Raw genomic sequence first — 50,950 nt, forward strand, 5'->3', positions numbered from 1 at the left:
TTTGCCGCATTTATAACAGTAGGGGTCGCCGGCGCGGGCGAAGAGGAGGCGGAGGTAGTCGTGGATTTCGGTAACGGTCGCGACCGTCGAGCGCGGGTTCTTGCTGGCGGACTTCTGCTCGATGGCTATGGCGGGGGAAAGCCCTTCGATGTATTCGACTTCCGGCTTGTCCATTTGGCCGAGGAATTGGCGGGCGTACGCCGAGAGCGATTCCACGTATCGCCGCTGCCCCTCGGCGTACAACGTATCGAAGGCGAGCGTCGATTTGCCGGAGCCCGAGACGCCGGTTATGACGACGAGCTGGTCGCGCGGGATCTTGACGTCGACGTTCTTTAGATTGTGCGCCGCGGCGCCTTTTATGAATATGTATTTCTTTGCGGGCATAAGGTCGTCGTTAAAAAGGGGCATAGGTAACTATGCCCCACGGTTTTAAGGACGTCCGCGCGTCGGCTTTTAAGGGACGGGTATTATGTGCATATCGGCGACGTTGATGCCTTTTTTCTTCTCTCCGGAGACGACCGAGACGGGTGCGGGATACCAGAGTTTGGTCACCTCGCTGTACCTTCCGTAGTAACCTATCGGGTCCGCGCCCGGCGTGTACGTCGTATCGCCCTTTTCGTCTTTTACCGCGACGATATAATAATTCTTGTCGGGTTCCACGAACAGGATAGTATAGTTCCCCTGGGCGTTCGTCACGGAACCGTTACCGAGCGGCGTCTCGCCGGCCAGCATTTTACCCTCGTCGAGCAGGAGGACAAAAGCGCCCTGCACGTTTTGGCCGTCGTCTTTGACGTTGCCTTCGATACTACCTTTCTCCAGCGCCTCCTCGCACGCGAGCAGCGAGAGGACGGTAGCAACCGCAGCTAGTATTATCCACCATTTTCTCACGGTGACTCCTCCTGTGGTCGGTATTTTACCATAACTTACGTTATCGGACAAGTTGGACGTGCCCTCGGCGGTTAAAGTTTAACGGCGACCTCTTGGTACTTCGCCGGCGGTAAATAACGGCTGGCGACGCGTTTAATTTCCACCGCGGCGAATTTGGGGTCGTCGGCGCCTTTCCAAAAACCTTCCGTCGGGTAAGGTATTTTTCGGAACAGCCGTTTGCGGGCCGCCGGGTCCGTTAAAAGTCCGGCTTCGCCCGCGATGCGGTAATAACCGCGCCACCGACCGCGGTTCACCGGGATACATACTTCGACGTTCGGGTTCTTCTTTATCTGTTTAACTTTGGCGTCGCCGGAGTACGTGCAGAAGTAAATTTTTTTCCCGAGGAGGAAGAACGAAATGGGCCTGAGGGTGGGGCGGCCACGGCCCGCCATCGTCGCGAGGTAACCCGTTTTATTATTTTTGCGTCCGAAGTACTTTTTAAACGTATCGAAATCGGCCATTTTTAACCTCCCGCGTAATCGGGTTTTTACTCCTCGTTAAGGCGCAGGCGGCGTCGCCGCCGTCCCCTCGACGGTTAAAGTGGCTTCTGCCTTTTTACCTCCCAACCGGTTTCGGGTCAAAGTCAATAGCTCGTTCGCCGATGCGATTTCGTCGGCCGTAGCGTTTTCGTCGCTCTCGGTCAAGTAGGCCAGCTTTTGGGTGAAGGCGTACGCGGTTTCATAGTCGCCGAGGTCGTACCACAACAGCGCTAAGCGTCTGGTGGGAGCCCTGTACTTCGGCGCAAGCTTTACCGCCGTCTCGAGCGAAGATACCGCTTCTTCGATGCGACCCAATCTTTCCAGGACGACGGCCCGATTGTACCACACGGCCTCGTTCGTGGGCCCGAGCTCGAGGGCCCTGGCGTATTGCTCCAACGCCTTCTCGTACCAACCCTTTCGCCGGTACAACAGACCCAGGTTGGCGTACGGTTCGTCGTAAGCCGGGGCCAGGGAAATCGCCGCCAGGTAAGACTCGTGGGCGTCGGCGGCCCGCCCCAGCGAATAGTAAGCGACGCCGGCTTCGTTTCGTACCCGGGCGTCGTTTTGGTAGCCGGGGAAGCCGGGATAGTATTCGCGGGCGGTCTCGGCGGATTCGTCGGCCGCTTTTCCCGTACGGCGTTCCTCGGCGCGAGCCGCCGCGGCCCGGGCCGCTTCGGCCGCTGCGATGACCGATGCGGGCGTGCCCAAAGCGACCTCCGCTACCTCGGCCACGTCCGCGTAGCGGGCGGCGGCGTTGCCCTCGGCCATAATTGCGGCCAGCTTCGCCGGGGCGACTTCGCCCGCTTCGACGTCGCGCTTGAGGGGCGTTAAATTATCGAGGGGGCTTTCCTCAGCGGCTTCGGGCGCCGGCGGGATAGCACCCTCGACGGAAAGCCGTGCGTCCTCGCGGCCTACGGCCAAGGCCGCGCCGGGAACGAAAACCGCCGCCGCGGCCGCTAACGTTAGGATACGCATAGCGTATTTTGGCGGAGGAGGGATTCGAACCCACGACGCCGCGGATATGAGCCGCGTGCTCTAACCGACTGAGCTACTCCGCCGACGCGTATAATATAACGATTTGGAGTAGCGTTAGCAAGGTAAAAATGGTTATAGTGAAAACGGCTTGGCGGACGCTTATTACCCAGGGCCGCGTTTTCGCGGGGGTTACGAAACGCTAAGGCCGGCCCGGGGCCGGCCTCGACTAGATACCTGTAGCGGTGTTTGGTTAATACATCCCGCCCATGCCGCCGGGAGGCGCCGAGGGCGTTTTTTCGTCTTCCGGTTTCTCCGTTACCAGCGCCTCGGTAGTCAGCAGTAAACCCGAGATGGAAGCGGCGTGCTGTAGGGCGAGACGGACGACTTTGGTCGGGTCAATAATGCCGGCGTTGACGAGGTTTTCGTACTTGTTCGATTCGGCGTTGAACCCGAAGTTGACGTCGTCGGCGTCCTTTACTTTTTGGACGACGAGCGAACCCTCTTCGCCGGCGTTATCGGCTATTTGGCGGAGCGGCGATTGAAGCGCTTTACCCACTATGTCGGCGCCTATCTTCTCTTCGCCTTTAAGCTTGAGGCCGTCGAGGGCTCCCATGACGCGGATAAAAATAACGCCGCCGCCCGGGACTATACCCTCTTCGACCGCGGCCCGCGTCGCGCTCAAGGCGTCTTCGACCCGGGCTTTTTTCTCCTTCATTTCGGTCTCGGTAGCGGCGCCCACGCTTATCACGGCGACGCCGCCGGCGAGTTTGGCCAGGCGTTCCTGGAGCTTTTCGCGGTCGTAATCCGACGTGGTGTCGTCGATCTGGCGTTTAATTTGCGCGATACGGCCCTTGATGGCGTCGTCCGAGCCGAAGCCGCCCACGATCGTCGTATCGTCCTTATCGATCTTGACCTGCTTCGCCTGGCCCAGGTCCTCCATCTGGATGTTCTCGAGCTTGATGCCCAGGTCTTCGGTTATGGCCCGGCCGTTGGTCAGTATGGCGATGTCCTCGATCATGGCTTTGCGGCGTTCGCCGAACCCGGGGGCTTTGACCGCGGCGCATTTGAGGATGCCGCGGATTTTGTTGACGACGAGCGTCGCCAGCGCTTCGCCCTCGACGTCTTCGGCTATGACCAGGAGCGGTTTGCCCGTTTTCGCGATGGTTTCGAGGAGCGGCAGGAGGTCGCGGAGCGCGCTTATCTTCTTTTCGAAGATGAGGATGTACGGCTCATCGAGGACGCATTCCATCTTCTCGGCGTCGGTGATGAAGTAGGGCGAGAGGTAACCGCGGTCGAACTGCATTCCTTCGACGACCTCGAGCGTTGTCTCCATGCCCTTGGCCTCTTCGACCGTGATTACGCCGTCCTTGCCCACTTTGTCCATCGCGTCGGCGATAAGGTTGCCGATGGCGGGGTCGTTGTTGGCCGATATCGTACCGACGGCGGCGATCTCCTTGGATTCTTTTACGTCGTCGGAGACTTCCTTGAACTTATCGACTATGGCCTCGACCGCGGCGTCTATTCCGCGCTTTATGGCCATGGGGTTGGCGCCGGCGGTGACCATTTTCAAGCCCTCGTTGAAGATGGCTTCGGCCAAGACGGTAGCCGTCGTGGTACCGTCTCCCGCCATGTCGGAGGTTTTAGAGGCGACCTCGCGGACCATTTGGGCGCCCATGTTTTCGAAAGGGTCTTCGAGCTCGATCTCTTTGGCGACGGTGACGCCGTCTTTGGTAATCACGGGGCTTCCGAATTTTTTATCGAGGATGACGGTCCTGCCTTTCGGGCCCAGCGTTACCTTGACGGCGCGGGCGAGTTGTCTAACGCCCTTCTGAATCGAGGCGCGGGCGTCTACGCCGTACTCGAGTTGTTTTGCCATTAGCGGACCCTCCTAGGGGTGCTATTTCGAGGATTTTTTCTGTCCGGCTTTTTTACCGGGTTTGCTTTCTTCGATGACGGCGAGGACGTCCTCTTCGCGCATGATGAGGTATTCGTCGTCGTCTATGGTCACTTCGCTGCCGGCGTACTTGCCGAATAAAATGTTGTCGCCGACTTGTACGTCGAGCGGTAAGCGCTTGCCCTCCTCGTCCAGACGCCCCAGGCCCACGGCTATAACTTCGCCGCGCTGGGGTTTCTCCTTGGCGGTATCGGGGATAATTATGCCGCCTTTCTTTACTTCCTCTTCCTCGAGGCGTTTGACGAGGATGCGGTCTCCCAACGGGCGGACTTTGATCATAAGTTAGGCTCCTTTCTATAACTCGGGTGCGACGGTAACTGGTGGGGGAATTCGTATAAGTATATCGCAAATAATGTGCCAAAAATACGGTGCCCGGAAACCCGTTATTCTCAAGGGATTTCGCCGCAGAGGGCGGTGTCGTGTTTTGTCAAATTGGCGGTTTTATTTTCCCCCTCGCGCCAAAATGACGCGGTAAAAACTAAAAAGCGGTGCAACCGCCTAAAACTTATTGTACGTATCCTAAAGCTTTCAAATCGGCGCGGTCGCCGAATATTTGCGCTTCGTCGACGCCGCTTTCGCGGAAGTTGACGTGGTTGCGTACCCACGCGGCGACGTTGTCCCGTAAACCCTCGCCGGTATCGTCGAGCGGTAGGGGATTTCGTTCGCCGGGGTCCGCGGCTAAATCGAAATATTCGAACGTCGTTTCGCCGCCCTTAATTTTTTCGATGATCTTTTTATCGCCCTTGACCAGCGTCGCGAGGAAGTAGCCGTCGGGGTGCCAAAGGGTCGAGTATACCCCCCGCTCTTCCGGCGCGCTGCCTGTGATTATATCCGTCCGGCCTTCCATCTTTCCGGGGACGGGGAAGCCGAGGTAAGTAAGGGTCGACGGCGCTACGTCTATCAGGCTTATCGGCGCCGAGACGCGCGAGGCGGTAAAGCGTCCGCGATCGTCTTTCGGCAAGGAGATTATCAGCGGAACGCGAATAACCTCGTCGTACAGCGTCTTCCGGTGTTCGAATTGGCCGTGTTCGGAGAACTCCTCGCCGTGGTCGGAGCTTATGATTACCAACGTGTTGGGGCGAGCGGCCAGCTCGGCCCAAAGGCGCGCCACGTACCCGTCGGTAGTTTTTACCTCGTAATCATACAACTCTTTTATGGTCCGTACGTTTTTCGCGTCCAATTTGCTGCGGTCCGTGCCGTAGGCCGTTTTGATTAACAGGTCGGGCGCGTTTTCCCGGAGTACGGCGTCGCTCGGTTGGTAGGGGTAGTGGGGGTCCAAATAATGAACCCAAACGAACTTCGGCCTGGGCGTTTTTTTACGCAGGACGGCGAGCGTCTTATCCGTCAACCGGCGGCTGGTCGTACCCGGGACTTCGGGTTCGAACGCGCTACCCCTAATAGCGAAGTACCAAGCGGTGTCGTAGAAACGAACCGCGGCCAGGAGAGGGTTGAAGTCGGCGTAGTCGTAGTGGGCGAAGCCGCGGTGGAGCAAGCGAACCGTATCGAGGTAGGGATTGCTGAGAACGGCGTACGTATCGTAGCCCCGCGCCCACATAACCTGGGCCCAAGTCGTTCGGAGGCTTTCTTTATATTCCATGCTGTCGCAGCGGGTGACGTTGTACGAACCGGTCAATGCCCCGGCGAAGGATTGGAGCGTACACGGCGCCGTCGAGCGGGCGCGGCCGAAGATGACGCCGTCGCGTTCGGCAAAAGTTAATATCTCGGGCGAGAATTCGGCGTTGAACGCGTCGGCCCGCCAGGCGTCCGACGTTATGAAGACGACGTCCGGCAACTCGGCCGGCTTAGCTCGAGACCAGGAACGGTAGTATTTTAGGCCGTACGAAAAAGCGCCGAGGGCGACGCCCGCCGCCAAGATGATTCGGCCGGCGGTTCTTAATACCGCCTTCGCCCGGCCGGGGCGTCGCGATAAATAAATCAATACGAGTAACAGCGCGGCGGTTACGAGTAACGCGGGGAGGCCGACGAGCGCCGGGAAGGCAAGCCCTTGTTTTACCTTTATCCCGAGCCGCTCGTACAGGACGTACATCGCGACGATGTCCAAATTAACCCACGTGGCCACTGCGGCCACGGCCGCCAAGGCTCGCGGGCCGACGGCCGAGGCCGAACCGCGCCGGCGTAGGCGGCGTACGAGCTTTATCGCCAGCGCGAATAATGTCCAGAGGACACAAGAGGCCAGCCCGTAAAAGATGATGCGGCCGTTGAGGGCAGCTGCGAAACTCGAGTTGTAGTAGAAGCCGGTGGCATAAAGGCCGCGGTGGATGAGCGTCTCGGCGAGGGCCCAGTAGACGCCGACGCCGACGGCCGCCGCCAACCATCCGACCGGGCCGGCGGCTTTAACTAATACGTTCGGTGTCCGGTTTTCGGGTGCCATATTTATCTCGCCGCGCGGCTATCACATATAACCCAACGCGCGCAAATCCGCCCGGTCGCCGAATAAAGATGTATCGGCGGCGCCGCCTTCGCGCGTAACGTCCAACCCGTCGAGCCACTCGCGGAGTTCCGTTTGTAACCGCTCGCCTTGCTCGTCGAGGGGCAGCGGCCTTTGTTCGCCGGGGTCGGCGCTTAAGTCGTAATATTCGGTGCGGACGTCGCCGCCCTCGAGCGTCATTATGACTTTTTTATCGCCGACGATTAGCGCCGCGGTCAGATATTCGAGGGAGTTAAGTATAACGAAGACCTGACGGTCGCCGGGGATTTCGCCCGACAATATATCCTCCCGGCCTTCCATCGTCGGCGGCACCGGTAAGCTGAGGTAGCGGAGAACGGAGGGGGCGACGTCCACCAGGCTAACCGGAGACGACTTTTCGCCTACGGTGACGTGCGTGCGGTCCGGCTTCGGCAACGCTATTATGAGCGGTACTTTACATACCTCATCGTATACGGTCCTATTGTGTCGAGTCCCTCCGTGTTCGAAAAACTCTTCGCCGTGGTCGGCGGATATGATAACCAGCGTGTTGGGTTCGGCCGCGAGCTCCGCCAGGAGCCGCGCTACTTCCCGGTCCGTACTCTCGACCTCACATTCGTATAGCGTTTTTATCCCGGCCGCGTTTTCGGGCGATAAATTTTCTATATCGGTTCCGAGGTCGGTTTTAACGGTTAGGTGGGGTGCCTTTTCCCGCAATACCCGGGCCGTGGGCTGGTACGGGTAGTGGGGGTCTAAATAATGGACCCAAATAAATTTCGGCCTTTTAGAGCTCTTGCGTACGAGGGCCAGGGTTTTTTCCGTTAATATGTAGTTGGCCTCGCCCGGTATCTCCGGTACGAAGCATTGTCCCCTCATCGCGAAGTACCAGGCCGTATCATAGAAATGAATCGCTGATAAAAAAGCGTTGAACCGGGCGCAGTCGAAGTGGTTAAAACCGCGGTTCACGAACCGGACGGTATCCAAGTGCGGATTATGAACGACGGCGAACGTGTCGTACCCGCCGTCGCGCATTATCTCAGCCCATGTCGTACGTACGTCGTCTCGGCGTTCGACGCCGCTCGGCCGCGTTACGTTGTATGACCCCGTAAATATGGCGGCGAACGACGACAGCGTCCATGACGACGGCGCCCGGGCGTTAGTGAAAACCAGGCCGTTTTCCCGCGCGAAGGTCGCGATCGCCGGCGAGAGTTCGTCGCGGAAGGCGTCCGCCCGCCACGCGTCGAGCGTTAAGAACACGACGTTCGGTAGGCCGGATGGCCTGGGCCGCGATAACGAGCGGATACGTTCGTAGCCGTAGGATACCGCGGCCAGCGCCAAGGCCGCGGCCAATAACGTGTAACCGGCGTATTTCGAGGCAGCTCGAGCCACCGCGAAGCGCCGCCGCAACCGGGTTAGAAGAAATATGAACGCGGCCACGAGTACGAGTGACGGGACGGCGCCCAGCGTTATAAGTGCGAGGCGGTTGCGGAGGGGCACGCCGAATTGGGCGTGGACTAAGTACGCCCCGGCGATGGTTAGGTTGAACCACGCCGCCGCCGCGGCCCCAAAGGCTATGGCCCGCCCGCTTATGGCCGCTAGTGAAAAGCTGCCGCCGAAAACCCGGCGCCATAAGATCGCGCCGGACGTGACTATCGCCCATACGGCCAGGGAAACCAGGCCGTAGAAGACGACGCGGCCGTTGAGGGCGGAAATAAAACTCCGGCTGTAGTAGAAACCGGTTTCGAAAACGGTTCGGATTACCAGCGTTTCGGCCAGGGCCCAAACGACGCCTACGGCGAAGGCGGCCGCGGGCCAACGGAGCGCTCGCGCGCCCTTGGCCAGCGTCGTTCGTATGCGACTAGATTTAACCAAAGCTTCTTACGTTCCCCAAATAAAGTTATCGCCGCCGCCGGTCGTTACGGGTGACGTCGTACGGTAGGGGTTTTACATATAGCCCAACGCCCGCAAGTCCGCCCGTTCGCCGAACAGCGACGCGTCGCCGGCGTCGATTCCGCGGGAGACGTCTCTCTCGTCTACCCATTTTAGGAGTTTATCTTTTAACCGTCGGCCCTCGTCGTCCAGCGGCAGCGGCCTTTGTTCCGTTGGGTCTTCCTTTAAATCGAAATATTCTATCTCGGCGTTATCGCCCTTAATTTTCGCAATAACTTTCTTATCGCCTTCGGCCAGCGCCGCGAGCATATTCACCGCGCGGTTTAACGTAGCGTAAACCTCTCGAGCCTCAGGCGGGCTGCCGGTAAGTAAATCTTGCCGCCCCTCCATCGTCGGCGGTACCGGCAGGCCCAGGTAGTTTAGGACCGAGGGCGCTACGTCCACCAGGCTCACCGGCGTCGGCACAACGCCTACGCGAGGGCGGGAACGTCCCGCGCCCGGCAGCGCGACGATGAGCGGGACCCGGCATACTTCGTCGTACAGCGTATGGCTGTGTTCCTTGCCGCCGTGTTCGAAAAATTCTTCGCCGTGGTCGGCCGAGATGATTACCAGCGAGTCCGGTCTTCGCTCGAGCTCGGCCAGGAGCGGCGCGACGAGCGAATCGGTGCTCCTCACTTCTTCTTCGTACAGCGCTTTTAAGATACGGGAGTTCGTTTCCGTCAAATACTTCCTGTCGGTACCGTAGTGAGTTTTATTCAGCAAAAAGGGAGCACTCTCTTCCAATACGCGGCGAAGTGGTTGGTACGGGAAGTGCGGGTCGAGGATATGCACCCATACGAACTTGGGCCTTCTTGTCGGCCTGCGAAGGACCTTAAGGGTTTTATCCACCAGGCTCCGTGTCGTTTCGCCCGGTACTTCGCGCGAACACTTACGCCCGCGAACGGCGAAATACAAGGCGGTGTCGTAAAAGTGAACCGCGGCTAAGGGAGGGTGGAAGTCGACGTAGTCGAAATGGGAGAAACCCCGGAAGATAAGGCGGACCGTATCGAGGTGGGGATTGCTCAGGACGGCGTACGTATCGTAGCCGTTGTCCCGCATCACTTCGGCCCAGGTACGGGGGACGGCGTCCCACGGCTTACGGCTCGAGCCGCCGGTTCGTAACCCCTCTGCGTCGGCGAAATTGTGCGAGCCCGTTAACGCCGCCGAGAAAGACGGCAGCGTCCACGTCGACGGGGCGCGCGCGTTCGTAAAGACCAGGCCGTTCCTACGAGCGAAGTCGTACAGCGCGGGCGTAAGCTTTTCGTCGAACGCGTCGGCCCGCCACGCGTCGAGCGTTATCACGACGACGTAGGGAAGCTCCGTCGGGGTCGGGCGCGTCCGGCTCTTATGCCGGACGTGAAAAGCGGACGATAACGCGCCGACCGCGGCGACGGCCAATAGAATATAAGACGCGTATAGAACCGCGCGGCGTGCGGTTTGGTATTTCGCGTAGAGCCGGCTTAAAGCCGTTACGACGGCGGCCGTAATCAACGTCGCTATTAGAACGCCCGCGGCGTACGCGGCCTTGTTCCACGAGGGCAGGTCCGTTTTTTCGTAAATAAGATAGAGGAAGAGGAAAGATAGATTGGCCCCGAGGGCGACGGCGGCCGTAGCTGTCAGCGCCCGCGCGCGGACGGAGCCCCGCGGGGCGCTACTCCGCCTGGCGGGCCGCCAAAAGCTAAACGCCAACGCGAATAGTAACGCGAGGGCGACGGCGACGAGGCCGTAAAAAACGAAGCGGCCGTTTAAGGCCGAAAGGAAGCTCCTGCTAAAATAGATACCGGAGGCAAAGGTGTGCCGGATAAGCAGCGTCTCGGCCAGGCTCCAGTAGAAGCCCACCGCCGCGGCGCCGGCGAGCCCAAGGACGGACCGTCCGGTTGCCGATAGGAGGTTTCGAATTCCGCCCGGGCCGGTCACTAACGCTTCCCATCGCTACTCGAGCCGAGTACGCCTTCGGGCGTTAGAACTTCCAACAGTTCGGCGACGATACCCCTGACGTCCCGCCGGTGGGCGACGATGTCGACGAAGCCGTGCTCGAGCTGGAATTCGGCCCGCTGGAAGCCGGGCGGCAGCTCCTGGCGGATGGTTTCCATAATGACTCTCGGGCCGGCGAAACCCATAAGCGCGTTTGGCTCGGAGATGATTACGTCGCCCACCGAGGCGTAGGAAGCCATCACGCCCGCCGTCGTGGGGTCGGAAATGACGACGACGTAGGGGAGGCCGGCGTCCGCCAACTCGGCCGCGCCGGCGTTGGTCTTGCCGAGCTGCATGAGGGAGACGACGCCCTCTTGCATGCGGGCGCCGCCCGACGTGGGCGCGATCACGACCGGCCGGCGGTGGGCGACGCCGCGCTTAAACGCGCGGGCCACCTTCTCGCCGACGACGCTGCCCATCGAGCCGCCTATGAAGCTGAAGTCCATCGCCCCGATCGAAATGGGGATGCCCTCCAACGTCGCCAGGCCGGTTACGACGGCGTCTTTGACGCCGGCCTTCTTCGTGGCTTCGGCGAGGCGTTGGGTGTACGGCTTTTTATCGGCGAAGGACAGTACGTCGACCGCGGTCAGGTCGGCGTCGTATTCTTGGAACGACCCTTCGTCGGTTAAAAGGTCGATGCGTTTATAAGCGCTGAGCGGGAAGTGATAATCGCACTTCGGGCAGACCATAAGGTTGCGCTCGAGCTCGGCGGCGAAGAGCGGCTCGCGGCAGCCCTTACATTTTACCCAGATGCCGGTAGGGATTTTACGCTTGGCCGGGTCTTCTTCTTGTGTCTTTTTATTTTCTTCGTTCATAATTTATTGCTCGAAAAGGTCGAATCCAAAGCAAGGTCGAGCGGGTTTAAAAAAATTATTATACCATAATAAAACTTTTCTATTTAAGCTTACCATCTTTTGGTATGTAACTTAAAACGCGTCCGGCGGAAATAGCGCGGGCGCGGCATCCGGGAAGTCCGTGCGCCGGCGGCGGCGGCCCCCTAAACGGAAACAACGCGGCAATCCGCTCGGCAGGCGAGTTTTCGCGGGGCGTGGTCGCGGGAAGCGTTTATTTGATGTCGAAGAAAGTTTTTATTTTCTTCAATACGTTCTCGCGGGAGTATTCGTCTTCCACCGCCGCGGCCGCGTCGGCGTCGCCCGCTTCGGCGAATTCCTTTTCGATATCGGCTCGGCGTTTTTCTACGGCGGCAGATAATTTTACGGCGATTTTGGGGTGGGCTGCGATTATCTCCCGGAATTCGTCCTTGCCGATTACGACCACGTCCGTATCCTCCGTCGCCGTGACCGTGGCCCGGCGCGGCTCGCCGGTTAAAAGGGCCATCTCGCCGAAGAAAAACCCGGGGCCGAACGTACCGATTTCGGCCGCGCGGCCGTCCTCGCGCCGTACGGTAACCCGGACCTTGCCCGATACGACGATGAAGAATTCGGACCCGTGGTCGCCCTGGCGGACGACCCTTTCGCCGGCGGCGTAACGTCTTTCGGCGGCGCCCGCGGCGAGTTTGTTGCGCTCGGTTTTAGAGAGGGCCGCCAGAAGGTCGACGTCTTCAAAATACGCTCTGACGCGCGCCACGCGGTCTTCAGCGGCCCGAACCTCGGCCTTCTCGTCGATATGGCGCAGCGTAACGTCGCGGATGGGGAATGGGATGGTGATGCCGGCGCGTTTGAAGTGGTACCAGATATTGGTCATAATGCGGTCTTCGGTCCGCGGCACGTCCGCGAAATCCTTCAGCCAGTAGCGTACGCGATATGTGATTGCGAAGTCGCCGTATTCGGTAAGGAGAACGTCCGGGTCCGGTTCTTTTAAGACGCCCTTCGCCGCCAGCGCGGCCTCCAACAGCACCTGTTTCACCGTATTGGGCGGGACGCCGTATACTACGCCCACCTCGACGTGACGGCGCTGGAGAGGCGTGGGTACGGAGTAATTGTAGATTTCGGCCTTCGCGATGTTAGCGTTCGCTATTTCGATGATGTGATTGTCGCGGGTCCTTATGCGGGTCGCGCGCCACGACGTCGAGATGACCGTTCCGGTTTGGTCGTAGACGGTAACCCAGTCGCCGACGCGAAACGGTTTGCCGATCTGGAGAGCGATACCGGCGAATATGTTGGCCAGCACGTCTTGCATCGCGAGGCCGATGACCGCGGAAAGAACGGTGGAAGTCGCGATAAGGGCCGTCGGCTCGAGCCCCAAAAAGGCCTTCAACGCGAATAGTACGGCGAGGACAATAACCGCGAGCCGTACGATATCGCGGACTATACGGGGGATTTCGACGCGTTTTTTCTCTTTGGTGACGCGGCGTACGAATATATGCTCGAGCAGGCGGAACGCGAGGTATACGCCGAAGACGAATATCAGGGCCCGCATTATCCGGCCGACGGCGGGCGTCCACTCGTAATCGAAGACGTGCTCGAAGGCCGCCGCCGCGAGCAATAGGAGGAAAATGTTGACCGTAACTCGGAGCCCTTCTAACTTTAAAATCCTCCTGAGGACGGCGAAGACGGCGCGGCCGGCCGCGAAAACGACCACTGCTAAGGCGAGCGACGAGAGCACGTCGCCCAGCGTGGCGCCTAAAAATTCTTTAAACGTATCCCGAAGCATAATTTCTTCTTGACGTTCCCACTAAACTCGGATATACTACCGCTGCTAAGGGCGATTAGCTCAGTTGGCTAGAGTACTTGCTTGACATGCAAGGGGTCGCAGGTTCGAGTCCTGCATCGCCCAATAAGCCCCCGTTCGGGGGCTTCTTTTTTAGTAAAAATAACGTTGGGCCGCCCCCGTTACGGCCCCCCCGAGCTCTCCTCGAATAATTCGTCAATTCCCGGTATCCCCGGGGCGGTTTCCTCTTCGCCTTCGGCGCCTTCACTTTCGGGGGAGGGTTCTTCTTCCGGTTCAAACTCGATGTACCCTTCCTCCTCGGGCACGACGGCTCCCGGGGGAGGTTCGACGCCGCCTAAAAGCAGCGATACCGAAGCCAAATGCGAATCCCCCAGGGGCCCCCCGATGCGAAGGCCGTAGTCGAAACGGAAACTACCCAGCGCGAAGCCGATACCAGCCCGCGGCCTTTCGTCGCCGGTGTAATACCCGCCGCGAAGGGCGACGTATTTTACGGGCGTAATTTCGACGCCGGCGCCGACGTCGTAGAACCCCTCTCGCGTTATCTCGAGCGACGCCGTCGGCGATAAGAGGTTGAAGAATTCGTAGCCGGCGCCCAGCTCGAGCGTCAGCGGCGGCGCGTCCTTAAGCGCCTTTAGGCGGAAGTTGGGGGCTATGACGTTCCGGACCACGGCTCCCAACGTAAGGTCGGCGAGGGGTTTATAAGTACCGCCGAGGTCCAGGCCGAAACCGGAGTCGCTGTAATCGGCGGTTTTCCGGGTGACGTTTTTAAGCGCGAGGCCGAAAGCGGCCTTACTCCCTAACGCGTGGGCGTAGCCCAGATAAAGTTCGACGTCGGTATCGGCGAAGGTGCGGCCGGTGGGGCCGTTTTCGTCGGCCTCGATTATTCCGCCGGCCCGGCGGAACGCGACCGCGGCCGCGAGCGTTCCCAGAGAGCCGGCGCCGCCGGCTTCTTCTCCCATAGTGTAAAGTAGCGGCTTCGCGACGACGACGTCGCCCAGCGTCACGTCGCCCGCGGCGCCGAAGGGGGCGCCGTACGCGAACGCGAGCTCGGTGCGCTCGAGGGCGGCCAGGCCGGCGGGGTTCCAATACACTGCGGCGGCGTCGCCGGCCAGCGCCGTGTACGCCCGGCCCAGAGCTTCCGCCCGGGCTCCCAATCCCCAACCGGCGGCCGCACCCGCGTCGCCGCCGGGGTTTCTTTCGAAACCGAGCGCGATTCCCGCCGAAGCGACGGCCAGGGCCGTTATTATGGTTCTTTTCGTCGGCATGCTTTATACGAAAGCGAGCGCTACGCCGATGGCCGCGGCGTACAGGAACGAAATCAGTACGTCGGCGGGGTAGACGTCTTTGTAATGACGTTCGTCACCCCGTAACGTTACTACCTGGTAAAGGCGGAGCAGGTCGGGTACGGGCGCGACGAAGAAGAAGGCGGGGGTAAGTTTGAAGCCGAGTATTATCGCCGTAACGACTACGGCGCGCGATACGACGCCGGTGGTTTTCTCATAAAGTAGTATAGGCCGGGTTTGGTAACCCTTTCGGAACGTCATCTTTACGAAAAAGATGAATATCGTACCGGCGAAGGTCGCCGCCAGGTAGCCGATTACGTATAACGCGAAGGGTGCATTAAAGTAGTACTGCGCGACGATGTGGGGTAGGGGTAGCGGTTGTAGGTGCCGGCCGAGGAACGCCACGCCCGCTATTAAGACGATATGCGAAGCCTGGTCGGCGAGCCACATGTAGATATTGGTCTTGCTGACGGTGTCGATAAAATAGTGGAGGATGATCGTGGCGCCGAACGCGGCCCATATCTGCCAGTGGGCGAGGTACGGGTATAACAGAAAAAGCCCCGCCAGAGCGTGGATGGCGACGTGCAACAGCCCCCCGAACCTGTATTTGTAACGTATTTCGAAGACTAAGTTTAATTGTAGCGGGTAGTCCGCGATCAAAAACGCGGCGATCAACCACAATAGGATGTATTTGAATTGGTCCAACGTTTATGAGGGGTTGGGAATTTTACAGGCCGAATTCTTCTTTCATCTCCAAATAGTTCATAAATCTTTCCAGGCTGTCGGCCGATTTGACCATCATAACGTTGTTTTCAAACCTTACGATTCCCGCTCGGCGCAGCGTCTCGAGTACTTCCTCGGCTTTCTCCAGCGGTAGGCCGGTCATGTTCACGAGCTCGTCGAGCGTCTCTTTGCGGTCCATCACGACGCCTTGCTCGGAAGGGGTACCTCGCTTCGACATCAGCAACAGCAGGGTGCCCGTAACGCGGGAGTGGTTGTCTCGCATGAGGAGGGTTTTTATCTGGCGGTCGGCGGCGCGCAGCCGTTCACTCATCTTCCGCAGGATAGACATTATTATTTTAGGATTAGTTTTAATTTGCGATTCGAATATATCCTTCGATAGGACGAGGATCTTGGCTTCGGTCGCCGCGGTCGCACTCGCGGAACGGGGTTCTTTATCGATAATCGCCATCTCGCCGAAAAAATCCCCGGCCTTAAGTACCGCCAACGTGGTCTCGCGGTCGCGAATCCTTTTGTGGATCCTGACCTCGCCCTCTTGGATGATGAACATCGATTCGCCCACGTCGCCCTCCCGGACGACCACCTCTCCGGGTTGGTAGACGCGTCCGTATCGTTTGAAAACCTCTCCGCTAACGTTAAGCATAAGGCCTAACCTCTCGTATAATCATGTCTATGGTAATTATATTATTTCGACGGCTTTTTGTAAAGAACAAACGAATGGGGAAACGGGTCAGCCTGCGAGAGAGGCGGGGTTACGAGACGAAAGGGGGAACTTTGGGCTTGACGGGGGAACCCTTTTTTGCTACGTTTGGCCCGGCTTTTGACAAATACGAAGCGCGATATTCCAAATATAAACCGGGTGAAGGCTAAAAAAGGAGGAATGCCGAAAAATGGCATACAAGATAACCGAAGACTGCATAGCGTGTGGCGCTTGCATCCCGGAGTGCCCGGAAGAGGCCATCTCGGAAGGGGACCCCATCTACATCATAGACCCCGAGAAATGCGATGAGTGCGGCTCGTGTGCAGACGTCTGCCCGGTCGACTGCTGCGTTCCGGAAGAAGAAGCTTAGGGATTCAACCTAGGGCGGTGTCATCGCCCGGCGACAAACGGCGCCGTCCGCGTCCGGGCGGCGCGTTCTTATTATGGCCGGTTCGGCTCGAGAAAAAAGCGTCGTAGGGGTAGAAGATACGAGCTACCTGGGCGACGAGTGGCGCGAAGCCGGCGCGCTCGCCGGCTTCGAGGCCGCTATTGAACAAGGGCCGGCGCTTTTCCTGGCCGCGGTAGGCATCCTTATCACGGGGGCCGCGGCCTTGTTCGTTCTCTTTTGGTATTTTACCGCGCCGCGGCTCGAGGCGTTTTCGCCTTTCTTGCCCTCCGCCGTCTTGTTGGCCGGCGGCGTTTTAATTTCGTATTTATTTTTAGAATATCTGGGGATAATCGCGACGACGTATACCGGGAAGGGGTTACTCTTACCGCTCGGGCGCTCGAGCCGAATAATTATGAAATTCGCCGCGCCGGCCCGACGGTTAGCGCGCCTTTTCGGCTCCACCGGCGACCGTATGGCTCACTCCGCGGTCCGGGTATCGAACGCCGTTACGCGGGCGACGGCGAACCGCTCTAAAAGGCCGGGCCCGGTTCTCGTACTGTTGCCGCGTTGCATACAGCGGCCCGAGTGCAGCCAGCCGCTCGTCGAGGACGTGGACAGCTGCCGCCGCTGCGGCGAGTGCCCGGTAGCCGAAATCCTGGACCTGCGCGAGGAATACGACGACGTCGTGATGGCGGTGCTTACCGGCGGCAGCGTCGTCCCGTCGGTGGTGCGGCATTTCGAGCCGCGCGCGGTGATAGGGGTGGCGTGCGAACGGGAGTTGATTACGGGCATCTACGTCGTGAACGACCGGCCCGTGCTCGGTGTGGCCAACCAAAGGCCGCAGGGGCCGTGCCGCGGAACGACGCTTACGCTCGAGGAGTTGCGGGAGGCGATTGAAATATTCGCGGGGCGTAGGGGCCCTTGAAAACCGCGATAGGCAATAGGTGCGGGAAACGCGGGTTCGTTTCGGGCCTAAGTCTTCCTGCTTTGGCGTACGTGAGCGGTTCTATGTGCTCCTTAAACGGACCGCGTTTCGTTTGAAAGTTATAAGCGTCGCCGTTGGTGACCCGGTATCCCGCTTTACTTCCTAGGAGAGATTATATGCGCGCCGAGTTTATTTTAATCGTTGTCGCCGCGGCGACCGCCGTTCCCGCTGTCGCCCTATACAATCCGTCGGCGGATATACTGGACGAACCGCGCCTGTACGTACCCCACCTCTACGACGGGGCGAAGGGCACGAGCGACGCGCCGGCGGTACCGCACGACTACGACGTCCGCGAGTACGTTATCGACGTAAAGCTGGACGACGTTCAAAAGAAGATCTCGGGCAACTGCAAAATAACTGCCACGAGTTCGAAGAACGACCTCCGCGAGGTCCAGTTCAATTTCGGAAACGACATGACCGTCTCGGCCGTCAAGCAGGACGGAAAGAATTGTACCTTTAAGCACGCGAACGACGTGCTGGAGATTACGCTCCTGGCGCCGAAGCAGAAAGGGGAGAAGTTCGCCGCAACGGTGTTCTACAGCGGCAAACCCGAGGACGGCCTTTATTTCACCAACAAGGGCGTCTACGTCTGCTCGGCGATGGAGGAGGCGCAGCATTGGTTCCCGTGTTACGACCTGCCGAACGACAAGGCCGACCGCGTCGAGTTGAAGGTTACGTGCCGCGACGACTGGTACGTCGCCGCCAACGGCGTCCTAAAGAGTGAGAAGAGCAACCCGGGTAACACCAAGACGTTTACGTGGGTTACGGAGAACCGCATCGCGACGTACCTCGTAAGTATTTCCGGGGCGTACAAGTATTCCCGCTTCGGCTCGAGCTGGGGCGGCATCCCCATCAGGTACTACGTCTTCCCGGAACACCGCGCCAACGCCGCTATCTGTTTTGAAAACGTACCGCGGATGATGAACTTCTTCTCCAACAAGTTCTGGCAGTATCCGTTCGACGATGAGAAGTACGGCGTGGCCGAGGCCGAGATGGGTTACTTCGGCGCGATGGAGAACCAAACCTGCATTACGCTGAACTCCCCATACATACGGCCCGACCACACGTCGGACCACATCCTGGCCCACGAGCTGAGCCACATGTGGTGGGGCGATTGCATATCGCCCGGTACCTGGAAGGACCTGTGGTTGAACGAAGGTTTCGGCACTTACTGCGACGCGTTGTGGGAAGAGCACGATAAGGGCAAACAGGCTTTCCGCGACCGGATGCAGCTTTTCGCGAACTCCTACTTCGCCGAGGACGCGCGGCGGAGGTTCCCGGTATACGACCCGGCCGAGCCGTGGAGCGCCACCGTATATCAGAAGGGCGCTTGGGTGTTGCATATGCTGCGCCATATCCTGGGCGACGAGAAGTTCTTCCGGGCGTGGAATAATTACGGCCGCGCCTACGAGTTCGGCCACGCCTTCACGTACCAGCTCCAGCGGGCGATGGAAGCCGAATACGGCAAGAGCCTGCAGGAGTTCTTCGACGATTGGGTCTATCGGGCCGGTTACCCGGTGTACGAATACGATTGGACGGCCGCCGGCAACTCGGTGACCGTGAACATCTGCCAGGTCCAGAAGCAGTCCCGCCTTACGCCGCTGTTCGACATGCCGATAGACCTCACCATTACGACGCAGGGCCGCGGCACTCACGTCGAGACCGTCTTCGTCAAGGACCGCCATCACCGCTTCAAGTTCACGTACGGCGGTCCGGTGACTAACGTCGAGTTCGATAAATATGGCTGGGTGCTGTGCAAGAAGACCAACGTCGTCGACGTTCCGGTAGCGTCGTTCGAGGCGCAGCCGGCCCGAGCAGCCGTTAAACTTACGTGGAAGACGAACCCCGGCGCGCGCTTAGCGGGCTTTAACCTTTACCGGAAGGCCGCCGCGAGCGACGACGCGCGGACCAAGTTGAACGCCGAGCTCATAACCGGCCGCTCGCCGTACGGGTATATGGACCGGGGCGTCGAGGCCGGGGAGGAGTACCGCTATTGGCTCGAGGCCGTCGCTTTGAAAGGCGCCGGCGAAACCTTCGGGCCGATTGAGTGCCGGGCCGGCGGCCGGGCGCGCGCTTTCGCGCTCGAGCAGAATTATCCCAACCCGGCCCGGGACGTAACGACCGTCAGGTTCTCGCTGCCGGCACCGGCCGAGGCGAAGTTGACGGTATACGATCTGGCGGGCCGGAAAGTGGCGGCGGCCTGGAAAGCGGTTTGTTCGGAAGGAGACGACGAGATGGCGGTCGACGTATCGGACCTGGCCCCGGGCGTCTACACGTACCGCCTGGAGGCGGGCGGCGCCGCCGCGGCCCGGAAGATGGTCGTGGTTAAATAACGTTACGTATGTTATAATATAAGAAAAGCCCGGCCTAACGAAGCGCCGGGTTTTTTCGGCCTCGGTGATGGGGTGGTACTAATGGGTTTAATTTATCTGGATAATGCGGCGACGACGCGGCCCGACCCGCGCGTCGTCGAGGCGATGGGGCCGTACGTCGCCGAGTACTTCGGTAATCCTCTCTCGACGCACCCCTTCGGCGAGAGGCCGCGCGAGGCGCTCGAGCGCGCCCGGGGCCAACTCGCCTCGCTGCTTAACTGCGAGAGCCGCGAGCTCATATTCACGTCGTCGGGGAGCGAGGCGAACAACCTCGCCGTCAAGGGGGTCGCGCTCGCGCGCGAGAAGAAGGGCCGGCACATAGTAGTGTCCGCGCTCGAGCACCAGTCGGTGGCGAACGCGGCGCAGAGTATGGCCAGGCTCGGTTGGGAGGTAACTACGGTCCCGGTCGACCGTTACGGTATCGTCGACCCGGCCGACCTCAAGGCGGCGCTGCGCGCCGACACGACGCTCGTATGCGTCAACCTCGCCAACCTCGAGATAGGCACCATAGAGCCTGTAGCCGAACTGGTGAACGTAGTCCGGGAGAACTCAGCCGCGGCGTTCCACGCCGACGCCGTCCAGGCGGTGGGGCATATACCGGTGGACGTCAAGGAATCGGGCGTCGACTTGTTGTCGGTCTCGGGGCATCGCTTCTACGGCCCTAAGGGCTCGGGCGCGTTGTACTTCAAGAAAGGGGTGCGGGTCCAACCGCAGATCGACGGCGGCATTCAAGAAGGCGGCAGGCGCGCGGGGACGGAGGATGTCCCGGCCGTCGTCGGCCTGGGGGAGGCCGCGCGTATCGCCGAGGAAGAGATGGAGGAAAGGTCCGCGTACGTACGCTCCCTCCGCGACCGGCTGCACGAAGGCCTCCTCGAGCGCATTCCCCGCCTACACTTGAACGGCCACCCCGAACGGCGGCTGCCGACGCACGAGTCCGTATGCGTGGAGTACGTCGAGGGCGAAGCGATGATACTCCTCCTGGTTCGCGAGGGGATATGCACGTCGAGCGGCTCGACCTGTTCGTCGCGGGCGCTTAAGGCGTCGCACGTTCTGTTGGCCTGCGGCCTCGACCCTGCCGTGGCGCAGGGCTCGCTCCAATTCACGTTGGGGCCGGAGAACACCGCGGAAGAGATCGACAAGGTGGTCGACGTTCTACCCGAGGTGGCGAAGCGTCTTCGTGCTATGTCGCCGCTCTACCCGGGCGACGATAAGGTTTGAAAGCAAAGAGGCTCAGGCGTTTCGGGTGAATAAAAGCGTATCGTTAAAATTTTATTATGTTGGATAGGGGGACTATGGGCTCGGAAAATTTTATTTTTTAGGGCTTTGGGGCTTTTTTTCCTTGACAAATCTAGAGAATTATTTAAAATGGGGTCCCTAAGGGAAAGGCCGCGTGACTCGGTCCACACGCATACATGAGAACATACGTCGGCTTCGCAAGAAGCACGTATCCATCGTATTTGCTCCCAGCGGTACGGGCGTAAATCGCACGTTTCGCATTTCCCTTTTCAGGTGTTACGTCGTCGCCGCCGCTTCGTGTTTGTTCGCGGCGGGGCTCCTCGTAATAAGTTTCCAGTACGCCTCCCGTAAGGAGCTTGCGGGCCGGTTGGACGGATTGAAGAGCCGGGCCGGCGCGCGCGACACCCGCTTCGACGACATCGCCTGGGAACGGGGCCGGCTTCAAGGCAAGCTATCGGCGCTCGCGAGTTTAGACGACGCGATGCGGGTAATACACGACCTGGAGACCATACCGGCCGACGTCAGGGAAGCGGGCGTCGGCGGCCCCCTTACGAATATTACCCAAATGATAAAGTTAGGTCGTGATAAGAACGTCGACGACCTCGAGTTGGCGCTTCGGCAAGCCCAACTTCAAAACGATTCCTTCCGAGAGGTCATCACGGCCCAGACGCGTACCCGGCATATCTTCGACCATTCGCCGGCCATAAAACCGTGTAGCGGCCATATCTGTTCGGGGTTCTGTTGGCGGCGCAACCCGATCTTCGGCGGCGTCCAATTCCATAAGGGCGTCGATATCGCGATCCCCACGGGCGCGCCGATCGTAGCGCCCGCCGACGGCGTGGTGACTTTCGCCGGGATGAAGGGCGGCTACGGTTATTGCGTCTTCGTAAAACACGGCTACGGTTTCGAAACGCGCTACGGCCACTGTTCGGCTTTAAGAGTGGGAGAGGGACAGCACGTGAAACGGGGCGACATTATCGCGTACGTCGGCGCTACGGGATGGGCCACCGGGCCCCACCTCCACTACGAGGTGCTGGTCGGCGGAACGCACGTCGACCCGGCGCAGTACATCCTCCCCGATTATTTAACCGATTGATCCCGCGCACACTTAAAAGGCGGCCCGGCGGGCCGCCTTTTTTATTTTTACCGGCCGAGCTCACCGTACTTTTTCGATTATTATCGGCTCGTTCTCCCAATCGTCCACGTTCAAACAGAACTCGCGAAACGCGGCGTAGTCGTCGGGTCGGATTCGCTGGACGTAGAGCTCGAGCTCTTGTTTGATCGAAACTCGATTCCCTTCGGTGCGTACGTCGATGGCCAGGATTCCGAAGGGCGAGCGGAACTCTTTGGCCAGCGGTAGAGCCGTGACCGCGTATCCCTCGGGGATAATATAAGTTAGTTCCGCGACGGCCTTCTCGTTTTCGCGGAGTATTAAAGGCCAACGCCGCGACGCCTTCTTCCCGTAGCGGGCGAGCAAGTTCGATTTGTGAACGACGGCGTCGAGATGTACCCGCGCGCTCGCCGGGTCGTACAACCGTTTGACAACCGCGTCGTATTCGACTCGCACCGGTTGCGCGAGGTCGGTTATGTCGGAGTATTTTTCGTTAAAGACTTTAGTGCCGGGATACAAGCCGTTCCAGTACTCCTCGATTACGGCCCTTCGCTTAGCCTCCACCCGAAAACGTTCCCGTTGGTAGGGCGCGTCGGCCGCGCCGTACTCGACGACGCGGTGAACGTGGGCGTCGCCGCCGGGCTGGAGAACGAAACTAGTTCGGGTTCTTATCCGGTTCTCCTCAAGGGATAATACCGGCGTGCGGACGAAAGACGCCCGGTCGCCGAAGATAACCAGCGCGTCAATGCCCTGGTCGCCGGCGGGCAGTTCGCGGTACGAGTGGTATTCGGCCGTGCCGTCGAGGAAGAACGTGCGCCCGTCGGGGAGCTTGACGTACGAGATCATATGGTTGAAAAGGCCCAGGATGGGTAACTCGTAGTCCAGCTCCCCCAAGTCCGCGGTTCTTATCATCGCCGGATACGCTTCGAAACCCGTAAGGCGGTAAAGGGTGTTCATGAGCGTCGCTTTGTCTTTGCAATCGCCGTAGTGGGACTCGAGGCACTGTTTGGGGGAATGGGGCCGGTAACCGCCGATGCCGAACTCGAGGCCCACGTACCGGATCCGGCTTACGGCGAAATCGTAGACGCGTTGGAGTTTGGTTAAATCGTCCGGCGCGTCCGCGGCGAGTTTGGCGGCCAGGGTTTCGGCCGGCGGGGAAGACCGGAAAACGTCCTTGATCAGGCCGTTGTACCAACGCCCGACGTCGTTCCAGCCGGCGAAGTTCGAGACTTGAACGCTGGGCAGGACCTCCGCCGAAGCCGGCATATACGGCTCTTCCTCTATCGCCGGCAGGTTTTCCATCCGGTAGACGTACGTCGTCGTTTTGCTTCCGCGTACGATTCCCGGCGCCGGCGCGCCGCGTACCCGTTCGAAATAATACTTCTGATTTTTGGGTACGCTGACGGCGTAGCGGGCAAGAATCGTCGAGTTTTTTTTGCCGAAGTAATAGAAGTCACCGAAGTAGCCGGCGAAAAGGTTTTCACCCGTTTGGCTTATTTTGTACTCGATATCTATAGTATCGCCCGGGGATAAGTTCGGCATCGTTATCACTTTATTGACGTAGCTATAGTACAGCCGACTCCAAACGTCGAAGACGTTATATTCCTGAATTTGATTCGCCGTGATTTCGGTCCCGTCGGCTTTTAAGACCGCGGTTCTTTTTAACTCCACGTTTTCTGACCCCGGGGAGTAGCTGACGTTTACGTTTCGGAACTTCTCCGCTCCCTCCGCCGTTAGGGTTTTTACGACGTAATGGACGGTCCGCGTACTCGTTCCGTTTTCGAATACTTCTACCTGGCGGTCGTCTAGGAGCCACACCGCCGAGTCGCGCGGAAATACATCGTCCCCCGGGTAAGCGGCGAGCAGTTCGTACGCATCCAACCGCGGGACGGCCCGGCGCTCCGAAGCCGGCTCGAGATAATTGAGGTAATTTTCCAACGCCGGGTAGTTGCGCTTGAAAGTTACCGCCTTCCTGTAAGCTTCACGAGCTGGCGTTTCCCGCCCCAATTCCTCCAGGGACGTCCCCCGGTAGCGCCACAGCTCGTAATCTTCCGGCCGGAAGCTAAGGGCGCTTTCGGCCTCGGCCAGGGCTTGGGCGTGAAGGCCGTAATGGTCGAAAGCCGTGGTCAATTTTTTACGCGCGCCGATGTCGTACGGGTCCGCCTCCAAGGCCCGGCGCATTACCGCCGTTGCGCCTTCGAAATCGTCCCGGGTTAGAAGTAGGCCGAAGAGCTCGTCGCGGGCGTTCGTGGAATAGACGTCGGCGTCGTAAATCGTCCGCCAAAGGTCCGTCGCTCGCGCTAAATCGCCGTAATTCGTCTCGAACAAAGCTGCGACCATTTTGCTGAATGGGTAATTCGGCAACCGCCGGCTAATTTCGCCGGCTACGCGCGCGGCGTCGTAGGCGTAGCCCGATTCCCAATACAATTTGGCGCGGTATTGCTCGGCCTCGACGAAAGTCGCGTTGCGGCTTAAGACGTCGTCTATGACGTCCAGGGCGGCCTGCGGGCGCTCCAGGCCGTAAAAATATTTCGCCAGTGCGAGGCGCGCCTGGTTGTGTTGGGGCGCCAGCTTAAGGGTTTTAGTCAGGCTGGCGCGCACGCGGGATTCCTCTTTCTCGGTAACGCCGACGTAGTAGTGGAAATCCGCGGTTTCCGGCATCATCGACTGCGCGGCGAACATTAGTTTGGTCGGGACCTCTTCTCTCTCGTCGGCGTCGGCCCGGGCGTAGTGCGCGAGCGCCGCGTAATAGTAATCGAACGCGTCGGGCACGCCTTCCGATATACGCCGGTCGAAGTAGTCGAGGTTGTCGTAGGGTGCGGGAGAAAGGCCGACGACGCGGGAAGCTGCGGCTAGGGCGGCGCCGCCGGCGTCGAAGGTAACGTCGGTTAAGGGTTCACCGCCATTTTCCAGAAACCGCGCGCCGAAGCCCCAGCGCTCGTCGTCGCCGCAGACCTTCACCAGTAGAAGATTGTAACCGGGCAATAAGGGCGCGGGTGCAACGTACTGGTCGAAGTAACCTTCGTGGTAAGCGTCTCGCGCGAAGGTCTCGACGCCGTTGAGCCAAACCTTAACTGCGCCGGCCGCCGCTATCGCGACGGACGCGTCCTTCCGGGCGGGGGAATTTACCGCGACCGCCGCGTACGCGACGCATTTTTCGGCGGGCGCGAGGACCGTCGTGAAATCCAAGAAGCCGGTAGGTAGCGCCGCGGGGAGACGCCGCCAGCGTACGTCCCGGGCTTTCCCGTCGTACGTCGCCGCGAGCGAAATCCCGTTCTCCGGCGGATAAACCTTGTCGAACCCTTCTTTGCCCTCGTTATCGAAAGGGCCTACGATTTGCCAGTCCCTAACGAAGTTGAGCGAAGATAACAGCGCTTCGGCCTCGTCGAAGTCGGCGGCGCGGTGCGCGCGGTCGAAGATAAAAAGGGTGGCCTTGGCCCTGACCGCGGGGGGTACGCCGTCGCGATTCCGGAGAGAGCGCAGCGTTTCTAGAAAGTAATCGCGGTCTTCCGTATCTTCTTCCATTACGTGGCAACGATGGAGGTATGTATAAGCCGCGGGGTGGTCGGGGGCCGCGGCTAAGAACTCGAGGTACGCCCGGAGCGCGCGGGAGTAGTCTCCGGATATCTCGAGCGACCGGCCTAAACCTTCGAGGGCCCGGGCCAGGGACGGCTCGAGAGCCAACGCTCGTTCGAAGTGCCGGCGCGCCTTTTCGTAATCGTTTTCGACGAAAAGGGCCGACCACCCGGCGTCGGTCCACGCCTCGGCCGTAGCGCCGGGCCCGGGTGTACCGGCCAGTCTCGCGCGCTCGATTGCCGCCGCCGGGCTTTCGTATACGGCGCCGGCGCCCGCGGCCAAGGCCAGCCACGTAAATACGCACGCCGCGAAATTTAATCTGAAGAGTTTCATCTTCTCGATACGCGGTCAATAAAAACCCCGCCCCTCGGGGCAGGGCAGCGGCGGGAGCCCCGCCAGACGCCGTGCGTAAGACTCACTTAGCGAGTTTCGGTAAAGGTGGCTTTAACGGTTCCCAGCGACCGTTCCGCTACGGTGTTGGCTACTACCAACGCCGCGAGAACCGCGAGCATTACGATTAGTATCACGGCGGCTATTTTCTTATTCATACGTTACCTCCGAGGAAACCTCGGTATTAGTATCCCCAACTGCTCAGCGGTTACAATTTTATCCTATTTCGACCCTTTGCGCAAGTTTTTTCGTCGTTGGACGGCCTCCCGCAGGTAACCTTCGAGGATTTCGCAATGTCGACGCCACCCGAATTTGCGCTTAACGGCCGCTTCGCCGTAACGCCCCATTTCCCGGGCGTCTTCCGCTCGGGCCAGGGCCGCCAGGCGGGCCGCGAACGCCCCCGCGTCGCCGGCGGGTACGAGGTATCCCGAGCGCCCTTCCTCCACCATTTCGTCGAGTATCGGGTACCGGCTGGAGACGACGGGCAGGCCGCTGGCAAGGCACTCGAGCACTTTAGTAGGCGCCCAAAAAAAACCGAACTCGCGGAGCGGCGGGTAATAGGCATCGTTGAAAGGAGCGACCGCGGCGTCGGCCGCGGCCATCACGTACGGTAGCTCGCGGTGCCGGCGCCACCCCAAGAAACGGACCGCCGCCCCGACCCCGAGTTTTTTAATTTGCTCTTCCACGCGCGGCCGCTCGTCGCCGTCTCCCACGATCCAGAAAAGGGCCTCGGGTATCGCCTCCACGGCTCGAGCGATTATGGCCGGAAGGTCTCGCGCCCCCTGCCACGGTCGGAAGGACCCCACGAATAAGATAACGAACCGGTCCGTCCCGCCGCCCTTCTCCCGAAACGACAGCGCCCGCGGCGAGCCGGCCAGCGCGGACGAGAACTGGTCTTCGTTTACGCCCCAGATTATCTTCCGGGCCCTCGGCCGAGCGACCGGCCGGACGATATTGACGTTTGGGGCGCACGCGCCGTCGGCTCGAGCGAACTGCCGGTCCGCCCACCACGCCAGGATTTTAGCGCGGCGGGTGCCGGCGAGCCGCCAACGGTACGTAACCTCCTCCACGTGGGGGCCGTTCGCTTCGACGTAGTAGGGAAGGTCCTTCGCGGCGGCGAAAAGGTAACCCAGGCCGTTGAGGGTTAAGTAACGTTCCATAACGACGTCATAACGCTGCGGCCATAACCGGGCCAGTACGGGCGCGGCCCGTAAATTGCATTTGACGCCGGCGAGCCGCGAACGTCGCCGGAATATCGAAACGCCGTCGCGCCGCTCTTGCGCGGTTAACCCGGGTGCCGCGGCGGATACCAACGTTACGTCGTGCCCTCTTCGCGCCAGGCCCCGGGCCACCTCCCAGGTGTGGACCGCGCCGGCGTGCGACGCCGGGACGTCCTCATTTGAAAAATAGAGTATCCTCAATTCAACCTATATATATCGACCGTAGGGCCGGGTCGGCCGGCGCCGCGAAAACGCTTTACGAGGCGGCCTTCTCGCCGTACGAACGCCGGATATTCGTCGGCCCAGGGCGCCAGCGGTGCCCCGTACGCTTTGGCCTGTTCGGCGTAGAAGTCGCGGTCGTCCGGTATCGTTAATATGGCGTAAGCCGGGCGCGGCGTTTTTGTTAGGTCGCCCAACTCGGCTACGAGGAACGTGTCGTACGTTTCGTGGCCGAAGGGGTAGCCCGGGTTTTTTAACTGGTACGCGTACCTCCCGGGCGAGCCGCCGCCGGCGACGCGGTAGTATCGTACGAGCCTCGCCAGCGCGGGTTTGGACGGCCAAAGGGGCGGGCTCTCTACGTCAGGCGGAAGCGTTTCGACGACCACCGCCGTCCCCGGCGGTATCCCGGCCGTGACCCATTTAGCCGCGGCGGTGCGCGTATCCTCGCGCCAGGCCCACGCGACGTGGCCTATGTCTAAGGCCAACGCGATTCCGAAAAACCCCGCGACTATTACGGTTGCTATCGTTTTATATGTTTGCTTTTTTAAACTCGCGGCATCGGCGACGGCTGCGCCCGCGGCGACCGCTAAAGGCGCTACTAACGGCAGGAGGTGCCGCGGCGGCAGCGGCCTGATTAGAGTCGCGATTATGAACGGCGCCGCGGCGAACGCGATAACTAAGGAAAAACGGTCGCGGCGACGAACGAGCGATACCACGCCGGCGATGGCCAATGCTAAAAGCGGCCACCCGAAGGTTAAAGGCAGCGTCGTGCCGAAGACGTACGCCGGGGAGGGTAACCAACGCACCATCCCCGGACGACGGGCCATAAGCGCCAGGTCCGATACGAGCGTGGGCGCGTCAAGGACGGCGAAAGGACAGGCCAGTAAGAACGCCGCCCCGGCCGCCGCCGCGCCGGCGACCAACGCCTTTACTTTCTTCGCGCCGGCGTCGCCCGTAAGTAAGGCGCAGGAGATTAGCGCGGGCGCGTACAACAGCGCGTGGTATTTGGCGGCCGCGGCCAGCCCGAGTATAAACCCGGATATAACGAAGTTCCGCAGCTTCGGCTCGCGCACGAACCGCACGCCATACGCCAGCGACGCCGTGCCGAGAGCGACCGCGGCCATATCGGGAAGAGCAATCGCGCTCGCTTTCACGGCGGCGGGTGCCAGCGCGACGAAGGCCGCGGCGGTAAAACCGGCGACCGTACCGAACGATTCTCGCGCCCAACGCCACGTCATAAAGACGGCGAGAACGCCGAAGGCCGAAGAGATGGCGCGGCCGAGAAAGTAGAAGAGGCCCGGCTCGAGCCAATAATGGTCGGCGAACGCGGCGGCGGTGGTCACTACGCCCGCCACTTTGGCGACCACGAAGTAGCAGGCGAATACCAGGAAATTCAAATATATGACGAGGGTGCCGGGCCACGTAAAGAGCCCCGGGTTGAGTTCGCCGGCGCCGACGCGCAGAGCCCGCTCGACGACCTGGAACTCGTCGGCTTGATAGTGGTAGGGGAGTTGAGCGGCGGCCAGCGCGAGCCTCAACGCCAGCGCCCCGCCCGCGAGCGCCCACAATGCCGCGTTAAGTTTTTTCGACACGTGCGTACTTAAGGCGGCGTAACGTCTGGACCGTTATTCCCGCTAACGCCGCGACCCAGGCCAGAAGAGATATCGCGAGGCCGACGTAGAAATACTTCGGCCTGTAATCGAAAGCTACGGTATGCCGGCCCGGCGGTACTACGACCGCCCGCGAGATTACGTTCGCGCGGTATATTTTCGCCGGCCGGCCGTCGACTTTCGCTTCCCAACCGGGGTAAAACAATTCATCCAGGAGCAGTAGCGACGGCCCCTCGAGGCGGCAGCGGAAGGCGAGCGGCGTACGTCGTTCCAATAGTACCGGCGCCCCCGGCGTTTCCGCCGGCTCGAAGCCTTCGGGAGCGGCGGCGAGGACCGCTTCGCGCGCCGGCTCGAACCCGTCGCCGCGCATTAGTTCCAACGCCGCGTCGTCGTCTTCGGCCAATAAATATCCCGTTACGGCCCGGGCGCGCGGCGCCGCGAGTACGTTTGCATAGACGTAATAGGGTGGCACGTGCGCGACGGGCGCGATTCCGCCGCCGCGCCAGGGCGTTAGGCGGACGAAATACTTTATGCCGTACGCCCCGAATATTTTCGCGTCGGTAGCCGTCGGCGTTGGGAATCGGCCGCCGCCCGGCTCCGGTACCGTCGTATATAGGTCCTCTAATTTTTCGAAAACTCGAGCCGCGTAGCTCGGGCGGAGCGACGCTCGCGGAACGAGTAAGTCGTAACCCCAAATGGCATGCGTATTTTCGTGGATAAGGCCCAACCCTAGTTGCTTATTAGGGCCGAGCGAGAAACCGCTCGAGTATACTCGCACGTCCGCCGCTCGGTAGAAGGCCGCGGCGACCGGCGGCGGTTTGTTGACCAACGCGGCCGGAACGGTCGGGTTTAACCCGGAACCGAACCGGTAGAGGTCGGCCGCAGTTATTATAATAAATACGTACGGGGCGGCGGCGGCTACGGCGCGGTTGCGGCGCGCTCCCCAGAAGACGACTACGGCGGCGCCGAGCACCGCGAATTGAAACCACGTCGCGCGGTTGCGGAGCCGGCTCGAGTTCGCCGCTCTTCGGAATATAGTCCTACTTTTATCCGCGTAATATTCCCGTACCGCTTCCACGTTCTTATATCGCGACGCCGCGACTTCGGCCTTGGCCGCCGCCGTCTTCTCGATAGCGTTTTTAAATTGGGGTAGCGTAAACCTGAAGGTCAGCACGAGAGCCGCGGCCGCTAACGTTACGCCGAGAGCGGTCGCGACGTAGGCCCGGCTGCGCGACCGTACGAAGTAGTCCAGGCCGTCGCCGGCGAACACGGCGAGGGCAAACGTCGCGTACAACAACAGCCGGCTCGGCGCGCGGAAGAAGCCGAACGGCGGTACGTATTTATAGAGGTTGAAAAGCGGCGTATAGATACCGCAGGCGAACGCCGCGGCCAGTATCCCCAAAACGACGAAGAACCAACGGCGCTTTTTCGCGACGCCGACGGCGGCCAGTAGAAGGGGAAATATGCCGACGTAGAACGCGGATTCCACGAAAGAACTGCGGCCCCAGTAATTGTCGACCTGCGCTCCGCCGAGGGGCGCGAAAGCGGGGTGGGGCGAGCGCCCGAACAAATCCGGGAGTACCAGCTGCAGGAACTGGGGGGGCCAGAAAGAGTACTCGCCGGCGCGCGTGTTCGCCGCCCGCTCGCTCAAACGCCACAGCTCGTACGTGGGCAGTAACTGGACCGCGGCGAGGGCGAGCGGCACGGCGCCGAAGCACAATATCGCGGCGGCCGCGTTTTTCCGGGGGCGTGAGTAAACGGCGGCGTAGGCCGCGGCGGCGACGACGGCGTAGCTGGCCAGTTGAAACTGGCCGGCGAGCAGCGCGAGGGCGCCGCCCATGGCCCCGCCCAGCGCGTACCTGAGGTCCCCCGTCCTCGCGAAGCGGCCGCCCAGCCAGAGCAAGGCCGGCAGCCACACGCCGTTGGTGACGATGGTATAGATGCCGAGCCGCGCGAGGAAGAAAGCGCTGAGCGCGAAAGCAGGGGCGGCGAGGGTCGCGGCCAGCCTGCTCTGGCCGAGGTCGCGACAGAGTAAGTACGTGAACGCCAGGCCGGCGTATACGTGGACCAGTAGGAACAAGTTCGAGGCGGCCACCGGCGGCAGCAGCGCGAAAAGTGAAAGCGCGAGCGGGTGGGCGAAGGCGCCCTGGCCTTCGGCGAAAAGCGGCGAGTTTAGGTGGGTGGACCAGAGTGGGAAGTACCCGCCGCGGAGAGCTCGCCCCAGCTCGAGCTGGGCGGGATAGGAGAAGGTTAACGTATCTTTCGCCGCCGGGAGGTAGGCGAGCGAGATGAGTTTGGGAAAGAATAGTACGACAAGCGCGCCGAAGAAGACGAACGGCGCGACGCGTCGAACGGTCGCTGTTTTCACCGCGGGGATTGTTTAATGTAACCCAAAGTGCGCGATTTGTCCATAGTATCCGGGTTGGCGCTGAAGGCGGGCGCCGGCACCGGTTCCACGGTCGCCCGGATAACCTCAAGCGTCGCGAGCAGTTCCGCGACGCGTTCCTGCTTTTCGGCGGCTAAGTCGTCCGTTTCGTACGGGTCCGTCTTCAGGCCGTAATATTCCACCGCACCGTTGCTATGGACTATTAATTTTTCTCCCGGTGTGACGAGCGCCTCCAACCGGCCGATAGCGTATTCACTGTCCCTACCCACTCCGGGTACGCATATACAATAGGTCGGCGGCGGCGGCTCGGCATCCCTGAACAGCGCCCGGCCTCGCATAGAGGAGGGGACCGGTATCCCGGCGAGGTCCAGTACGGTGGGGGCGACGTCGAGGGTGGAAGCGGGCCGCGGCGTGCCGGGAAGGGGCGGCAGGTGACCGCCCAGGTCACAGAATAACAGGGGGACTTCGACCTCTTCGCGATAAAGGCGGAAGCCGTGGAACTTGGTCGCGTGCTCTTCGAACGCTTCGCCGTGGTCCCCCACGACGACGACCGTGGTCTTTTGAGCGATGCCCGTATTGTAGAGCGCCTCGATGAAGCGGCCGATTTCAGCGTCCATAAACGCTATTTCGCCGTCGTAGAGCGCGGCGATGCGGCGCGGCAGTTTCGGGCCGCCGGTGCTTGCGGCCCAGTTTTTATTTATTCTCCGTTGCAACGAGTGGTCGCTCAATCCGGGCGGCGCGAAGGCCGGGGGCGGCACGTAACGGCCTTGAGGGTCGGAATAATGGAGCCACATAAAGAAAGGCCGGCGCCGGTGCCGTTTTAGCCATTCTAACGCGGCGTCGGTGACTTCGTTCGCCGGCCTCTCGGCGTCGTCTTTGTCTTTAGCCAAAAGGGACAGTTTTTCCGCCGCCGCCGTCGGCATCAAGGGCGAGGCGTAGTATCCGTCGCGGGGAGTTAAAACGTCGTCGTAAAATTCGAATCCGCGGTCGAGGGCGGTATTGCGGGCGCAGACCGAGCTCGAGGCTACGAAGGCCGACGTGGCGTAGCCGGTACTACGGAACTGCTCGCTTAATGTCGGTACGTCGGGACGCAGCCTCATCCCGTTTAAAATTACGCCCGTCGTTTCCGGGTAGAGCGAAGTCATTATCGTCGCGTGCGACGGCGCCGTCAAGGGCTCGAGGCACGACGCGTGTTCGAACTTGGCGCCCAGCTCGGCCAGGCGGTCGAGGTTGGGGGTCCGTGCGGCGTCGTAACCGTAACAGCCCAGTCGGTCCGCGCGCGTGGTATCGAGGGTGATAAGTACCACGTTGGCGGGGCCCGACTCCAGCGGCCGCGTTCGCTCGAAGAAGCTGAAAGCGGTGAAGGCCAACAGGACGAGAGCGGCCGCCCCCGCGAGCACGGTGGCGACTCGCTTCCGGCGGATTAAAACCGCCAAGGCCGTACCGATTAAGGGCGCGACCAAGACGCCGAGGGCCAACGCCGGGACCCAGGATAGTCCCGCCCGCGGTAAGGCGCGGTAGGCGACGTACCATAGAAAGGGCGCTGCGATCGCCGCGTAAGCGGCTGCGGTGGGTTCGGCGGAGGGGTCCCGCCGGCGTCTTATCACCCGCAAGGCCGCCGCGTAGCCCCAGAACAGGGCGGCCGTAACGGCCCACGCGACGAGGGCGTCCGCGAGGACGGTACGCCATACGGGCGGACGCAAAACGGCGTAGTTGCGGCCCAATTGCCAGGATGCTTCGAAGGCCGCGCCTAACGCCGCGGCCGTCAAAGTGGCGCGTAAATAGCGGATGTTAAACATTTTTTATTTCCTGATAAAAAAAAACCTCCCGACGGGAGGCGGTTTCCTTCGGCGACGGTTACAAATCGTTAACGGCCATATCCCGCGCGAACGTAACGACTTCGCCGAACGTGGGATGGTCCGGTATCTTGTAACACATTATTACGCCCACTTCGCGCTCGCCGTCCACCAGTAATTGGTCGCCGTATTCCGGCGTAGTATCGATTCTCACCGTGCCGTACTTATCCGTCGCGCGGTTTAGCAACTTGAGGCCGACGATATTTTTAAGCGGTACCGCGACTACATTGTGGTGGGGGTTAAATTGTTCGCGGATGAACCGTTCGTTGGTAATGATAAAACGGTTGCGTCTCTTGCGTTTAAAATAAATAGGGACGAGCGCGAGGATGCCGGCCAACGCGATCCACCATATTTGGACGATAATGGCGGCGGCTATGGCGAGTAGTAAAATTACTACCGACAGGAACACGGTCTTATAGATGAACGAGATGTGTTCGTAGAATATACGTTCTACTTGTTCGGATTTGCTGCCGTTTGCCATACGTCCTCCGGGGCACGCAGGATGGGATTATACGGGCTTCTTCCCAAAAAACATTATACACGCTACGCCTTATGTTGTCAAGCTAAACCTTCCACGCGTCATAAATATATTTCGACGTTAAGGTCGGCGCGGGCCGCGTTGCCCGATTCCCGGAGTAGGCGTCCTACCTCAGCCCGGACGTACCGGTATAGAACCTCGTTTCGATGGCGGGGGAACATTTTTTTGAGAGCCCCGCGGTCCTGCGGCGGCCTTTTTATAAAGAGGGCCGGCCTATCGAGGAAGTATCCCAAGAGGGTTTTCTCGTCGGCTTTTATCCGGGGAAAGACGTAGAGGTCGACGTATTTAGCGATGATGATTTCTTCCGCCAGGTAACGGCGGAAGCTCGCCGCGTCGACGCTTCCGGTCGGCCGGTACGCTTTGGCGGCAAGCGCCGCGGCCCGATTCACTTCGTCGCTCGAGGCCCCCAGCGCTTTATTTTTCGCCAGCGAGAGGATTATCTTACGTTCGACCAGGCCGTCCACGGTTTCGCGGAGCTTTTCCCCCTTCGGCAAATAACCTTCGGCGGCGATGACGTCGGCTTCGGTAATAACCTCGCCCCCTACCGACGCCAGGACCTTTCCCCGGCACGCGGTCGCCAGCGCCGCGAACACGACCAACGCGCCGAGCGCCGTATTCCTTGCCGCTCTCATTCGCCTTTGGCGCCTTCCGGGGGACGAATTCCCGCCAGCGTCGGCAATACGGCGGGCTTCCGCCAGCACGAGCCGTAGTCGAAGAGGATTATACCGTCGGCCGGCGCATCCGCGAGGCTCTCCGCGACCGCCGAGGGGTACGAAGCCTCGTGGTTGAAAGCGCCGACGCCCATATATAGACGAGCGTCGCCGCGACGCCGCTCGAGCCTGTCGGCCAACGCCGCCAGCTTGGCCGCGTCGCCCCAATACGTCATCGGGCACATTATATCGACGAGGCCGCGGTCCAGCCAACCGAGCCAATCCTGGCCCACGTAGCGGTAGGCGTGTTCGGGGTCGGCCCAGGGGGCGGCGGAGAATTGCACTTCCGGGTCGGCCTCCTTGACCGCTCGCCCGGCCGCCGCGACGGCCCGCGTCACCTGGTCCGCGCGCCAATCCAGCCACTCCAGCGTTTGGAGGTCGAACCAACGGACGGCGAGGCCGGCGTAGCCTACGGCGGGGTTGTAAACCGCGCCGTCGAGTTTATGGTAGCCGAGCAGTACCGGGTCTTGGCGGCCGCGCTCGGCCAGGTAGCGGGTGCGACTACTCTTGCCGTACCCGAATCGATAATTCGGATACCGGATGAAGTCGAGGTGTACGCCGTCGACGTCGTATTCGCGGGCGACCTCGGCCGCCACCGCGGCGAAGTATTCGGCGAAGGCCGCCGCCGCCGGGTCGACGTACCAACCCTCAGCGTCGCCGCCGGCCATCTCGCGCTTGGTATAACGCGTAAGGCGCCGGCTGTCCCGGCCTACCGCGATCCATTCCGGCCGGCGGTTCGCGATATGGTTCTTCATCGGCGGCATCTCGGGTCCGGGCCAAATATAATTGACGTTCAGCCACGCGTGCACCTCGACGTCGAATAACCTCGCGCAGGTAATTGCTTCGGCAAGGGGGTCGAAATCGTCGGGTTGGCCTTCCAGTTTCCGCGACCGCGGCTCGGAAGCGGATGCGTAGTACGCGTCGCCGGCGCGGCGGACCTGGACGAAGAGCGCGTCGACGTCGTAGGCCGCGGCGGTCGCGACGAGGCGTTCGATCTCGGCGGGGTCGTATAACGACTCGGTCGTGACCCACAACGCGCGGACGTGGGGGCGCCGTTCGCCGGCGGACGCGACGGCTGTTGCTACGATAGTTAACCAAGCCGCGATAGTCGCACGAATAACGTTCGTCGCCCGGGCGGTCATATCGGAATATATTTATTATATATGACCGGCAGTTGCAAGCTTAAACGTAGGCCTCCCGTGCGGTTCGTTTTAAACGCCCGCTTTTTGCCGCGCCGAAGTAGTTTCCCCTTGAAACGCATCCGCATTATAGTATTATGACGTTGCGTCAGTAACCTGTTCGACGAGGGGAAGCCTTATGAGTTATTATTTCAGCAAAACGTTTAACGTCTCCTTCGACGAGGCGGTGGAGAAGGTGCGCGCCGCGCTCGCGGCCGAGGGCTTCGGCGTCTTGACCGAAATCGACGTACGGGCGACTCTCAAGAAGAAGCTCGGCGTCGACTTCAGGGCGTATAAAATATTGGGCGCGTGCCATCCCGAGTCGGCGTACCGGGCGCTCCAGCTCGAGGACAAGATCGGCCTTATGTTGCCGTGCAACGTCGTCGTTCAGGAGCGCGCGCCGGGCGAGGTCGAAGTGGCGGCGGTCGACCCGGTAGCGTCGATGGCGGCGGTGGATAACGCCGCCCTGGCCGAAGTCGCCGACGGCGTACGCGCGAAGCTCGAGAGCGTAATCGATAAAATCTGAACCGGAAGCGTTGAGCGTGCAAGAAGGAGGTAGGCCATGCCCGAGTTCGGCAATCCTTTCGCGGGCCTGAAGCACGACCGTAAATTAACGGACGAGGAGTTGGTCCGCGCCATCCGCTTTATGGTCGCGGCGGAGTACGAGGCGGTACAGCTCTATATGCAGCTCGCCGAATCCATCGATAACGAACTCGCCCGGGCGGTTCTCAAAGACATAGCGGACGAGGAGCGCGTCCACGCCGGCGAGTTCTTGCGGCTATTGAAGGAGTTGGCGCCGGACGAGGTGAAGTTCTACGAAGAGGGCGCCGAGGAGGTCGAAGATATAATAAAAGAGGCCGGATAACGTCGAACGGGCGGCCCCGCGCCGGCGTCGTCAATACGTCGTTTAGGGGAATTAAATATGCCTTATTAAGTTATGTATATTGACAACGGTCGGGTAAAGTGTTAGAATTAAAGTAATCCGCCGGCGGGAATTTACTAGAGCGTCGTGCTTAAGCGTTGTTGGAAGTGCTCGAAGTAAAAGCGCTTAGGCGTGCGGGGGGCGATTCGGTCGCGGCGGTTTCTTATTGGTTTGTATTTCAAACGTTCCGGATATTTTCGGATGGGGATGCCCGGCCGCAAGTGGTCGGGTCCCGGAAGACGCCCGAAACCTGGGTTAATAAAAAGGAGTTCAAAAAGTATGAGAACGATTTTGTTGAAATGGGGCGCCGTAGCGGCGTATTTGGCGCTGGCCGCCGTCGCGAGCGCCGCGGCCGAGATATCGCCTGCGTTGGTACGGCATCTGGCGACGGCCGGGGCCGACGAATTTGTACCGGTGACGTTTGCGCTCGACGGCGCCCTGGCGCCGGAAGCCCTCGAGGCTATGACGGCGGGGTTGGACAAAGACGCGGCTCGCGAGTTGGTGCGGAGCATAGCGAAGGAACGTGCCGCGGAAAGTCAGCACGAGCTTTTGGCTGCGCTGAAGGATGCCGAGAGCCGCGGCCTGGCGCGCGACGTTAGGGCGCTCTGGGCGCCGAACGTCGTGGCCGCCGAGGTAAGGGCGTCCTACCTTACTACTTTCGCGAATTTCGAACGCGTAATCCGTATTAACCTGGACGCCGACCACAACGTTACTTGCGCGCTCGCTTGGGGCGTCGCGAAAGTCGGCGCGGACCGCGTATGGAACGAGCTGTACGTTAAGGGCGACGGCGTCGTCGTAGCGGTAACCGACACCGGCGTCGATTACGAGCACACGGACCTTCGCGAACGCGACTGGGTGAACGAGGGCGAAATCCCGGATAACGGCATCGACGACGACGAGAACGGTTACATCGACGATTATCACGGGTGGAATACGTACAACGACTCGAAGGAGACGCGCGGCGGCGCGGGCGGCCACGGCAGCCACTGCGCCGGGTCGGTGTGCGGCGACGGCTCCGCGGGTACCCAGACGGGCGTGGCGCCGGGCGCGCTCGTGATGCCGGTGCAGGTTTTGTCCAACTCCGGGTCCGGCAACGAGTCGGCCGTGTGGGAGGGTATGCAATACGCCTTCGAAAACGGCGCCGACGTGACCAGCATGTCGCTCGGGTGGACTAAGACCATGGGCCCCGATTGGGCGAAGTGGCGCCAGACGTGCGAAACCCTCATCGCCGGCGGTATGGTGTATTCGATCGCCGCGGGTAACGAAAGGCGATACTCGTCGCTGCCGGCGCCTTATAATATTCGTACGCCCGGGACCGTACCCGCCGTTATAACCGTCGGCGCGACGACCCAAAGCGACGTCTACGCATCTTTCTCGTCGTACGGGCCGGTCACCTGGCAGGACGTACCGCCCTGGAGCGACTACCCGTACCCGCCGGGGCTTACGAAGCCCGACGTATGCGCCCCCGGTTACCAAATTACGTCGGTGCGCGGCATAACCGGCGGGTATAGCGTCATGAGCGGTACGTCGATGGCGGCGCCGCACGTAGCCGGCTTCGCGGCGCTTACCCTGCAAGTGGACCCCAAACTCACCAACGCCGAAGTACGGAATTGGATGGAGGATTACGCGCTGGACCTCGGCACGCCGGGCAAAGACAACGACTACGGCTCGGGCCGCATTAGTTGCTACGAAACGGTCTTGGCGATGCAGGCCACGCCGGTTACTATAAAGTCGTTCGCCGCGGAAGCCATGCGGGAAGGTATACGCGCACGGTGGGCGACGTCTTCCGAGAAGATGCTGGCCGGGTTCAACCTCTATCGCCGGGCCGTGTCCGAAGGCGGAGGGCTCTCGGCTCGAGCCGATGCGGCGCTCTCGTACGAGAAATTGAACGACGACCTCATCAAGGGTAGAAGCCCGTACGTCTACGACGACGGCGACGTCGAAGCCGGCGCGCGGTACGAGTACTTGCTCGAAGTCGTCGACGTTGTAGGTCGCGCGTACGCCCACGGGCCTATCCAGGTACGCGCCGGCGGCAAGGCGCTACCCGTAACTTATTGGCTGGCGCAAAGCAGGCCCAACCCGGCTCGCGAGCGCGCGGTCGTCGGATTCGGCCTGGCCGAGGGGTTCGCCGGGCGGACCGTAATCGAAGTGTACGACTTGAGCGGCCGCCGGGTACGGACGCCGGTGGACAGCAACTACCAAGCGGGCGTGTACGAAGTCGCGATAGAAACCGCTTCCTTAGTGCCGGGCGTTTATATATACCGTATGTCCGCCGGGCCCTTCCGCGCGGCGAAGCGGATGGTCGTGATTCGGTAGCGGTAAGCCCGGGTTCGGCGTTTAACCTGATTTGGATTTCGCCGGGATCGGTTGACGATGTCCGTAAAAAACGTACCGGCCCTTACGGGCCGGTATGTTATAATGTTCCGGCATCACGTTTTCAACGTGGAGGTTACATATGAGCTTCAACTTAAAAACCAAAGGCGTCCTCATAGCGGTGGCGGCCTCGTGTTTCGTAGCGGGCGCGGTCGTTACCGGGATATTGGATTTGACGCCCTACGGAGCGGCCGAGTCGCAACCCTCGGCGGACCTCGAGGCGTTGCGGCGCATCGGCCAGGGCTTCTCCCAAGTCGTCAAGGAAGTCTCCCCGGCGGTAGTAAACGTCAGGGTCTCTAAAGAGGTTAAGGTGAAGCACCCGCCGTTGGGTGAATCCCCCTTCGATTTCTTCGGCGAGAGCCCCTTCGGTAAATTTTTCGAGTGGCCCGAGGGAGAAGATTTCCTGCAACAGGGTTCCGGGTCCGGCGTGATAGTCAGCAAGGACGGTTACATCCTGACCAACAATCACGTCATAGCAGGCGCGGACGAGATTACGGTGGTGTACGGCGACGGCGATAGATACGACGCCGAAGTGGTGGGAACGGACCCCCGGACCGACCTCGCCGTCATAAAAATCGACGGCAAGGATTTACCGGCGGCGAAGTTGGGAGATTCCGACAAGATAGAGGTCGGCGAATGGGTACTGGCCGTCGGCAACCCGTTCGAACTTCAGAACACCGTAACGGCGGGTATAATTTCCGCGCGCGGCCGTTCGAACGTGGGCTTGGCCGATTACGAGGATTTCATCCAAACCGACGCCGCCATTAACCCGGGCAACTCCGGCGGGCCGTTGGTCAACCTCGACGGCGAAGTCGTCGGCATCAACACCGCCATCGCGACGCGCACCGGCGGGAATATGGGCATCGGATTCGCGATTCCCATAAATATGGCCAAGCAAATTATGGCCCAGCTTATTAAGACGGGGAAGGTTACCCGCGGATGGCTCGGCGTCTATATTCAACCCGTTACCCCCGAACTTGAAAACCAGTTTAAGCTTAAGTCCACCGACGGCGCTCTCGTCGCGGACGTTACGGGCGGCGGCCCCGCCGAAAAGGCCGGCCTGAAGCGCGGCGACGTCATCGTCGAATACCAGCGTGAGAAGATAGAGGATACCAACCATTTGCGCAACCTCGTCGCCGCGACCGATGTCGGCGCTGTGGCCGATGTCAAGGTAATCCGCGAAGGCCGGGAAAAAACGCTGAAGGTTAAAATCGGCGAGCTGCCGGAAGAAGAAGCGGTAATAGGGCGTCAATTCGGCGAAGGCTCGGAACGCGACGTGGGTTTTAGCGTGAGCAATCTGACGCCCTCCGTGAGGAAACAACTGGGTCTGCCGGAAACCCAGGAGGGCGTCGTCGTCCGCGACGTTAAGAAGACGAGCGACGCTTTCCAAAAAGGGCTCCGCGAGGGCGACGTCGTTGTAGAGGTTAACCGGGCCCGGGTCTCAAGCGTGGGCGACTTCAACGGCGTCATCTCGCGGGTTGGGGCCGGCGACGAAGTCCTCCTCCTGGTTATAACCGAGGGCCATACGAGGTACGTAACTTTCGAGATGGAAAAATAATACATTATGGCCTCGAGGATAACTCGCGACTACTACGAGGTCCTGGGCGTACCCCGCGACGCCCCGCTCGAGGAGATCAAGAGGGCTTACCGTCGCCTCGCGTTGCAATACCATCCCGACCGCAACCCGTCGCCCGAAGCGACGGAGAAATTCAAAGAGGCTTCGGAAGCCTTCGAAGTCCTGGCCGACCGCGACAAGCGGCGCACCTACGACGCGTACGGACACGAAGGGCTGCAAGGCCGCGGTTACGGCGGCATCGCCGATATCGACGACGTCTTCGAGCGCTTTTTCTCCGCCGGCGGCCTTTTCGGCGACTTGTTGTCGGATTTGTTCGGGGCCCGGCCTACGCGCCGCCGCCGGAGGCCCAGGCGGGGTTCCGACCTCTTGACTAGCGTCACGCTCGAGTTCGAGGAGGCCGCTCGCGGCGCCGTTCGCGAGGTCGAAGTCGAGCGACTGCGTACGTGCGGCGGCTGCGACGGCACGGGCGGCGTCGGCGGCAAACCCCCTGAACCGTGCCCGGTTTGCCACGGCGCCGGCGAGGTCGTCCAGCGGCACGGCTTCTTCAGCGTAGGCATGCCTTGTCCTCGCTGCGGGGGCGAAGGCGAGGTAATGGGGGAGGCGTGCGAAAAGTGCGGCGGCCGGGGCGTCCGGCTCGAGCGCCGCGCGATTAAAGTCGACGTCCCCGCGGGCGTAGACGACGGCATGCGCGTACGCCTTGTGGGCGAGGGTGAGAGCGGCCGCTACAGCGGCCCCCCCGGGGACTTGTACGTAGAGGTGCGCGTCAAACCCCATAAAATATTTAAACGCGACCGCGACGATGTTCTGTACGAACTCGAGATAACGCCGCCGCGCGCGGCCTTGGGCGGCGACGTGGTCGTGCCGACGCTCGCCGGCGAGGAGAAGGTTAAAGTGCGGGCCGGCAGCCGGGACGGCGACGCTATAAGGATAAAGGGGGCCGGCGTCCCGCGCCCGGGCACGAAAACGGTGGGCGACCAGGTGGTAACGTTGCGGGTAGTTGTCCCCAAGAAACTTAAGAAAAAGGCGAAGAGCCTTTACGAAGAGCTCCTGGCTTTGGAAGGCGAGGAATAGTGTACAAGAATACTGCCCGAGCGGCGGCAGCGGCGGCGATTACGTTTTTAATGGTCGTTGCGGCCGGTTGTGAGAAAAAGGCCGAACCGGGCGCGGAAATCAACGCCCGGGCCCAGGCGCTGTACGCCGACGGCGATTACGACGCCGCGGTGCGCCTTTACGACGAATTGCTCGTGGATTATCCGGCCTGGGCCGCCGAGAACAAAGTGGCCGAGGCGCGGAAGCAGGCGCAGGCTAAAGTCCTTTTTAATACCGCCCGTAAAGCGGCGCGGTCCGGCCGCTACGAGGAAGCGGGCGACGCTCTCAACGAAGCCCTGGCGCTCGCCCCGGACGACGTCGAGGTGAACTACGGCATCGGCTGGGTTTACGTCGAGCTGGCCTTGCAGTACCAAACGAAGGCCCAAATGACCAGGGGGCCGTCGCGCGTGGACTTCGCGTTGCTCGCCGACGCTCACGCCGACCTCGCCCGGGAGCGCTTCGAGCGCACCGTCAAACTGGGCCCGGAGCACTGGGCCGGTTATCGTGGTATGGCGGTATACCATATGTACCGCGGCGAAAACGAAAAGGTACTTGAGGCGTTGGCTAAAGCGGAGAAATATTCCGAAAAGGCGGAGGATAGAATCGCCGTAACGCGGCTGCGGTTCCGCGCGTACATCGCGGATAAAAAATTCGATAAGGCCAAAGAAACGCTCGACGCTTTAGTAGAAAAATACCCCGCGAGCGGCGAAGCGTACTTCGCGCTCGGCGAATATTACCTCCTCACCGATAAGCCCGATCTCGACGAAGCTGTAAAGGCGTTCGAAGTAGGACTTACCAAGGATTTCGAAGACGAGGGGACGCGAAACCAAATGTACGTGATGCTGTCGCGCTTGCGGATGAGGAACGGGGATTACGACGGCGCGTTGGCCGCGATAAAGTCCGCTCTGGCGACGGACCCTTTTAACGGCGTATTTACGGACGAGTACGCCGTAGCGTGGGGCGCCAAAAAATTGTCCGAGAAGAGGAAGAAGGAGTAATTAATCAATATCCTCGCATATTAGGAGGGCGTATGCGCGTAGCGGCGGTTTTAGCGTCGGCGGCGTGCGCGTTGAGCGCGTTCGGCTTGTACCCCGGCAAGATCGCCTTTACCTCGGACCGCGAAGGGAACCACGAAATATACCTGATGAAGGGCGACGGCTCGGACGTGGTCCGTCTCACCAACGACAAAGGGTACGACGACCAACCGGCCCTTTCCCCGGCGGGCGACCGCGTCGTCTTCGTTAGTAACCGCGACGGCAACCACGAACTCTACCTGGTCGGCGTTGACGGCAAGGGGCTCCGCCGTTTGACCGACACGCCGTACTCGGAGATAGACCCGTCTTTTTCACCCGACGGGCGGTGGATAATATATACGGCGATGGCGCAGGGCGATAAAGATATCTGGCGGTTGAACGTCGAAACCGGCGACACGGAAATATTGGTCGCCGGGGAAGGCGACCAATTCATGGCCCGGATGGCGTCCGACGGCGCGTTGGCGTACGTCGAGGACGGCGGTGACAACGAGGTCATGCTTCTCGAAGACGGCGCCAAGAAGAACTTGACCCTTTCGCCGGGAGTAGATACCATGCCGTCGTTTTCGCCGGACGGCGAAACGGTCTATTACGTTACCAACCGCGGCGGCGATTACGACTTGATGGCGGTAGGCCGCGACGGGTCCGGGACGCGCGAGATGGTCGCGCTGGAGAGCACGGAGGCGCGCGGCGCGCCGTCCCCGGACGGCGCTTATCTGGCGGTAACTTCGGATAAAGACGGGGACCTGGACATATATATTTTTTCGGTGGAAGGCGAGTTGCTCGAGCAACTTACCGTAAACGAAAGCGCCGATTACGAACCTTCCTGGAGCGAATAGGCAGGACGCGGAAATCCCCCTAAGACGGAGGTTTTATGAAAAGGCTTGCCGACATCTTCATCGTAGCCGGGTTTATCGGTTGGGTTATAGCTATCTTGACGCGCCTCGTAAACCGCGACTTCATATTCCCGGCGTTGCAATTGCCGGCGCAAACCTATCTGGACTTCGGCTGGACGTGCTTCATCGTGGCGGCCGTACTGTTGTTGCGCCATATGAGGGATAAATAAAGTGAAGATACTGGTCACGGGCGGCGCGGGTTTCATAGGTTCCCACGTCGCGGAGCGATACCTCGCGTCGGGGTGGGAGGTCGCCGTAGTAGATAACCTCTCGTCCGGGCGGCGGGGCAACGTCCCGGAGGGCGCGGCCTTTTACGAGCTCGATATCCGCGACTTGGAATTCGCCGAGGCCGTGGCGGCGGAGCGGCCCGACGTAATAAGCCATCACGCCGCCCAAATGGACGTCCGCATCTCGACCACGGAGCCGGCCTTCGACGCCGACGTCAACATCGTGGGGTCCATCAAGGTCGTCGAAGCCGCGCTGGCGGCCGGCGTCAAGAAGTTTATTTTCTCCTCGAGCGGCGGCGCCGTCTACGGCGAGCCGGAAGGATTACCCGTTACCGAGGAAACGCCGGCGCGACCTGTTTCCCAATACGGCTGCTCCAAGCTGGCCGTGGAACGGTATCTATATCTATATAACGTCCAACGAGGTTTGGATTACGTCGCGCTGCGGTACCCGAACGTGTACGGGCCGGGGCAGGACCCGCACGGCGAGGCGGGCGTGACCGCCATCTTCGCTTTGAAGATGCTCGACGGCGAGCCTTGCATTATATTCGGCGACGGCACCGAATCGCGCGACTACGTTTATATAGACGACGTCGTGGACGCGCACGCGCTCGCCGCCGACAGCGATTTCAGCGGGATATTATGCGTCGGCTCGAGTAAAGAGACGACGGTCCCCGAAATATTCGACAGCCTTTCGGCGTTGACGGGTAATAAGCTCGAGCCGCGGCGAGAGCCGCTTCGCCCGGGCGAGATCCACCGCATCTGCATCTCGGGCGCGAAGGCCAAAGAAATATTAGGTTGGGCGCCGAAGGTGTCGTTTGAGGAAGGGTTGGCGCGGTTGGTAGAATATGTAAAGGGGAATAGGGAAAGGTACCGATAACTACGCTCGATGGCGAAATGTCGAAGCCGGCCAAAGGGCCGGCTTTTTCCATAATTATCGGCGGGTTTTTAACGGTCCTTCATGACTGAATCGGCGTTAGAACATCACCTGGAACTCGCTCGCGATTACGTCGTTGGACGTGCGGTATTCGTCCTCGAGGATGCGCGTGTAGTCGCCGCGGAACATAAGGTTGCGGCCGAGGAAGTGCAGCGCGAGGCCCGCGGTGTAGCGGTCTTCGGCGATATCGCCCCGCTCGAGGATGGCGGGTTTCCAGCGCTCGTAGCGCGCGTACGGCGCGAAGTCCTGGAAGTAACGCCACGGCAGCGGTTGGGTATACGTCAACGTGCCGAAATAGCCGCGTTCGTACGTATCCTTGTAAACGAAATAGGGTTCCCTGTACTCGTGTGCTCGGATCGGGTAATCGTTGATAAAACGTTGCATATACTCGGCCAGGAATTCGAAACGCCAGGTTGTTAAAGATAAGTCGGCGCCGACGCGGGGCTCCGGAAGGAAGTGAAACTCCCTGGGCTGATATTCACGGTATTTCCACCTGTACTCTTTCGCGTAGAAATACGAGAGGCCGACGTCAAGGTTTTTAAGGCCCGGGACCGGCGCGCCGTAAACCCTACCGGCACCGTTGACCAGGGGACCCTCGCCGTTGAATACGCCTGCCGCGGCGCCGATTTTATAAGGCCAGCGCTCGCGCTCGAGGAGATAGTCGAACCGGACGCCGTAGTTCCTCCCTAGCGCGATTCTGGTGGAGGTTACGGTCCGAGCGTTGCATATAAGATAACCCTCGTACGTCGTGGCCTCGACGCCGAAGGGTACGAAGAAGCGGCCTACCTTGCCTGAAAAACCGGCGGGTAAGGCGGTTCCGATATAAGCTTCCCGCAAGTAAACGCGGTCGTACGTCGTTAGGTAAGGTTTTAGGTCGTAATCGACCTTGTCGAATACCCTGCCGTAAACGCGTAACTCCGCGTCGGAAACGTAGAAATTACTAGAACTGAGGTGGTCGTCGCCGACGTCGTAATAATTATAATAATGGCCGGCTTTTAGGAGAAACCCTAAGTTTACCGTAAGTTGTTCGACGGGTACGTCTACCGCCACGGCGTACGCGGTACCTATGGCCGTAGCGGTAGATATTATTATTACCTTGAGGTATCGCATCCTTTACCCTCCTACGGTCTTGGCCTCGTAGAGAGCCGTCATATTATATGGCAATCTTCTTTAACATAAACAGCCGAATAGACTGATATCTTTAGTATTACGCCGCCGCTGCTTTTAATAAAACGGCGACGACTTAAGGCGTACGGGGCACCTTTTGTCGTCGCTTGCGCTTGCGTTAACGTTTACCGTCGGACCCTCCGTAGGCTTCGGCCCGTTATTCGCAGGCCGGGTAAAAACTTACTTACATACTACATTCAAAAGCTTATCGGGCACAAGTATTTTTTTCGCGACTTCTTTACCCTCCAGGTAGCGCGCGACGTTGGTGTCTTCGGCGGCGGCGGCGAAGACGTCGTCTTCGCTCGAGCCGGCGGCGACGTCGACGCGGCCTCGCACCTTGCCGTTCACCTGGACGACGACCGTAACCCGCGCCGCGCCGACCGGTTCCGCGTCGTATTCTTCCCACTGGTCGCGGAAAACCGAGTCGTCGTGGCCGGCGCGGTGCCAAAGCTCCTCCGCCATATGGGGTGCGAACGGCGCGAGCATCTTCATCAAGTGGTAGAGGGCGTAGCCGAACGCGGGCGATTTTTTATCTTCGTACGCGTACAGGGCATTAACGAAGTCCATCAGGAACGCGATGCAGGTATTGAAGTGCAGGCGCTCGAGGTCGTCGGTAACGCGTTTCAGCGTCTGGTGGGTCGTCAGGTACAGTCCTCTTTCGCTCGGGGAGAGCGTTTCGGCGTCCAGCGAGTCGCGCACGGTTCCTATATTCCCAACGACGAGGCGCCACACGCGGCCGAGCCACTTCGCCGCGGCGCCCACGCCTTCGTCGGTCCACTCCATATCCTTGCCGGGCGGGCCGGCGAAGGTTATGTAAAGCCGGGTCACGTCGGCGCCGTGTTCCGCGATGAACGGGCCCGCCGGGACGGCGTTCCCTTTCGACTTCGACATAACCTCCATCGCGGCCGAGCCGTCGGCCTTCGCGACGCGGGCCTTGACCATCCCCTGATTGAAGAAGTGGGGGAAAGGCTCCGCGTCGCGTACGAGCCCTTCGTCGGCGAGGAATTTCTGGAAGAAGCGCGCGTAAAGCATGTGGCTCACCGCGTGTTCGTCGCCGCCGATGTACTGGTCTACCGGCATCCAGAAGTTAACGCGGGCGGGTTCCCACGGCTTCTCGCCGTTATGCGCGTCGCAGTAACGCAGGAAGTACCAGCTCGAGTCCACGTACGTATCCATGGTATCGGCGTCGCGTTCGGCCGGGCCGCCGCATTTGGGACACGTCGTCTCGACGAACTCGCGGCAGCTCGCCAACGGCGAACGCTCCGCGGGCGCAAAGTCCACCTTATCTTCGGGCGGAAGCAGCACCGGCAACTCGTCGTAGGGGACCGGGACTTCGCCGCAGCTCGAGCAGTGGATTATCGGAATGGGCGCGCCCCAGTACCGCTGGCGGCTTATGAGCCAGTCGTGAAGGTGGTAGTTGACCGCCGGCCGTCCCCAGCCCTCCTTCGGGCCGACTTCGGCGAGCTTGGCGTTGCCCTCCTCGGTCGTCAGGCCGGAGTACGGGCCGGAGTTCTCCATAACGCCGTAGTCCTCGAGCGCCTCCGTCATCTCCCTTTCGTCCGCCAGGCCGCCGTCGGGGGGCCGGATGACGGGGACGACCGGGATGCCGTACTTGCGGGCGAAGAGGAAATCGCGCTGGTCGTGGGCGGGGACGCCCATAACGGCCCCCTCGCCGTAGCTGATGAGGACGTAGTCGGCGACCCAGATCGGGACCTCCTCGCCGCTCAAGGGGTTGCGGGCGTACCGGCCGATGAAGACGCCGGACTTCTCGCCCGCCGCGGACGCGCGGTCGACCTCGGCCTTATTTATCGCGTCGCGGCAGAACGACTCCACTTCGTCTTCCGTCGGGAGCCCTTTTATCAACTCGGGTATAGCGGGGTGCTCGGGCGCGAGCGCCATAAACGTCACGCCGAAAAGGGTGTCGGCGCGGGTCGTGAATACGTCGAAGCGGCGGCCGTCGCCCCCGACGACGGGGAAGCGTACGGTCAGGCCCTCGCTCCGGCCTATCCAGTTACGCTGCAGCGTTACGACGTGGCGGGGCCAATTTTCCTCGAGCAGCGCGAGGTCGTCGAGCAGGCGGTCGGCGTATGCCGTTATCTTGAAATACCACTGCTCGAGGTAACGCCGCTCCACCGGCGTATCGCACCTGTAGCACGTCCCGTCTACGACCTGTTCATTAGCCAGGACCGTCCTGCACCCCGGGCAGAAGTTCGCGGGGCCGGACGTACGGTACGCCAGGCCGCGCTCGTAAAATTTGAGAAAGAGCCATTGCGTCCATTTGTAGTAGTCGGGGCGGTAGGCGGCGACTTCGCGGCGCCAATCGTAACCGACGCCGGCGCGCTTCAGCGTCTCGCGGGACGTCGCGATGTTCTCCGCGGTCCATTGGGCCGGCGAAATGCCGCGCTGGATGGCGGCGTTTTCCGCCGGCAGGCCGAAGCTGTCCCAACCGATGGGGTGAAGGACCTCGTACCCCCGCATAGCTTTGTAGCGACCCAGGACGTCGCCGATGAAGTAGTTCTTCATGTGGCCTACGTGGAGGTCGCCCGACGGGTAGGGGAACATCTCGAGCAGGTAGAATTTGGCCTTTTTCGAATCCTCGTCGGCCTCGAAGAGGCCGGCCTCTTCCCAGAATTCCTGCCACTTTTTTTCGACTATCGGGGCGTCGTATTCGTCGGCCTTCGCCATGTCCGTCACACCTCGGCTGCGGGAGTTATCAAAACGGCGGGCTGAGCGCCCGCCTGTGTTTTTGGGTATGCTGCCGCCGGCGGACGCTTACGCCTCCCGAAGTAGTAGAACGAGCTGCCGGCTGCTTTTCAAATACATCGCGTTTTTATACCATAAGTCTATCGCGGCGTCAACGTTAAATTAGCGCCGCGAAAACCTCGTCCGCGAGGAACAAGCCCTCCCGGCTAAGTCGGACGTTGTTTCCGTCTACCGTTACCAATCCCGCGGCGGCGAATTCCGCGAGTTCTTTTTGATAATACGCCCGGGGGTTGACGCCGAACCTATCTTCGAAGGCCGCGGCGTCGATGCCCGCGGTCAGGCGGAGCCCCAGGACCGCCGCCGTCCTCATTTCCCGGTAGGGGTCGGACGGTTCCGGGTTCGCGAGCGGCCAACGACCCGTCGCCGCGGCGGCGCAGTATTCGTCTAAGTCGGGCGGATTTCGGTAACGGCCGCCGCGCCAATGGCTGGCCGCCGACGGCCCGAAGCCGATATATTCCTCGTCGCGCCAATACTTTAGATTATGGCGGCACTCGCGTCCCGGCCGCGCAAAGTTCGACGTCTCGTAGTGGACGAAACCGGCCGCGGTTAGCGTGTCCACGGCCTTGTAGTACATCGCGGCCTGTTCGTCGTCGCCCGGGAATTCGTAGGCCGCCCGCTCGCGGTACATTTTAACGTTAGGCGCGAGCGTAAGGCCGTAGAGTGAGACGTGGTCCGGCTTCAGCGCCAGGCCACGCTCGAGGTCGCGAGCACAATCGTTTAAACTTTGCCCCGGCAGGCCGTACATCAGGTCGATGGAGACGTCCGCGAAGCCTTCGGCCCGGGCGCGCCAATAGGCGTCTTCGGCCTGCGCCGCGCTGTGCCGCCGCCCGAGGGTTTTAAGCATAGCGTCGTCGAAGGTCTGTATCCCGAGCGACAAGCGGTTGACGCCGCCGTCGGCCAGCGCTTCCAGGACTTCGCCGGTCAACGACTCCGGGTTGGCCTCGCAAGTTACCTCGGCCTCGGGCGCAACGGCGAAGCGGCCCGTAAACTCCGCTAAGGCTTCGCTTAGGCGTACCGCCCCGAGCGCGGTAGGAGTTCCGCCGCCGAGGTAGAGGGTGTCGGCGCGCACGTCGCCGAGCGATAGGGACGCGGCGCCGACTTCGCCCATAAGCGCTCTAACGTACCGCGCCGCCGCGCGCTCGTCGTACGGCGCCGTCGCGAAGTCGCAGTAGCTGCAGTGGCTTGCGCAGAAGGGGACGTGTACGTAGACGCCCAGCATATTTTTCGGAAAAAAAAGGGGCGACGGCGTCGCCCTTTTTCACGGTTTACGTTGGAACGCTGGTTCTATCCCACCAGGCTATAAGCCGCCAGCGGTCCTCGCTTTGTTCGTTCTGATATTTTTCGAACTTGAAATTACAATAACCCTGGTCGGCGCCATAACCGTTAAGTTCGTCTATCATTAAGATGAGCGATATGGATATATTATCAGCCTGGTATTCGTTTTCTTCGGGTTCTGGCTCGCCGACGCGGCTCGTCGGTATGGAGAGCGAAATGCTGTATGCGTTCTGGAACATTTTTTCCGTAGCGCTCCAGTCGTCCGTATAGCTCCACGATTCGGGGATTATGTAGTTCTCGTTACCGGGCGGCGATTTCCCCACGTCGCGGGGGTCGAAGTAGAAGACGAAATTGGGGCTCAAAGCCTTTTTGTAAAGGTTAATGTCCGTTTGGTTGTACGCGATTTCGATGTTTTTTAAGACGTTTACGGGGCTGGTCATTAAGACGGGTTGCTGCGGCCGCTCAGGGTCCGGCGGGCTAAACAAGCAACCCGTTAGTGCCATAGCCGCCGCCGCGGCGGCCGCGGTTACGAATATGGCCCGCAACGTACCGTACTTTTTACTTTGATATTCCATCAGTACCTCTCGTTTTATTCTCTCAGTGTTGATTCCAACGGTTATTATATTTTAAAAAGTCGTCGATGTCAAGCCGTTTGCCACGATATAAGTATCGGCGGGGCGGGAATAGTTACGCGTTTTTTACGCCGGGGGGTTCCGTGGCCGGGCGGGAACGGCTTGCGCTTTCGGGGAGTTCGCGGCCTAAACTTCGGCCGCCCGGATGGCGCTTTTTGCCCGGGCGCCCCCGCGAAGTCCCGTTGCGGAGGGGGGGGGCGTTTATCGCCCGTTCTCGCTACGCGAGGCCGTCGGGGAGCGGTAGTATTCGGCGGGGGGGGGGGGGGGGGGGA

At 60.7% G+C, this 50,950-nt stretch carries 41 protein-coding genes and 2 tRNA genes; 15 read left to right on the top strand and 28 right to left on the bottom strand.

What is annotated here, in order from left to right:
• From VMX79_12430 to VMX79_12485, 12 genes are all read right to left on the bottom strand, one after another.
• The coding region (locus VMX79_12430) for an ATP-binding cassette domain-containing protein (protein HUV87905.1) at window positions 1–384 on the bottom strand (384 nt) is incomplete at its 3' end.
• Between the two features lie 69 nt (window positions 385–453).
• Window positions 454–888, bottom strand: a complete 435-nt coding sequence (locus tag VMX79_12435) for a carboxypeptidase-like regulatory domain-containing protein (protein HUV87906.1) — start codon at window positions 886–888, stop codon at window positions 454–456.
• Window positions 889–959: 71 nt separating this feature from the next.
• Window positions 960–1,388 (bottom strand): pyridoxamine 5'-phosphate oxidase family protein, encoded by a 429-nt coding sequence (locus VMX79_12440; GenBank protein ID HUV87907.1) that lies wholly within the window; start codon window positions 1,386–1,388, stop codon window positions 960–962.
• 36 nt (window positions 1,389–1,424) lie between these two features.
• Window positions 1,425–2,381 carry a tetratricopeptide repeat protein gene (locus tag VMX79_12445; GenBank protein HUV87908.1) on the bottom strand — a complete coding sequence of 319 codons (957 nt, stop codon included), beginning with the start codon at window positions 2,379–2,381 and terminating at the stop codon, window positions 1,425–1,427.
• 9 nt (window positions 2,382–2,390) lie between these two features.
• Window positions 2,391–2,464, bottom strand: a tRNA-Met gene (locus VMX79_12450).
• Window positions 2,465–2,631: 167 nt separating this feature from the next.
• Window positions 2,632–4,257 carry a chaperonin GroEL gene (gene groL, locus VMX79_12455; GenBank protein ID HUV87909.1) on the bottom strand — a complete coding sequence of 542 codons (1,626 nt, stop codon included), beginning with the start codon at window positions 4,255–4,257 and terminating at the stop codon, window positions 2,632–2,634.
• A gap of 21 nt (window positions 4,258–4,278) precedes the next feature.
• Complete coding sequence (gene groES / locus VMX79_12460; GenBank protein ID HUV87910.1) at window positions 4,279–4,611, bottom strand: co-chaperone GroES; 333 nt, start codon at window positions 4,609–4,611, stop codon at window positions 4,279–4,281.
• A 229-nt stretch (window positions 4,612–4,840) separates the two neighbouring features.
• Window positions 4,841–6,727, bottom strand: a complete 1,887-nt coding sequence (locus VMX79_12465; protein ID HUV87911.1) for a sulfatase — start codon at window positions 6,725–6,727, stop codon at window positions 4,841–4,843.
• Between the two features lie 21 nt (window positions 6,728–6,748).
• Window positions 6,749–8,632 (bottom strand): sulfatase, encoded by a 1,884-nt coding sequence (locus tag VMX79_12470; protein HUV87912.1) that lies wholly within the window; start codon window positions 8,630–8,632, stop codon window positions 6,749–6,751.
• A 72-nt stretch (window positions 8,633–8,704) separates the two neighbouring features.
• Window positions 8,705–10,528 carry a sulfatase gene (locus VMX79_12475; protein ID HUV87913.1) on the bottom strand — a complete coding sequence of 608 codons (1,824 nt, stop codon included), beginning with the start codon at window positions 10,526–10,528 and terminating at the stop codon, window positions 8,705–8,707.
• Window positions 10,529–10,605: 77 nt separating this feature from the next.
• On the bottom strand, window positions 10,606–11,478 hold the full coding sequence (gene accD / locus VMX79_12480; protein HUV87914.1) for an acetyl-CoA carboxylase, carboxyltransferase subunit beta: 873 nt from the start codon (window positions 11,476–11,478) through the stop codon (window positions 10,606–10,608).
• A gap of 250 nt (window positions 11,479–11,728) precedes the next feature.
• The gene (locus tag VMX79_12485; GenBank protein ID HUV87915.1) at window positions 11,729–13,276 is read right to left on the bottom strand and encodes a mechanosensitive ion channel family protein; all 1,548 of its coding nucleotides are present in this window, start codon (window positions 13,274–13,276) and stop codon (window positions 11,729–11,731) included.
• Window positions 13,277–13,325: 49 nt separating this feature from the next.
• Between VMX79_12485 and VMX79_12490 the strand changes: the two genes are divergently transcribed.
• Window positions 13,326–13,399: transfer RNA gene (locus tag VMX79_12490), tRNA-Val, on the top strand.
• A gap of 56 nt (window positions 13,400–13,455) precedes the next feature.
• Here VMX79_12490 and VMX79_12495 read toward each other — a convergent pair.
• The 3 genes from VMX79_12495 to VMX79_12505 are packed head-to-tail and all read right to left on the bottom strand — an operon-like array spanning window position 13,456 to window position 15,961.
• Entirely contained in the window at window positions 13,456–14,559 is a 1,104-nt protein-coding gene (locus VMX79_12495) for a hypothetical protein (GenBank protein ID HUV87916.1), read from the bottom strand.
• Between the two features lie 3 nt (window positions 14,560–14,562).
• Window positions 14,563–15,282 carry a DUF3307 domain-containing protein gene (locus tag VMX79_12500; protein ID HUV87917.1) on the bottom strand — a complete coding sequence of 240 codons (720 nt, stop codon included), beginning with the start codon at window positions 15,280–15,282 and terminating at the stop codon, window positions 14,563–14,565.
• A 22-nt stretch (window positions 15,283–15,304) separates the two neighbouring features.
• Entirely contained in the window at window positions 15,305–15,961 is a 657-nt protein-coding gene (locus VMX79_12505; protein ID HUV87918.1) for a Crp/Fnr family transcriptional regulator, read from the bottom strand.
• A 247-nt stretch (window positions 15,962–16,208) separates the two neighbouring features.
• On the opposite strand from VMX79_12505, the gene VMX79_12510 reads away from it, so the two are divergent.
• From VMX79_12510 to VMX79_12530, 5 genes are all read left to right on the top strand, one after another.
• Window positions 16,209–16,388: a 4Fe-4S binding protein gene (locus tag VMX79_12510; protein ID HUV87919.1), complete on the top strand. Its 180-nt coding sequence runs from the start codon at window positions 16,209–16,211 to the stop codon at window positions 16,386–16,388.
• Window positions 16,389–16,461: 73 nt separating this feature from the next.
• Window positions 16,462–17,331: a DUF116 domain-containing protein gene (locus VMX79_12515; protein ID HUV87920.1), complete on the top strand. Its 870-nt coding sequence runs from the start codon at window positions 16,462–16,464 to the stop codon at window positions 17,329–17,331.
• A gap of 176 nt (window positions 17,332–17,507) precedes the next feature.
• Window positions 17,508–19,724, top strand: coding sequence for a M1 family aminopeptidase (locus tag VMX79_12520; GenBank protein ID HUV87921.1), 2,217 nt, complete (start codon window positions 17,508–17,510; stop codon window positions 19,722–19,724).
• Window positions 19,725–19,805: 81 nt separating this feature from the next.
• Window positions 19,806–20,981, top strand: coding sequence for a cysteine desulfurase family protein (locus VMX79_12525; protein ID HUV87922.1), 1,176 nt, complete (start codon window positions 19,806–19,808; stop codon window positions 20,979–20,981).
• Between the two features lie 385 nt (window positions 20,982–21,366).
• Window positions 21,367–22,095, top strand: a complete 729-nt coding sequence (locus tag VMX79_12530; protein HUV87923.1) for a M23 family metallopeptidase — start codon at window positions 21,367–21,369, stop codon at window positions 22,093–22,095.
• 60 nt (window positions 22,096–22,155) lie between these two features.
• Here the strand turns inward: VMX79_12530 and VMX79_12535 are convergent, their stop codons facing one another.
• The 9 genes from VMX79_12535 to VMX79_12575 all read right to left on the bottom strand — a co-directional run bounded on the left by VMX79_12535 (window position 22,156) and on the right by VMX79_12575 (window position 35,757).
• Entirely contained in the window at window positions 22,156–26,019 is a 3,864-nt protein-coding gene (locus VMX79_12535) for a DUF3857 domain-containing protein (GenBank protein ID HUV87924.1), read from the bottom strand.
• Window positions 26,020–26,105: 86 nt separating this feature from the next.
• The gene (locus tag VMX79_12540; protein ID HUV87925.1) at window positions 26,106–26,234 is read right to left on the bottom strand and encodes a hypothetical protein; all 129 of its coding nucleotides are present in this window, start codon (window positions 26,232–26,234) and stop codon (window positions 26,106–26,108) included.
• 63 nt (window positions 26,235–26,297) lie between these two features.
• Entirely contained in the window at window positions 26,298–27,497 is a 1,200-nt protein-coding gene (locus VMX79_12545; protein ID HUV87926.1) for a glycosyltransferase family 4 protein, read from the bottom strand.
• Entirely contained in the window at window positions 27,494–29,107 is a 1,614-nt protein-coding gene (locus VMX79_12550) for a glycosyltransferase family 39 protein (protein ID HUV87927.1), read from the bottom strand. Before VMX79_12550 ends, VMX79_12545 begins: the two co-directional genes overlap by 4 nt.
• On the bottom strand, window positions 29,091–31,493 hold the full coding sequence (locus tag VMX79_12555; GenBank protein ID HUV87928.1) for a YfhO family protein: 2,403 nt from the start codon (window positions 31,491–31,493) through the stop codon (window positions 29,091–29,093). The genes VMX79_12550 and VMX79_12555 overlap by 17 nt, the downstream gene beginning before the upstream one ends.
• Window positions 31,490–33,310 (bottom strand): sulfatase, encoded by a 1,821-nt coding sequence (locus tag VMX79_12560; protein HUV87929.1) that lies wholly within the window; start codon window positions 33,308–33,310, stop codon window positions 31,490–31,492. The genes VMX79_12555 and VMX79_12560 overlap by 4 nt, the downstream gene beginning before the upstream one ends.
• A 58-nt stretch (window positions 33,311–33,368) precedes the next feature.
• Entirely contained in the window at window positions 33,369–33,848 is a 480-nt protein-coding gene (locus VMX79_12565; GenBank protein ID HUV87930.1) for a hypothetical protein, read from the bottom strand.
• Between the two features lie 98 nt (window positions 33,849–33,946).
• Complete coding sequence (locus tag VMX79_12570) at window positions 33,947–34,537, bottom strand: hypothetical protein (GenBank protein HUV87931.1); 591 nt, start codon at window positions 34,535–34,537, stop codon at window positions 33,947–33,949.
• Window positions 34,534–35,757: a family 10 glycosylhydrolase gene (locus VMX79_12575; protein ID HUV87932.1), complete on the bottom strand. Its 1,224-nt coding sequence runs from the start codon at window positions 35,755–35,757 to the stop codon at window positions 34,534–34,536. The genes VMX79_12570 and VMX79_12575 overlap by 4 nt, the downstream gene beginning before the upstream one ends.
• A 175-nt stretch (window positions 35,758–35,932) precedes the next feature.
• Here VMX79_12575 and VMX79_12580 point away from each other — a divergent pair, with 175 nt between their 5' ends.
• From VMX79_12580 to VMX79_12620, 9 genes are all read left to right on the top strand, one after another.
• Window positions 35,933–36,319, top strand: coding sequence for a DUF302 domain-containing protein (locus tag VMX79_12580; protein HUV87933.1), 387 nt, complete (start codon window positions 35,933–35,935; stop codon window positions 36,317–36,319).
• Between the two features lie 36 nt (window positions 36,320–36,355).
• The gene (locus VMX79_12585) at window positions 36,356–36,658 is read left to right on the top strand and encodes a ferritin family protein (protein ID HUV87934.1); all 303 of its coding nucleotides are present in this window, start codon (window positions 36,356–36,358) and stop codon (window positions 36,656–36,658) included.
• Between the two features lie 336 nt (window positions 36,659–36,994).
• Window positions 36,995–39,031, top strand: a complete 2,037-nt coding sequence (locus tag VMX79_12590) for a S8 family serine peptidase (protein ID HUV87935.1) — start codon at window positions 36,995–36,997, stop codon at window positions 39,029–39,031.
• Between the two features lie 139 nt (window positions 39,032–39,170).
• Window positions 39,171–40,646 carry a DegQ family serine endoprotease gene (locus VMX79_12595; protein HUV87936.1) on the top strand — a complete coding sequence of 492 codons (1,476 nt, stop codon included), beginning with the start codon at window positions 39,171–39,173 and terminating at the stop codon, window positions 40,644–40,646.
• Window positions 40,647–40,652: 6 nt separating this feature from the next.
• On the top strand, window positions 40,653–41,735 hold the full coding sequence (gene dnaJ / locus VMX79_12600; GenBank protein ID HUV87937.1) for a molecular chaperone DnaJ: 1,083 nt from the start codon (window positions 40,653–40,655) through the stop codon (window positions 41,733–41,735).
• On the top strand, window positions 41,735–42,751 hold the full coding sequence (locus VMX79_12605) for a tetratricopeptide repeat protein (protein HUV87938.1): 1,017 nt from the start codon (window positions 41,735–41,737) through the stop codon (window positions 42,749–42,751). Before dnaJ ends, VMX79_12605 begins: the two co-directional genes overlap by 1 nt.
• Before the next feature lie 32 nt (window positions 42,752–42,783).
• Window positions 42,784–43,623 (top strand): DUF5050 domain-containing protein, encoded by an 840-nt coding sequence (locus VMX79_12610; GenBank protein HUV87939.1) that lies wholly within the window; start codon window positions 42,784–42,786, stop codon window positions 43,621–43,623.
• Window positions 43,624–43,658: 35 nt separating this feature from the next.
• Window positions 43,659–43,850, top strand: a complete 192-nt coding sequence (locus VMX79_12615) for a hypothetical protein (GenBank protein HUV87940.1) — start codon at window positions 43,659–43,661, stop codon at window positions 43,848–43,850.
• Window position 43,851: 1 nt separating this feature from the next.
• The gene (locus tag VMX79_12620; GenBank protein ID HUV87941.1) at window positions 43,852–44,784 is read left to right on the top strand and encodes an NAD-dependent epimerase/dehydratase family protein; all 933 of its coding nucleotides are present in this window, start codon (window positions 43,852–43,854) and stop codon (window positions 44,782–44,784) included.
• Between the two features lie 96 nt (window positions 44,785–44,880).
• Here the strand turns inward: VMX79_12620 and VMX79_12625 are convergent, their stop codons facing one another.
• The 4 genes from VMX79_12625 to VMX79_12640 all read right to left on the bottom strand — a co-directional run bounded on the left by VMX79_12625 (window position 44,881) and on the right by VMX79_12640 (window position 50,621).
• Window positions 44,881–45,951, bottom strand: a complete 1,071-nt coding sequence (locus tag VMX79_12625; GenBank protein HUV87942.1) for a porin — start codon at window positions 45,949–45,951, stop codon at window positions 44,881–44,883.
• Window positions 45,952–46,188: 237 nt separating this feature from the next.
• Window positions 46,189–48,693, bottom strand: coding sequence for a leucine--tRNA ligase (gene leuS, locus VMX79_12630; GenBank protein ID HUV87943.1), 2,505 nt, complete (start codon window positions 48,691–48,693; stop codon window positions 46,189–46,191).
• A 175-nt stretch (window positions 48,694–48,868) separates the two neighbouring features.
• Window positions 48,869–49,990, bottom strand: coding sequence for a radical SAM family heme chaperone HemW (gene hemW / locus VMX79_12635; GenBank protein HUV87944.1), 1,122 nt, complete (start codon window positions 49,988–49,990; stop codon window positions 48,869–48,871).
• A gap of 46 nt (window positions 49,991–50,036) precedes the next feature.
• Window positions 50,037–50,621, bottom strand: a complete 585-nt coding sequence (locus VMX79_12640; protein ID HUV87945.1) for a hypothetical protein — start codon at window positions 50,619–50,621, stop codon at window positions 50,037–50,039.
• Window positions 50,622–50,950: the final 329 nt, after the last annotated feature.

The organism is bacterium, from assembly GCA_035529855.1.
Taxonomy (GTDB): Bacteria; RBG-13-66-14; B26-G2; order WVWN01; family WVWN01; genus WVWN01.

Bases quoted from the DNA above. Each gene is read 5' to 3' on its own strand.
- leuS (HUV87943.1), bottom strand. From the start codon at position 48,693: ATGGCGAAGGCCGACGAATACGACGCCCCGATAGTCGAAAAAAAGTGG.
- VMX79_12570 (HUV87931.1), bottom strand. From the start codon at position 34,537: ATGAGAGCGGCAAGGAATACGGCGCTCGGCGCGTTGGTCGTGTTCGCG.
- hemW (HUV87944.1), bottom strand. From the start codon at position 49,990: ATGCTGGGCGTCTACGTACACGTCCCCTTCTGCGCAAGCCACTGCAGC.
- VMX79_12580 (HUV87933.1), top strand. From the start codon at position 35,933: ATGAGTTATTATTTCAGCAAAACGTTTAACGTCTCCTTCGACGAGGCG.
- VMX79_12535 (HUV87924.1), bottom strand. From the start codon at position 26,019: ATGAAACTCTTCAGATTAAATTTCGCGGCGTGCGTATTTACGTGGCTG.
- VMX79_12560 (HUV87929.1), bottom strand. From the start codon at position 33,310: ATGTTTAACATCCGCTATTTACGCGCCACTTTGACGGCCGCGGCGTTA.
- VMX79_12515 (HUV87920.1), top strand. From the start codon at position 16,462: ATGGCCGGTTCGGCTCGAGAAAAAAGCGTCGTAGGGGTAGAAGATACG.
- VMX79_12640 (HUV87945.1), bottom strand. From the start codon at position 50,621: ATGGAATATCAAAGTAAAAAGTACGGTACGTTGCGGGCCATATTCGTA.
- dnaJ (HUV87937.1), top strand. From the start codon at position 40,653: ATGGCCTCGAGGATAACTCGCGACTACTACGAGGTCCTGGGCGTACCC.
- accD (HUV87914.1), bottom strand. From the start codon at position 11,478: ATGAACGAAGAAAATAAAAAGACACAAGAAGAAGACCCGGCCAAGCGT.
- VMX79_12595 (HUV87936.1), top strand. From the start codon at position 39,171: ATGAGCTTCAACTTAAAAACCAAAGGCGTCCTCATAGCGGTGGCGGCC.
- VMX79_12575 (HUV87932.1), bottom strand. From the start codon at position 35,757: ATGACCGCCCGGGCGACGAACGTTATTCGTGCGACTATCGCGGCTTGG.
- VMX79_12525 (HUV87922.1), top strand. From the start codon at position 19,806: ATGGGTTTAATTTATCTGGATAATGCGGCGACGACGCGGCCCGACCCG.
- groL (HUV87909.1), bottom strand. From the start codon at position 4,257: ATGGCAAAACAACTCGAGTACGGCGTAGACGCCCGCGCCTCGATTCAG.
- VMX79_12485 (HUV87915.1), bottom strand. From the start codon at position 13,276: ATGCTTCGGGATACGTTTAAAGAATTTTTAGGCGCCACGCTGGGCGAC.
- VMX79_12440 (HUV87907.1), bottom strand. From the start codon at position 1,388: ATGGCCGATTTCGATACGTTTAAAAAGTACTTCGGACGCAAAAATAAT.
- VMX79_12510 (HUV87919.1), top strand. From the start codon at position 16,209: ATGGCATACAAGATAACCGAAGACTGCATAGCGTGTGGCGCTTGCATC.
- VMX79_12465 (HUV87911.1), bottom strand. From the start codon at position 6,727: ATGGCACCCGAAAACCGGACACCGAACGTATTAGTTAAAGCCGCCGGC.
- VMX79_12540 (HUV87925.1), bottom strand. From the start codon at position 26,234: ATGAATAAGAAAATAGCCGCCGTGATACTAATCGTAATGCTCGCGGTT.
- VMX79_12445 (HUV87908.1), bottom strand. From the start codon at position 2,381: ATGCGTATCCTAACGTTAGCGGCCGCGGCGGCGGTTTTCGTTCCCGGC.
- VMX79_12610 (HUV87939.1), top strand. From the start codon at position 42,784: ATGCGCGTAGCGGCGGTTTTAGCGTCGGCGGCGTGCGCGTTGAGCGCG.
- VMX79_12625 (HUV87942.1), bottom strand. From the start codon at position 45,951: ATGCGATACCTCAAGGTAATAATAATATCTACCGCTACGGCCATAGGT.
- VMX79_12505 (HUV87918.1), bottom strand. From the start codon at position 15,961: ATGCTTAACGTTAGCGGAGAGGTTTTCAAACGATACGGACGCGTCTAC.
- VMX79_12585 (HUV87934.1), top strand. From the start codon at position 36,356: ATGCCCGAGTTCGGCAATCCTTTCGCGGGCCTGAAGCACGACCGTAAA.
- VMX79_12590 (HUV87935.1), top strand. From the start codon at position 36,995: ATGAGAACGATTTTGTTGAAATGGGGCGCCGTAGCGGCGTATTTGGCG.
- VMX79_12495 (HUV87916.1), bottom strand. From the start codon at position 14,559: ATGCCGACGAAAAGAACCATAATAACGGCCCTGGCCGTCGCTTCGGCG.
- VMX79_12520 (HUV87921.1), top strand. From the start codon at position 17,508: ATGCGCGCCGAGTTTATTTTAATCGTTGTCGCCGCGGCGACCGCCGTT.
- VMX79_12565 (HUV87930.1), bottom strand. From the start codon at position 33,848: ATGGCAAACGGCAGCAAATCCGAACAAGTAGAACGTATATTCTACGAA.
- VMX79_12615 (HUV87940.1), top strand. From the start codon at position 43,659: ATGAAAAGGCTTGCCGACATCTTCATCGTAGCCGGGTTTATCGGTTGG.